The sequence below is a fragment of the Kitasatospora sp. NPDC034023 genome, assembly GCF_055575795.1.
This window is the reverse complement of record NZ_JBVIRY010000009.1, coordinates 173,015-218,839: the sequence shown is the minus strand read 5'-3', so window position 1 is coordinate 218,839 and position 45,825 is coordinate 173,015. Positions and strand designations below refer to the sequence as shown.

Below are 45,825 nucleotides of genomic sequence, written 5' to 3'. Positions count from 1 at the left end.
CGGCGACCGGGTCGTCGCCACGGATGGCGCGAACGGGATACACCAGTGTGTCCGGGACCGCGCCGCTCCCGGCCACCGAGGCCAGGTCCGCGAAGCACACCGCGCCCGGAAGGCCCAGGCCGTCGTCGCCGAGCACTCCGATCGCCTCAGCCGGCACGTCGGTCGGCAGCGCCGCCGGTATCCAGTCCCGGCGGAAGAGCGACTCATGGCCGCCCGGGGCCGCGAGCTTCTCCGCGGCGAAGGGACGGAGGACCAGCGACTCGACCAGGGCGACCGGCCGGCCGGTGGCATCGGCGATCGCCAGCGACACCGCGTCGGGGCCGACCACGGCCACGCGAACGCGAAGCTCGGCCGCGCCGGACGCGTACAGCGACACGTCCGACCACGCGAACGGGAGGCGGCCCTGTCCGGTGTCGGGCAGCAGTCCACCAAGTCCGATGGCATGCAGGGCGGCGTCCAGGAGAGCGGGGTGCACGCCGAAGGACCCGGCGTCCGCCTGCGCCTCCGCCGGCAGGGCGATCTCGGCGAAGACCTCGCCGTCCCGCCGCCAGGCCGACCGCAGGCCCTGGAACACCGGGCCGTACTCGAGACCGGCGGCCGCCAGCCCCTCGTACAGGCCGTCGACCGGGACGTGCTCCGCGCCGGCCGGCGGCCACTGCGCGAGGTCGAAGGAGGCCGGGGGCGCAGCGGGCGCCAGGATACCGGTGGCGTGGCGGGTCCACGGCAGGTCGGGCCAGGTGTCGTCGACACCGTCGTCCTGCGGCCGCGCGTGCAGGCTCAGCGGCCTGCGGCCCTGCTCATCGGGGGCCCCCACCGTCAGACACAGCTGGAGGGCACCTGTCACCGGGAGCACCAGGGGCGCTTCCGCGGTGAGCTCCTCCAGTCGGCTGCATCCCACCTGGTCGCCGGCCGCGATGGCGAGGTCGACCAGAGCCGTGCCCGGGAGCACCACCCGGCCCGCGACGGCGTGGTCGCCGAGCCAGGGGTGCGTCCGTACGGACAGCCGGCCGATGAAGAGCCGCCCGTCCAGTTCGGGCACCGACACGGCCGCGCCGAACAGCGGGTGTGCGACCGCACCGAGGCCGGCCGCGGTGACGTCCCCGGCGTGATCGGCTCCGCTGTCCAGCCAGTAGCGCTCACGCTGGAAGGCGTAGGTCGGCAGGTCGACCCGGCGGGCACCGGTGCCGGCGAACACCGCCTGCCAGTCGACCTTCGCACCGAGCACGTGGAGTTGGCCGAGCGCGGTGGTGAAGCTCTCCGGCTCGGGGCGGTCGCGGCGCAGGGCGGGGGTGAGGACGGCGTCGCTGTCCTCCGCGAGGCACTGCCCTGCCATCGCGCTGAGCGTGCCGTCCGGGCCCAGCTCCAGGAACGTCCGGACGCCTTCGCCCTCCAGCACGTGCACCGCGTCAGCGAAGCGGACAGCCTCGCGAACATGCCGCACCCAGTACTCAGGGTCGGTCAACTCGGCCGACACGAGCGAGCCGCTCAGCGTCGACACGATCGGAATCCGCGGCTCCGCGAAAACCACCTCAGCGGCCACGGCGCGGAACTCCGCCAGCATGCCGTCCATCAGCGGCGAATGGAACGCATGACTGACGGTGAGCCGCCTGGTCCGGCAGCCGTCGGCCGCCAGCTTCTCCGCGACATCCAGAACGGCCTGTTCGGTGCCAGAGATCACCACGGACGCCGGCCCGTTGACGGCAGCGATGCCCACCTCGGCCGTCAGCAGCGGCAGCACGTCGGCCTCCGCCGCCTGGACGGCCACCATCGCGCCACCACGCGGCAGCGCCTGCATCAACCGGCCACGCGCCGCCACCAGCCGGCACGCGTCCGCCAGCGAGAACACACCCGCCACATGCGCCGCAGCCAGCTCACCGATCGAATGCCCCGCCAGGAAGTCCGGCCGCACACCCCACGACTCGACCAACCGGAACAGCGCCACCTCCAGCGCGAACAGCGCCGGCTGCGTGAACCCCGTCTCGCTGATCAGCTCCGCATCCGCGACCGCCTCACGCAGCGAACGCCCCAACAGCGGATCCAACTCCGCACACACCGCATCGAACGCAGCCGCGAACACCGGGTAAGAGGCATACAGCTCCCCACCCATCCCGACCCGCTGACTGCCCTGCCCCGCGAACAGGAACGCCGTGCGACCACCCGTCCCCGCAACCCCACGAACCCCTGCCGAGCCGCCGGCGGCCAGCGCCTCCAGACCGGCCAGCAACTGCGCCCGGTCATCACCGACCAGCGCCGCCCGCTGCTTGAGCGCCGCGCGTCCGACGGCGAGGGAGAGGCCGACGTCGGCCAAATCGAGCGTCGGGTCGGCGGCCAGGTGGGCCCGCAGGCGCTCGGCCTGGGCGCGGAGGGCCGCGTCGTCGTGGCCGGAGAGCACGAGCGGCACCGGGCGGGGCCGGCCGTCCGGGCGCGCCGCCGCCGCGGTGGCAACGGGGGCCTGTTCGAGGATGGCGTGGGCGTTGGTGCCGCTGACGCCGAAGGACGAGACGGCGGCCCGCCGGGGTCGGCCGGTCTCCGGCCAGGGGCGCTCCTCGGTGAGGAGGCGGACCGTGCCGGCCGACCAGTCGACGTGCGGGGTGGGTTCGTCCACGTGCAGGGTGCGCGAGAGCACGCCGTGGCGCATCGCCATGACCATCTTGATGATGCCGCCGACGCCGGCCGCGGCCTGGGTGTGGCCGAGGTTGGACTTGAGCGAGCCCAGCCAGAGCGGGCGGTCCGCGGGCCGGTCCTGGCCGTAGGTGGCGATCAGGGCCTGCGCCTCGATGGGGTCGCCGAGGCGGGTGCCGGTGCCGTGCGCCTCTACGGCATCGATCTGATGGGCGGTCAGCCGGGCGGCGGAGAGGGCCTGCCGGATGACCCGCTGCTGCGAGGGACCGTTGGGGGCGGTGAGTCCGCTGCTGGCGCCGTCCTGGTTGACGGCGGTGCCGCGCACGACGGCCAGCACGGGGTGGCCGTTGGCGACGGCGTCCGAGAGCCGTTCGACGAGCAGCATGCCGACGCCCTCGCCCCAGCCGGTGCCGTCGGCGGCGGCCGCGAAGGACTTGCAGCGACCGTCGGCGGCCAGGCCCCGCTGGCGGCTGAAGTCGATGAAGGCGTTGGGGGTGGACATCACGGCGACGCCGCCGGCCAGCGCCAGCGAGCACTCCCCTGCGCGCAGCGCCTGCACCGCCCAGTGCAGGGCGACCAGCGAGGACGAGCACGCGGTGTCGACGGTGACCGCCGGGCCCTCCAGGCCGAGCGCGTACGCAACGCGGCCGGAGGCGACGCTGCCGGAGTTCCCGTTGCCGAGGTAGCCGGCGACCTCCTCGGGCACGGTGACCAGGCGGGAGGCGTAGTCGTGGTACATCACGCCGGCGAAGACGCCGGTGGCGCTGCCGCGGACGGACTCCGGGTCGATGCCGGCCCGCTCGAACGCCTCCCAGGAGGTCTCCAGCAGCAGGCGCTGCTGCGGGTCCATGGCGAGCGCCTCGCGCGGCGAGATACCGAAGAACGCCGGGTCGAAATCGGCGGCGTCATGCAGGAAGCCGCCCTCGCGGGTGTACGAGGTGCCGGGGCTGTCGGGGTCCTCGTCGTACAGGGCGGAGACGTCCCAGCCGCGGTCGTCGGGGAACTCCGAGACGCCGTCGGCGCCGTCGGAGACCAGCCGCCACAGCTCCTCGGGCGAGGTCACTCCGCCCGGGTAGCGGCAGGCCATGCCGACGATGGCGATCGGCTCCGGCTCCTGGTCCTCCAGCTCGCGGAGCCGCCGGCGCGTCTCGCGCAGGTCGGCGGTCGCCCGCTTGAGGTAGTCGAGGAGCTTCTCTTCGTTCTCCACGTGCTGTCACACCCTTGAACCCGGTCGTGGGGGCCGTGCCGGCCGCTTCCGGAACGTCCGAGCACGTCCGGAGGGCCCTGGGCACGGCCGCCGATGATTCGCGATGAAAACGTGCGCCCGAAACTCCGCACCGACCCGGGAGGGAATCTGCCCCGGCGTTTCCGGTTCCGGTTTCCGCGCACCGGTCCGCCGGATTTCGAGTCGCCCGGCCGGTGGAATTCTCCGGCAGGGCCACGGTCATTTCCTGTTCGCCGCCACGCTAGCAGCGGCGTTCCGCGGGAGGCATCCCCTAACCTCCCCCTAGCCGGGTGCGGGGATATCCGCGGCAATTCCGCCGGACCGGCCGCGAATCAGCCCATCGGGAATTTCACCTGACCGGAGACGATCGGGTTGAGGTAGTTCGGTCCGGCGATCTTCAGGCGGTTCATGGCGAGGCCGGTGAGGCCCTCGAAGATGGCCCGGCGGGCGTTCATGGTGGTGGAGTAGCCGGGGTCCAGGTGCGGGGCGACCTCGACCACGTCCATGCCGATGACCTTGGTCTCGTGACAGATCCGGCGGAAGGCCGGGAAGATCTCGCGGTTCGTCAGGCCGCCGGGCTCGGGGGTGCCGGTACCGGGTGCGTAGACGGGGTCGAGGACGTCGATGTCGAGGGAGAGGTAGACGAACTCCGCGTTCTCCTGGACCTCGGCGATGGCCTTGTCGAGCACGGCGTGGAAGCCGATCCGCTCGATCTCGGCCATGAAGTGGGTCTTCATGCCCTGCCGCCGCATCCAGTTGAAGAGCTGGTTGTCGGGGCCGGTGACGGTGCGCACGCCGACCTGGACGACGTTGCCGGCCGGCACCCCCTCGTCCTCGATGATGCGGCGGATCGGGGTGCTGTGGGTGGCGCGGTGGCCGAGCTGGCTGTCGTGGCAGTCCGGGTGGGCGTCGAAGTGGATGACGCCGATCTTCTCCGGGCCGTACACGTCCGCGAGGGCTCCGACGCTCGGCCAGAGCAGCGAGTGGTCGCCCCCCAGCAGGACCGGGACGGCGCCGACCTCGGCGATCTCGCGCACCAGGGAGCGGATCGGGCCGATGGAGTTCGGGGTGCTGAACGCGTCCACGGCCGCGTCGCCGTAGTCCACGACCTTGAGCACGTCGAACGGGTTGATCCGGGTGCTCGCGTTGATCATCGCTTCGGGCGTGTTGAAGATGTAGCGCTCGTCGGCGCGGATCATGCGCGGCCCGTACGCGGCGCCGCGGTGGCCGACCGAGGAGTCCAGCGGAATGCCCAGCACGGCGACGTCGACGTCGCCGGCCCGCAGGTCCTCCTGGTTCAGGCAGTACGGGACGCCCATGAAGGTGGCGAGCCCCGAGTAGGCGGGGTGAGCGTAGTAGCGGCGCAGGTCGATCGGCCCGGGCTCGCGGGCGGGAGCCGCGGACCGGTCGACCTCCAGGCGGAACTCCGGGATCTCGGACTTGTCGTTCACGCGTCTCCTCGGTGGCATGGCAGGGCGGGCGTCGCGACGGTGCGGGGCGCGGAGTGTCGCGCCGCTCGACGGGGCGCAGGCCTGCACGCGGGTCGCTGCGGACCGAGCCTAGGTCGGCCGAAATTCCGTCAGTACCCGTGCGCGCCACTACCCGACCCCTAGGTCGCCGGGGCCGACCCCTACCTTCGGTGCGCCGGCCGGAGGTGGCGGCGGGGCGGTGTCCGCCGGGAGCCCGCGCGGGCTCCCGGCGGACACGGGCGTCAGTTCAGGCCGAGCTCCTCGTCGAGCAGGCTGAACAGCTCGTCGGCGGTGGCCCCGTCGAGTGCGGTGTCCTCGGCGCGGGTCGGCTCACCGGTGGCCGCGGTCCGGGTCTCGGTCCACATCGCCAGCAGGGTGCGCAGCCGGGTGGCCACGCTGCGGTGCTCCTCGTCGCCCGGGGTGAGCGAAGCGAGGATCGACTCCAGGCGGTCGAGTTCCGCACCGATCGGCAGCGCCGGGCCCACCGCGGCCTCCTGCTCGCGGGTCTCCTCGCGGAGGTAGGCGGCGAGGGCGGCCGGCGTGGGGTGATCGAAGATCAGCGTGACCGGCAGGCGCAGGCCGGCGGCCGCCCCGAGCCGGTTGCGCAGGTCCACGGCGGTCAGCGAGTCGAAGCCCAGCTCCACGAACCCGCGGGCCGGTTCGATGGCGCTCGCACTGCCGTAGCCGAGTACCCCGGCGACCTGGGCGCGTACCGCGTCCAGCAGGATGCGGTCGCGGTCGCCGTCCGGCAGTCCGCGGACCTGGTCGGCCAGGGTGCTGGGCACCGGCTGTCCGGCCCGGCCGTCGGCGGCCGTCCGTGGACCGCCGGCCGGGCGGTGGGCCGGCGGTCGGACCAGGCCGCGCAGCAGGTGCGGCACCGCCCCGGGGTCGCCCTGGGCGCGGACGGCGGCGGGGTCGAACCGCATCGGGACGAGGTGGGCGTCCGGCAGCGCGAGCGCCCGGTCGAGCAGGTCCAGCGCCTCGGCTGTGGGCAGCGGGGCGAAGCCGGCCCGGGTCATCCGGGCCACGTCTGCCTCGTCCAGGCTGCCGGACATGCCGCCGGACGGGCCGGCGGAGTCCCCGTCCGGGGCCCACAGGCCCCAGGCGAGCGAGACGGCCGGCAGCCCCCGGTTCCTGCGGTGCCGGGCGAGGGCGTCCAGGAACGCATTGCCTGCGGCGTAGTTGGCCTGCCCGGGGCCGCCCAGCACACCGGCGGAGGAGGAGAAGAGGACGAAGGCCGCGAGATCGAGCCCGGCGGTCAGCTCGTGCAGGTGCCACGCCGCGTCGATCTTGGGGCGCAGCACCGACTCCAGCCGCTCCGGCGTCAGGGCGGTCACCACGCCGTCGTCCAGGACGCCGGCGGTGTGCACGACGCCGGTCAGCGGGTGGGCGGCGGGGACTGCCGCGAGCAGGTCGGCGAGCGCCGCCCGGTCGCCGGTGTCGCAGGCCGTGACGGTCGCCTCGGCACCGAGCGCGGCCAGGTCGGCGACCAGGTCCGCAGCCCCGGGGGCGTCGGCGCCGCGCCGGCTGGTGAGCAGCAGGTGCCTGACCCCGTGCCGGGTGACCAGGTGGCGGGCGACCAGCGCACCCAGCGCTCCCGTGCCACCGGTGACCAGAACGGTGCCGTCCGGGGCGAAGGCCGCTGTGCCGCGGTGGTCCTGTCCGTGGTCGGCCGCGACCGACTCCGTGGTGACCGGCTCCGTGGTGACCGGCTCCGTGGTGACCGGCTCCGTGGTGACCGGCTCGGCGCTGACCGGCTCGGCGGCGACGGGGACGCGGGCCAGTCGGGGCACCTGCACCGTGCCGCGCCGGACGGCGAGCTGCGGCTCGCCGGAGGCCAGGGCGGCCGGGAGAGCGCGGACCGAGTCGGCGTCCTCGTCCAGGTCGACCAGGACGATCCGGCCGGGGTTCTCGCTCTGGGCGGAGCGCAGCAGTCCCCATGCCGGTGCGTGTGCCGGGTCGGCGAGGCCCTCCTCGTCGCCGACGGCGACCGCACCCCGGGTGAGGAGCACCAACCGCGCGTCGGCCGGGCCCTGGTCGGTCGCCCACTGCTGGGCGAGGCGGAGCGCGCGGAGGGCGGCCGCGCGGGCCGCCTCCGGGGTGTCGGAGGCGGGGGCGTCGGTGGCCTGCGTGTCAGTGGTCCGTGTGCCGTCGGGGCGGGCCGGGAAGGCGGGGACGAGCACGGTCGCCGGTGCGGGCGCTCCGGCGGCCACGGCCGCGGTCAGGACGGCGAGTCCGGGGTATCCGGGCAGGTCCTGCCCGTCCGGCCCGACCAGGCCGTCGGCGGTGCCGAGCACCGCCCACGGCTGCCCGTCCGGCGCCGTGTCGGCGACGGCTGCGGGTGCGCCGGGCAGCGCGGTCCACTCGATGCGGAAGAGCGAGTCGTGGAAGGCGTCCCGGGCGGCGTGCAGTTGCTCGGCGGAGGCCGCGCGCAGCACCAGGGTGTCGACGGTGGCGACCGGGTGGCCGTGCTCGTCGGCCAGGTCCAGGGCGACCGCGTCCTGGCCGGCCGGGGCGAGCCGCACCCGCAGCGCGGCCGCGCCCGGGGCGTGCAGCCGTACGCCCGTCCAGGAGAACGGCAGCCGGGGGCGGCCCGGGTCGAGGTCGGCGGCCGGCACCAGGCCGCCGAGGCCGATGCCGTGCAGGGCGGCGTCCATCAGCGCGGGGTGCAGCCCGAATGCGGCGGTCTCCAGTGCGCGGCCGGTCGGTTCGGGGGCGATCTCGGCGAAGAGTTCGCCGTCCAGCCGCCAGGCGCGGCGCAGGCCGCGGAAGGCCGGCCCGTAGTCCAGACCGGCCGCGGCGGTCGCCGCGTACAGGCCGTCGGTGTCGACCGGTTCGGCACCGGCCGGGGGCCAGGCGGTGAGGTCGAGGCCGTCGGCCGGGGCACCGTCGGCCAGCAGGCCGGTGGCGTGGCGGATCCACGGCTCGTCGGCGGGGACGTCCTCCACCCGGGAGTACAGCGCCAGGGCGCGGCGGCCGTCCGGCTCGGCGGCGGCAACGGTCAGGCGCACCTGGACTCCGCCGCGTTCGGGGAGCACCAGCGGTGCGGCGAGGGTCAGTTCGTCGAGGAGCTCGCAGCCGACCTGGCGGCCGGCGCGGAGCGCGAGTTCGACGAGGGCGGTGCCGGGCAGCACGGTCGAGCCGTGCACGGTGTGGTCGGCCAGCCAGGGCTGGGTCGAGCGCGCGACCCGGCCGGTGAACACCAGCGCTCCGGTGTCGGGGAGTTGGACGGCCGCGCCGAGCAGCGGGTGACCAGCCAGGTCGAGTCCGGCGGAGGCCATGTCCCCGGCGGACAGGCCGGCGTCGAGCCAGTAGCGCTCCCGCTGGAAGGCGTAGGTGGGCAGGTCGATCCGGCGGGCACTCCCGGGGCCGACGAGGAGCGCCGACCAGTCGACGTCGGCGCCCCGGACGTGGAGTCCGGCGAGGGCGGTGGCCAGGGCTCGAGGCTCGGGCCGGCCACGGCGCAGGGCAGGCAGGAAGGCGGGGCCGGTGCCGGTGACGCAGTCCTGGCCGAGGGCGCTGAGGACGCCGTCGGGGCCGAGCTCCAGGTAGCGGGTGGCGCCTTCGGTCTCCAGGGTCCGGACGGAGTCGTGGAAGCGGACGGCCTCGCGGACGTGCCGCACCCAGTACTCGGGGTCGGTCAGCTCGGTCGAAACGAGCGAGCCGGTCAGGGTGGAGGCGATCGGGATCCGCGGTGCCTCGTACGCCACCTGCTCCGCAACGGCCCGGAAGTCGTCGAGCATGCCGTCCATCAGCGGAGAGTGGAAGGCGTGGCTGACGGTCAGTCGCTTGGTGCGGCGGCCGTCGGCGGCGAGCTTCTCGGCGATCTCGACCACGGCGGTCTCGGCACCCGAGATCACCACGGACGTCGGGCCGTTGACCGCGGCGATGCCGACACCGTCGGTCAGCAGCGGCAGGACCTCGTCCTCCGCCGCTTCGACGGCGACCATCGCGCCGCCGCGCGGCAGCGCCTGCATCAGCCGGCCGCGCGCCGCGACCAGCCGCGCCGCGTCGGCGAGCGAGAACACACCGGCGACGTGCGCGGCCGCCAGCTCGCCGATCGAGTGACCGGCGAGCAGGTCGGGCCGGATGCCGAAGGCCTCCGCCAACCGGTAGAGCGCCACCTCCAGGGCGAACAGGGCGGGTTGGGTGTACGCCGTCTCGTCGATCAGCTCGGCGTCCGCGATCGCCTCGCGCAGCGGACGCTCCAGGTGGCGGTCCAGCTCCCTGCAGACGGCGTCGAAGGCCTCGGCGAACACCGGGAAGGCCGCGAACAGTTCCTCGCCCATGCCGGCCCGCTGGCTGCCCTGGCCGGTGAACAGGAAGGCGGTGCGGCCGGGCGCGGCCGCGCCGCGGACCAGACCGGGTGCCTCGGCGCCCTCGGCCAGGGCGGCCAGGGCCGCCAGGAGGTCGTCGTGCCCGGCGGCGACCAGGACGGCCCGCTGCTCCAGGGTGGCGCGGGTGGTCGCCAGTGCGTGGCCGACCTCCTCCGGGGACGGCTCGGGGTGGCCGGTCAGGTGCGCCAGCAGGCGGGCAGCCTGGCCACGCAGGGCGGTCTCCCCCTTGGCGGAGAGCGGCCAGGCGAGGACGGGTGGCTGCGCCGGGACGGGCGGCTGCCCATCGGCGGCCGCGGCAGACGAGGTCTCCGGGGCCTGCTCCAGGACGGTGTGGGCGTTGGTGCCGCTGATGCCGAAGGAGGAGACGGCGGCGCGGCGCGGGCGGCCGGTCTCCGGCCACGGCACGGAGTCGGTGAGCAGCGCGACCGCGCCCGCCGCCCAGTCCACGTGCGGCGAGGGCGCGTCCACGTGCAGCGTCCGCGGCAGCACGCCGTGGCGCATCGCCATCACCATCTTGATCACACCGGCCACGCCGGAGGCGGCCTGGGTGTGGCCGAGGTTGGACTTCACCGAGCCGAGCCACAGCGGCCGGTGGTCCGTGTGGTCCTGTCCGTAGGTGGCGAGCAGGGCCTGGGCCTCGATCGGGTCGCCGAGGGTGGTGCCGGTGCCGTGCGCCTCCACCGCGTCCACCTCGTCGGGGGTGAGCCGGGCGTCGGCGAGGGCCTGCCGGATGACCCGCTGCTGGGAGGGGCCGTTGGGGGCGGTGAGGCCGTTCGAGGCGCCGTCCTGGTTGATCGCCGAGCCGCGGACGACCGCCAGCACCGGATGGCCGTTGCGGCGGGCGTCCGAGAGGCGCTCGACGAGCAGCATGCCCGCGCCCTCGCCCCAGCCGGTGCCGTCCGCCGCCGCGGCGAAGGACTTGCAGCGGCCGTCCTCGGCGAGGCCGCGCTGGCGGCTGAACTCCACGAACGTGCCGGGGGTGAACATCACCGTGACACCGCCGGCCAGTGCCATCGTGCACTCGCCGCTGCGCAGCGCCTGGACGGCCAGGTGCAGGGCGACCAGCGAGGAGGAGCACGCCGTGTCGACGGTGACCGCCGGGCCCTCCAGACCGAAGGTGTAGGCGACGCGGCCGGAGACGACGCTGCTGGAACTGCCGGTGCCGAGGTAGCCCTCGACCTCGTCGGGGGCGGCGCGCAGCCGGGTGCCGTAGTCGTGGTACATCACGCCGGCGAAGACGCCGGTCCGGCTGCCGCGCACGGTGGCCGGGTCGATGCCCGCACGCTCGAAGACCTCCCAGGCGGTCTCCAGCAGCAGCCGCTGCTGCGGGTCCATGGCGAGCGCCTCGCGCGGCGAGATGCCGAAGAACGCCGGGTCGAAGTCGGCGGCGTCGTGCAGGAAGCCGCCCTCGCGGGTGTACGAGGTACCGGGGTGGTCGGGGTCGGGGTGGTACAGCGCGTCGAGGTCCCAACCGCGGTCGGTGGGGAAGCCGGAGATGCCGTCCCGGCCGCCCGCGACGAGCTGCCAGAGCGCCTCGGGCGAGTCGATGTCGCCGGGGTAGCGGCAGGCCATCCCGACGATCACGATCGGGTCGTCGTCGAGCCCGGTGGCGGCCACGGCGGGTGCATGGCCGACCGGATCGGGGCGGTCGCCGAGGAGTTCGGCGCGCAGGTGGACGGCGAGCGCGGCGGGGCTGGGGTAGTCGAAGACGAGCGTGGCGGGGAGCCGCAGGCCGCTCGCCGCGCCGACCTGGTTGCGCAGTTCGACGGCGGTCAGCGAGTCGAAGCCGAGCTCCTTGAACGCCCGTTCGGCGTCGACGGCGGCGGCGTTCGGGTAGCCGAGGACGGCGGCGACCCGGCCGCGGACGAGGTCGAGCAGCTCGCGTTCCTGGTCGGCGGGGCTCAGTACGGCGAGCCGGTCGGCGAGCTGCCCGGCGGCGCCGGCCGCGGCCGGCCCGTCGGCGGTGCGGACGGCTCGGCGCAGCGGGGCGCGGACCAGGCTGCGCAGCAGCGGCGGGACCTGCCCGTCGGCGGCCCTGCTCCGCAGGACGGCGGTGCTGATCCGCATCGGGACGAGGACGGCGCCGCCGTCCTGCGCCCGCTGGGCGGCGAGGGCCGCGTCGAACAGGGCCAGGCCCTCGTCGTCGGAGAGCGGACCGAGGCCGGAGCGTTCCATCCGTGCGAGGTCGTTCTCGGTGAGGTGGCCGCTGACGCCGCTGGCCTGCGCCCACAGGCCCCAGGCCAGCGAGGTGGCGGGCAGGCCGTGGGCGCGGCGGTGCTCGGCGAGGGCGTCCAGGGCGGCATTGGCGGCGGCGTAGTTGCCCTGGCCGGGGCCGCCGAAGAGGCCGGCTGCGGAGGAGAAGAGCACGAAGGCGGCGAGGTCGAGCCGGGCGGTCAGCTCGTGCAGGTGCCGGGCGCCGTCGGCCTTCGGGCGCAGGACGGCGTCCAGCCGGTCGGGGGTGAGTGAGCTGATCACGCCGTCGTCGGTGACGCCGGCGGTGTGGATGACGGCGGTCAGCGGGTGGGCGGCGGGGACGGCGGTGAGCAGGTCGGCGAGCGCCGCCCGGTCACCGGTGTCGCAGGCAGCGACGGTCGCCTCGGCGCCGAGCGCGGCCAGGTCGGCGGTCAGCTCGGCCGCGCCGGGGGCGTCGGCGCCGCGCCGACTGGTGAGCAGCAGGTGCCTGACCCCGTGCCGGGTGACCAGGTGGCGGGCCACCAGTGCACCGAGCGCTCCGGTGCCACCGGTGACCAGGACGGTGCCGTCGGGGTCGAGGGCGGGCGGCCCGGACTCGGCCGCGGGAACGGCGACCCGGGTCAGCCGCAGGGCGTGCGGGGTGCCGCTGCGCACGGCGAGCTGCGGTTCCCCGGCGTCGAGGGCGGCGGGGAGGACGCGGGCGGAGGCCGGGTCGCCGTCGAGGTCGACCAGGCTGATCCGTCCGGGGTTCTCGGTCTGCGCGGAGCGGACGAGTCCCCAGGCGGCGGCGTGCGCCGGGTCGAAGACGTCCGGGTCGTCGGCGGTGGCGACGGCGCCGCGGGTGAGCACCACCAGGTGGCCGTCGGCGGTCCGCTCGTCGGCGAGCCAGCCCTGGACGAGGGCGAGCACCCGGTGGAGCGCGCCGGCGGTCGCCGCCGGGGCCGGGTCGGCGGGCGGCAGGCAGGGGGCGAGCACCACGTCGGGGACGGGGCCCGCCGCGGCGAGCGCGGCCAGATCGGGGTGGTGCTCCACGGGGAGGCCGAGGCCGGCCGGGGCGTCGCCGCCGAGCACGGCCCAGCGCTCGCCCCCGGCGGCCGCAGGCTCGCGGAGGGGCAGCGCGACCCACTCCGGGCGGAACAGCGACTCGTGGTGGAGGGTCTGCGCGGCGTTCACCTGCTCGGCGGTCACCGGCCGCAGGACCAGCGCGTCGACCGTGGCGACGGGCCGGCCGTCCTCGTCGTCCAGGCGCAGGGTGACGCCGTCCGTGCCGTGCGGGGTGACCCGGGCGCGGAGGGCGGCGGCCCCGGCGGCGTGCAGCCGCACGCCCGTCCAGGAGAACGGCAGGCCGGCCTGCCAGTCGGCGCCGTCGGCTACGGTCAGGCCGAGGGTGTGCAGCGCGGAGTCCAGCAGCGCGGGGTGCAGTCCGAAGCGGGCGGCGTCGGCCTCGGCCTGCTGCGGCAGGCGCAGTTCGGCGTACACCTCGCCCTCGTGCCGCCAGGCGCGGTGCAGGCCCTGGAAGGCCGGGCCGTAGTCGAAGCCCACCGCGACCATGGCCTCGTAGCGGCCCGCCAGGTCGGCCGCGACGGCGCCCTCGGGCGGCCAGGGGCCGGGCGCGGGGGCGGGCGCGGGGGTGCCGGCCGTGGCGAGCACCCCGGTAGCGTGTCGGGTCCACGGCTCCTCGGCGGGGAGGTCCTCGCGGCGGGAGTGCAGGCTGAAATCGCGGCGGCCGTCGGGGGCGGGTGCGCCGAGGGTGAGCCGCAGCTGGACACCGCCCTGCGGGGGCAGCACCAGCGGTGCGGCGAGGGTGAGTTCCTCCAGCAGGTCGCAGCCGACCTGGTCGCCGGCCCGCAGGGCGAGTTCGACGAAGGCGGTCCCGGGCAGCAGCACCGAACCCATCACGGTGTGGTCGGCCAGCCAGGGGTGGGTGCTCAGGGCGAGCCGCCCGGTGAACACCAGCCCGCCGGAGTCCGGGAGTTCGGCGGCGGCGCCGAGGAGCGGATGGCCGGTGGCGCCGAGACCCGCCAGGGTGACGTCGCCCGCGTCCGCCGGCGGGACGTTCGGCCAGTAGCGCTCGCGCTGGAAGGCGTAGGTGGGCAGGTCGACCCGGCGGGCTCGCTGCCCGGCGAGGACCGCGGGCCAGTTCGGGTTCGCTCCGCGCACGTACGCCTCGGCGAGCGCGGCGGTGAGCGTCTGCTGTTCCGGTCGGCCGTGGCGCAGCGTGGGCAGGAAGGCGGCCGGTCCGGTGGCGCTCTCCTGCGCGAGGGCGCTGAGGACGGCATCGGGGCCGAGCTCCAGGTAGGTGCCGACGCCCTGGGTGTCGAGCGCCCGGACGGCGTCGGCGAAGCGGACGGCTTCCCGGACGTGGCGCACCCAGTACTCGGGGTCGGTGAGTTCGGCGGACGCGGGGGCTCCGGTGAGCGTGGAGACGATCGGGATGCGGGGCGTCCCGTACCGCAGCTGGGCGGCGACCGTGCGGAATTCCGCCAGCATGCCGTCCATCAGCGGCGAGTGGAAGGCGTGACTGACCGTCAGCCGCTTGGACTTGCGGCCCGTCAGCTGCTCCATGACGGCTCGGACGGCGTCCTCGGTGCCGGAAAGCACCACGGACGCGGGCCCGTTGACCGCGGCGATGCCGACGCCCCCGGTCAGCAGCGGCAGCACCTCCGCCTCGGACGCCTCGACGGCCACCATCGCGCCGCCGCGCGGCAGCGCCTGCATCAGCCGGCCACGGGCCGCCACCAGTTGCGCCGCGTCCGACAGCGAGAACACGCCGGCCACGTGTGCGGCGGCGATCTCGCCGACCGAGTGGCCGGCGAGCACGTCCGGGTGCAGTCCCCAGGCCTCCAGCAGGCGGAACAGGGCCACCTCGACGGCGAACAGCGCCGGCTGGGCGCACGCCGTCTCGTTGATCGACTCGGGGTCTGCGATCGCCTCGCGCAGCGGGCGGTCCAGCAGCGGATCGAGCTCCGCGCAGACCTCGTCGAAGGCGTGCGCGAACACCGGGTGGGACGCGTGGAGTTCCGCACCCATTCCGGCCCGCTGACTGCCCTGGCCGGTGAACAGGAAGGCGGTCCGGCCGAGCGCCGCGGTGCCGCGGACCAGGCCGGGCGCCTCGGCGCCCTCGGCGAGGGCGGTGAGCGCGGCCTGCCGGGCGGACGGGTCCGCTCCGGTGATCAGGGCCCGGTGTTCGAAGGCGGCGCGGGTGGTGGCCAGGGAGTGGCCGAGGTCGGCCGGGTCCAGGGCGGGCCGCTCGGCGAGCAGCGCCGACAGCCGGGCCGCCTGGCCGCGCAGCGCCTCGGCGCTGCGGGCCGAGAGCGGCCAGAGCACGGCCGTCGGCGCAGCGTCCCCAGCCGCGGGTTCGGGCTCGGGTTCGGGCTCGGGCGCGGGTTCGGGCTCGGGCGCCGGGGCCTGTTCCAGGACGGTGTGCGCATTGGTGCCGCTGACGCCGAAGGAGGAGACGCCGGCCCGGCGGGGCCGTCCGCTCTCGGGCCAGGGACGGGCCTCGGTGAGCAGTTCGACGGCGCCGGACGCCCAGTCGACGTTCGGCGACGGCTCGTCCACGTGCAGGGTCCGAGGCAGGACGCCGTGCCGCATCGCCATGACCATCTTGATGATGCCGGCCACGCCGGCGGCGGCCTGGGTGTGGCCGAGGTTGGACTTCACCGAGCCGAGCCAGAGCGGCTGTTCGGCCGGCCGGTCCTGGCCGTACGTGGCGAGCAGTGCCTGTGCCTCGATCGGGTCGCCGAGCGCGGTGCCGGTGCCGTGCGCCTCGACCGCGTCGACCTCATGGCCCGACAGGCCCGCCGCGGCGAGTGCCTGGCGGATCACCCGCTGCTGGGAGGGCCCGTTCGGGGCGGTCAGACCGTTGGACGCGCCGTCCTGGTTGACGGCGGAGCCGCGGACCAGGGCCAGCACCTGGTGCCCGTTGCGCTGCGCGTCGGAGAGCCGCTCGACCAGCAGCAGGCCGACGCCCTCGCCCCAGCCGGTGCCGTCCGCGCCCGCGGCGAAGGCCTTGCAGCGCCCGTCCGCGGCCAGGCCGCGCTGGCGGCTGAAGTCGATGAAGTTGCCGGGCGTGGACATCACGGTGACGCCGCCGGCGAGCGCCAGTTCGCACTCGCCCGAGCGCAGCGACTGGACGGCCCAGTGCAGGGCGACCAGCGAGGAGGAGCAGGCGGTGTCGACGGTGACCGCCGGACCCTCCAGGCCGAGGGTGTACGCGATCCGGCCGGAGAGCACACTGGCCGCGTTGCCGGTGCCGAGGAATCCCTCGGAGCCGTCCGGGGCGCTGACCACGAGCGGCAGGTAGTCCTGGCCGTTGGTGCCCGCGAAGACTCCGGTGCGGCTGCCGCGCAGGGTGGTCGGGTCGATGCCGGCCCGTTCGATCGCCTCCCAGGCGGTCTCCAGCAGCAGCCGCTGCTGCGGGTCCATCGCCAGCGCTTCGCGCGGCGAGATGCCGAAGAAGCCGGGGTCGAACGCGCCGGCGTCGGCGAGGAAGCCGCCTTCGCGAACGTAGCTGGTGTCCGGGTGGTCCGGGTCGGGGTGATAGACGGCGTCGAGGTCCCAGCCGCGATCGCCGGGGAAGGGCACCAGCGCGTCGGAGCCGTCGGCGAGCAGCCGCCACAGCGCCTCGGGCGAGTCCACGCCGCCGCCGAACCGGCAGCTCATGCCGACGATCGCGATCGGCTCGTCGTCCGCGGCGGCGCTCCCGGTGCGCTCGGGTTGCCCGGCCGCGGGGGCCGCAGCGCCGAGCAGTTCGGCGCGGAGCAGGTCGGCGAGGGCCGTCGCGTTGGGGTGGTCGAAGACGAGGGTGGCGGGCAGCCTCAGGCCGGTGAGCGCGACCAGCACGTTGCGCAGCTCGACGGCGGTCAGCGAGTCGAATCCCAACTCTCGGAAGGCCCTGGCGGGTTCGACGTCCTGCGGTCCGGCGTGGCCGAGCACGGCGGCGACCTGGGTGCGGACGAAGTCCAGCGCCATGCGCGGCCGTTCGCTCTCCGCCGCCGCGGCCAGCCGCTGCTGGAAGGTGGCGCCGCCGGACTGCTCGCCGTACTCGCTGTCGGCGGCGGCCATGGCCTGCAGCGCCTCGGGCAGCTCGTCGAAGAGCGTGCTGCTGCGGATGCCGGTGAACTGGGGTGCGAAGCGGTCCCAGAGCACGTCGACCACGAGGGAGAAGGTCTCGTCGAGGTCGAGGGCGTGCTGCATGGCGGCGATAGCGGTGGCCGGGTCGAGCGCCGGGACGCCGCCGCGGCGCAGCCGGTCCTTGACGGTGTCGTCGACCGCCATGCCGCCCTCCGCCCAGGCGCCCCAGGCCATCGCGGTGGCGGGCAGGCCGGCGGCGCGGCGCTGCTCGGCGAGGGCGTCCAGGAAGGCGTTGGCGGCCGCGTAGTTGCCCTGGCCGGGCCCACCGAAGGTGCCGGCGAAGGAGGAGAACATGACGAACGCCGAGAGGTCGAGCTCCCGGGTGAGTTCGTGCAGGTTGACGGCGGCGTCGACCTTGGGGCCGAGCACCCCGGCGAGTCGCTGCGGGGTGAGGGCGTCCAGCACGCCGTCGTCCAGCACGCCGGCCGCGTGGACGACGGTGGTCAGCGGGTACTGGTCGGGGATGTCGGCCAGCAGGCCGGCGAGCGCGGCGCGGTCGGTGACGTCGCAGGCGGCGACGGTCACCCGAGCGCCCAGGGCGGTGAGTTCGGCCTCCAGCTCGGTCACGCCGGCGGCGTCGCGGCCGCGGCGGCTCGTCAGCACCAGGTGCTCGGCGCCGCGGCCGGCCAGCCAGCGGGCGACGTGGGCGCCGAGCGCGCCGGTGCCGCCGGTGACCAGGGCGGTTCCGCGCGGCGACCAGCCTTCGGCCGGGGCGTCGGTGCGCGGGGCGCGGACCAGGCGGCGGGCCAGGATCCCGGCGGGGCGGATCGCCAGGTGGTCCTCGGCGCCGAGGCCGGCGAGCACGGCGGCGAGCCGGTCCTGGGCCCGCTCGTCCGGGGTGGGCGGCAGGTCGATCAGGCCGCCCCAGCGGTCCGGGTACTCCTGGACGACGACCCGGCCGAGGCCCCAGACCTGGGCCTGGACGGCGTTCTCCAGCCGGTCCGCGCCACCGGTGGTGACCGCGCCCCGGGTGGCGCACCAGAGCGGGGCCTCGATGCCGGCGTCGCCGAGCGCCTGGACCAGGGCGAGCGTCCCGGTCAGTGCGAGCGGCGCGGACGGGTGCTCCGGGTGCGTTCCCGAGGCCAGCGGGAGGAGCGAGAGCGCGCCGGTGAACTCTTGTCCCTCAGAGGCGAGTTCGGCGCGCAGAAGGTCGGCGACGGCGGCCCGGTCGGTGGCCGCGGGGTCGACGGCGAGGTGCCGCACGCGCACGCCGCGCCGGGTGAGGGCCGCGGCGGCCGCGGAGCTCCACGCGTCGGTGTCCGCAGCAGCCTCGGCCGGGGTGACGAGCAGCCAGGTGCCGGTGAGCCGCCCGGTCGGCGTATCCGGGACAGGCCGCCAGGCGATCCGGTAGCGCCAGTCGTCGACGGTCGAGCGCAGCCGGCTGCTGCGGCGCCAGGCGGTCAGTGCGGGCAGGACGGCATGGAGCGGCTGGTCCCCGGCGACGGCCAGGGTCGTGGTGAGCGCTTCCAGGTCGCCGCGCTCGACGGCCGCCCAGAACTGTTCGTCGGCCGGTGAGCCGGCCGTCGCCCCGGCGGCGGCGCCCTCGTCCCACGCCCCTGCGGTGGGCCAGAACCGGCGCTGCTGGAAGGCGTAGGTCGGCAGGTCGACCCGGCGTGCGCCAGTGTCGGCGAAGTACGCCTGCCAGTCGGGCCGGGCCCCGCGCACCTGGAGCCGGGCGAGCGCGGTGGTCAGTGCGCGTGCCTCGGGCCGGTCGGCGCGCAGAGCCGCGGCGAAGGCGGAGTCGCGGTGCCGGGCGTTCTCATCGCCGAGGGCGGTCAGTGTGCCGCCGGGGCCGATCTCCAGGAACGTCCGGACGCCTTCGGCCTCCAGGGCGCTGATCGCGTCGGCGAAGCGGACGGCCTCCCGGACGTGGCGCACCCAGTACGCGGGGTCGGTCAACTCCTCGGCGGCGAGCGCCCCGGTGAGGGTGGAGACGAGCGGAATCTGCGGGGCCTCGTAGGCGACCTGGTCGGCGACCGTTCGGAAGTCCGCCAGCATGCCGTCCATCAGCGGCGAATGGAACGCATGACTGACCGTCAGGCGCGTGGACTTGCGACCCGTCAGCTGCTCCGTGACGGCCCGGACGGCATCCTCGGCGCCCGACAGCACCACGGACGTGGGCCCGTTGACCGCGGCGAGGCCGACGCCGTCGGTGAGCAGCGGCAGCACCTCGGCCTCGGAGGCCCGCACCGCCACCATCGCGCCGCCGCGCGGCAGCGCCTGCATCAACCGGCCACGGGCCGCCACCAGCCGGCACGCGTCCGCCAGCGAGAACACACCCGCCACATGCGCCGCGGCCAGCTCACCGATCGAGTGACCGGCAAGGAAGTCCGGCCGCACACCCCAGGATTCGACGAGACGGAACAGCGCCACCTCCAGCGCGAACAGCGCCGGCTGGGTGTACCCCGTCTCGTTGATCAGCTCCGCATCCGCGATCGCCCCGCGCAGCGGACGGTCCAACAGCGGGTCCAGTTCAGCGCACACCGCGTCGAAAGCCGCCGCGAACACCGGGTAGGAGGCATACAGCTCCCCGCCCATCCCGACCCGCTGACTCCCCTGCCCCGCGAACAGGAACGCCGTCCGGCCCTCGACCGGCGAGCCGAACACCAGGTCGCCCGAACTCCCTTCCGCCGCAAGGACGTCCAGCGCGGCCAGGAGCTCCTCGCGGCCGTCCGCGACCAGCACCGCGCGCTGCTCCAGCGCGGCGCGGCCGGTCGCCAGGGTGTACGCCACGTCCAGCGGACGCAGGTCGGGCGCGGCCGTCAGCCGCTCCCGCAGCCGCGCGGCCTGGGCCTGCAGCGCCGCCTCACCCTTGCCGGAGAGCAGCCAGGGCAGCACGCCGGGCGCCGTGTCGGGCCCGTCCGGCGCCTGCTCGGTCTCCGGCGGCGCCTGCTCGATGATGGTGTGGGCGTTGGTGCCGCTGAACCCGAACGAGGAGATGCCGACGCGGCGCGGCGCGCCGGTCTCCGGCCAGTCGCGGGCCTCGGTGAGCAGTTCCACCGTCCCGGCCGACCAGTCGACGTTGCCGGTCGGCCGGTCCACGTGCAGGGTCTGCGGCAGCAGCCCGTGCCGGATCGCCATGACCGACTTGATGACGCCGCCGATGCCGGCCGCGGCCTGGCTGTGACCGATGTTGGACTTCAGCGAGCCGAGGTAGAGCGGGCGGCCCTCGGGCCGGTCCCGGCCGTACGCGTCGATGATGGCCTGCGCCTCGATCGGGTCGCCGAGGGTCGTGCCGGTGCCGTGCGCCTCGACCGCGTCCACCTGGTCGGGCGTCAGCCGCGCGCTGGCCAGCGCCTGGAGGATGACGCGCTGCTGGGAGGGGCCGTTGGGTGCGGTGAGGCCGTTGGACGCGCCGTCCTGGTTGACGGCGGAGCCGCGGACGATCGCCAGCACCGGATGGCCGTTGCGGCGGGCGTCCGACAGGCGCTCCACCAGCACCATGCCGGCGCCCTCGGCCCAGCCGGTGCCGTCGGCCGCTTCCGCGAAGGACTTGCACCGGCCGTCGGCGGCCAGGCCCCGCTGGCGGCTGAAGTCCACGAAGGTGCCGGGGGAGTTCATCACGGTCACCCCGCCGGCCAGGGCGAGCCCGCACTCGCCGTTGCGCAGCGCCTGCACGGCCAGGTGCAGCGCGACCAGGGACGAGGAGCACGCGGTGTCGACGGTGACCGCCGGACCCTCCAGGCCCAGGCTGTACGCGATCCGGCCGGAGACCACGGAGGCCGCGATCCCGGTGCCGAGGTAGCCCTCGACGTCGTCGGTGGAGCCGAGCAGGACGGTCAGGTAGTCCTGCCCGCTGGTCCCGGCGAAGACACCCGTCCGGGTGCCGTGCAGCGACAGCGGGTCGATGCCGGCCCGTTCGAAGGCCTCCCAGGAGGTCTCCAGCAGCAGCCGCTGCTGCGGGTCCATCGCCAGCGCTTCGCGCGGCGAGATGCCGAACACGGCGGGGTCGAACCGGGCGAGGTCGTGGATGAACCCGCCCTCGCGGGTGTAGCAGGTGCCCGGGTGGTCCGGGTCCGGGTGGTAGAGGTTCTCCAGGTCCCAGCCGCGGTCGGCCGGGAAGCCGGACATCGCGTCGCCGCCCGACGCCACCAGCTGCCACAGGTCCTCGGGCGAGCGGACGCCGCCGGGGTAGCGGCAGCTCATCCCGACGATGGCGATCGGTTCCTGGTCCCTGGCCTCGGCCTCCCGCAGGCGCAGCCGCGTCTGGGCCAGATCGGCCGTCACCCGCTTGAGGTAGCCGCGGAGTGTCTCTTCATTCGCCATCGTTACTGTGACCTCTTTACGGCCTTGCGGCTGCGAGCGGATGTTCACCCCGTGCAGGGCTGTTCCGACCGGGCGGCGGGACGTGGCGGGGCAGCGCCGCGGCGAAGGCGGTCCGGGCAGCCGGAAGGCCCCGGGTGGTCGCCGCTCCGCGCAGGAGCGGGCGCCCCGCCGGAGGCCTCACGGTGTCCGGAGCCCGCGTTCGCCGGCAGGCCCGATCCGCCTGCCGCCCGCGACGCTCCCCAGCTCATCGGGAACCATTTCCGGCGCCACGCTAGGAGCCGCCCCGGGGCCGAACAACCCCTACCGCTCCCCTACGAACCGCGGCGCTGCGCCCCCGTTTCGGGAGGTGGGCGGGAGTTCGGCAGCACCGAGAGGGAGCCGGAGGCCCTATTCCTCGCCGGGGTGCCAGAGCCCGCTGGAAGGGCGGAATCGACGCGAGAGCCGTCGACGGACGCGGGCGGCCGGACTTCAGTCCGTGACCGCCTGTCCTTCACCTGACCCGAGCCGGCCCGATCGGCCGCCTGCCGGCCGGGTCACGCGGCCGGCAGCGGACGATCCGCCGACTGCGTGGCGATGTGGTCGAATGAGCCGGTCTCGGCCTGGGTGACGATGTCGGCGAACTGTGCGGCGCTCAGCTGGATCTGCCGTCTTCGCTATCGACGGCACCCTGGTCGACAGCAGCACCGTCACCACCGACGCCGTCCGCGGCGGCTTCGCCGACCCGGAGGCAGCGGCACCCTACTGGGGGCGCGGCGAGGCCGGTGGGATGCTCACTGCTCCCCCACCTCAGTCGATCTTCCTCGGTACCGGATCCGTTAGCATGCGTCGTTGGTTTTCGAACACACGGGCTGGCCGGTCGTCGGTCGCCCGCACGGGGGGCATGCATGGCAGACACTGACGCGGGCTTGCAATTCAAAGTCAATCCTGCCGAACTGGACGGCTGCGGACAGAGCGCGCAGCACATCGGGGGCCTGATACCGGGCGAGACGTCGAAGCTCGCGGAGCCGTGCAACCAGGCCGCCGGTGGTCTGAAGGGCTGGCAGACGGCCACCGCCATCCAGAACTGCGGGACGAACTGGAAGACGCTGCTGGACAAGCTCGCCGGTGACATGGGCGACGTCGGCACCAAGCTCGCCACGACGGCCACCTACTACCGTCAGGCCGAGCAGAACGCCCACAACAGCATGCGCAACCCGGCCGCCCCGGTCCCGGACGAGCCGGACCCGTTCGGCACGACGGTCGTCCCGGGCCCCGTGAAGCCCTCCAGTGCGAAGGCAGCCGAGTAGCCCGATGGACATCAAGACGCTGTACGACGCCGACATCATCAACATCACCATCGCGAAGAACGCCTTCGACACGCTCTACTCGGCGTTCGGCCGGCACATCGAGTCCTGGCAGCACGAGGTCGCCGACCGGCTCACCAACTCGCACTGGACCGGCACCGCGTCCGACCACGCCCAGGCCCGGATCCGCTTCCTGGGCACCGAACTCCAGTCCGCGCACAGTGAGCTGGATCTCGTCGGCAAGGCCCTCGCCGCGGCGGCCGAGCAGTTCGCGCTGGCCCAGTCCCACCTGGTCTACGCCCTCGACGACGCCAAGGCCGCCAAGCTCAACGTCACTCCCGAGGGCACCATCACCTGGGACAAGGAGCCCACGTCCGCGAACTACGCGGGCGCCGGCGCCGAGACGACGGCCATCGCGATCAGCAACCGCATCACCGCCGCGCTCAACGAGGCCGCCCACGCGGACCAGGAGATCAGCGCGCGGCTGAACCACTTCGCGACCAACGCCGGCAACGGCACCGGCCTGGACGCCGCCACCGTGGCCCAGGACCTGGCCGCCCAGAGCGGGAGGGAGCAGATACCGCCCGCAGGCACCGAGCCGGCCGGCGTCAAGAAGTGGTGGGACGGCCTCACCGACACCGAGCAGCAGAAGTTCCTCCACGAGCACCCCGACCAGATCGGCAACCTCGACGGCGTCCCCGCGGCCGTCCGCGACCAGGCCAACCGGGTCAACCTGAGGAACCTGATCAAGGACCGCGAGACCCAACTCGCCAACCTCGGCCCCGAGCCGACGAGGTACCTGAGCGTCGCCGACATGAACGGCGCGCCGGTGGAGAACCCCGACTACACGGTGTGGAAGCGCAAGCACGACGCCCTGCAGGAGAAGCTCACCGGCTTCCAGTCCATTCAGAAGCGGCTCGACGGCAAGTTCGAAGGTGGTGGCGGGCCGGGCTCCGAGCCGCCACTGCTGCTGCTGGGGATCGGCGATCAGGGGCAGGGCCGCGCGATCCTGTCCTGGGGCGACCCGGACAAGGCCCGGAACGTCTCCTCGATGGTGCCCGGGCTGAACAGCAACCTGGCCGGCGCCGGAAACGGCGACGCCATGACGGCGAAGCGCATCTACGAGTCCGCGGAGAGCAGCGCGCGGGCCAACAGCGAGACGCCGAGCATCGCGTCCGTGTTCTGGCTGGGGTACGACGCGCCGCAGTTGGACGGCCCCTCGGTGCTCATGCAGGACCGGGCGGAGGAGGGCGGGGCCGCGTACAACAAGTTCCTCACCGGACTCCGGGCCACCCACGAGGGCGCCCCGGCGCACATGACCGCGCAGGGGCACAGCTACGGCTCCCTGGTGGTCGGGAAAGCGACCCAGCACCCCGGCGGCCTGCCCGTCGACGACATCGTCCTGGTCGGCAGCCCGGGTGTCGGGGTGGACAAGGCAACGCAGCTCGGGATCGGTGCGGATCACGTGTACGTCGGCACGGCCAAGTACGACCCCGTCGCGGACGCGCCGTCCCCCGGGATGCTCATCCCCGGTTGGGCCGCGGTCGAGGCGTTCACGAATCCCGACGGATCGTGGCACGGCACGGACCCGGCCAGCGAGAGCTTCGGCGGGCAGCGCTTCTCGGTGGCGGACGGGACCGTGACCGACTCCCACGACAACTACTTCGGGAAGGACCACAAGGGCGGCGACTCGCTCCCCAACATCGGGAAGATCGTGAGCGGTCACGGGAACACGATCACCAGGGAGGACCCGAGGTGAAGGCCGCGGTACGACGCACGGCCGTGCCGGGGGTGCTGCTGGCGCTCCTGGTCGGCTGGTACGCCTGGCCTGAGTCCGCGGAACCCACCGTGCCGGTCGACCAGGCACAGCACCGGATCGAGGCCGAGCTCGCCGATATCGCCGGGGCCTTCCACCCGGGGCTCCAGTGGGCCGCGCCGAAGTACAGCAGCGATCCCGAACTGACCGGACTCTGCGGGACGTCCGGGTGCAAGAGGACGGGCCGGGCGGAGATGTCCGCCCGCCAGGCGGCCCGAGTCCGGATCACCCCTACGCGGAGTCAGGAGCCGCTCGACGTCGTCCAGGCACTCTGGACCGGGAAGGGCTACTCGGTCGAGCGCAACAAGGGCTCAGTGGAGGTGAAGGGCTCAGGGTTCAGCCTCCGGTTCGTCGCGGGAGTGGAGGGCTGTGCCGAGGTGTGGGCTTCCGTGTTCGATGTCACCGACATCGGCGATCGCGAGTGGATCGACAGGTTCGGCCCGGGAGGGCAGGCCTACGCCGCCACCTGCGCGACGGTCGACGACCCCTACTGGTCGCACTGACGCTACTGGTCGCACTGACGCCGGGAGCCCGCCCGGCCCGGCCTCCTCGGGCCGGGCGGGCTGAGGCGGTACGTGGTGCGCCCGTGCTGGGGCGGGACGATCCCGCCCCCAGGTTGTCGGAGCCTCGGCGCGCGAGGGAGACCTGCGTGCCGGGGCACTCTGGCTACGCTTGGTCTCCCAACCGTACGCGAGCAACGACTTCGTCCACCGCGCCTCCGAGACCCGGTTCCCGGCGCTCGAAGCGGCCCAGGAAGACAACATGGCCTCCCCCTTCTCCGACCCGACGTTCTACCGGGACCGCTACCCGACCTACGCCGCGCTGCGCGAGCGCTCCCCCGTCCTGCCCGTCCCCATGGACGGCAGCATGGGGACGGCGGTCGCCATCACCGGCTACGAACAGGCGCGAGAAGCCCTCACCGCAGGCCTGTCCAAGGACGCTTCGGCGTACTTCGCCGACCGCCCGTCCGGACGCTCGCTCCACCCGGCGGTCGCCCGCACGATGCTTCACACCGATCCGCCCGCACACACCCGGCTGCGCCGTCTGGTCGTCCGGGCGTTCACGCCCGGGACCGTGGACGGCCTCCGGCCCTACATCCGAGCGCTCGCCGAGCAGTTGGTAGGACCGTGGGAGCCCGGCGCCGAGGTCGATCTGATCGCGGATCTCGCCGGCCCGCTCCCGGTCACCGTGATCTGCCAGCTCCTCGGGGTCCCGCCCGTCGATCGGGACCGGATCCGCAGCTGGTCCACCGACCTGTTCGCCACCGGTGACCACGCGAGGATCGACGAGGCCTCCCATGCCCTCGCCGACTACATGACCCGGCTGATCACCGCCAAGCGCGGCTCTCCGGACACCGCTCTCCTCTCCCAGCTGATCGCCGTCCGCGACGCCGACGGCGACCACCTCAGCGAGGAGGAGCTGGTCTCCCTGGGCCTCCTGCTCCTGGTCGCCGGCCACGAGACGACGACGGCTGCGATCGGCAACGCCGTCCTCGCTCTGCTCCGGCACCCGGACGACCTGGAACACCTCCGAGCCGGCCCGCACCGGATCCCCACCGCTGTGGACGAGTTGCTGCGCTACGACTCGCCCGTGAGCGTGGCCACGTGGCGCCACGCCCCCGAGGCGGTACGACTGGGCGACACCGAAGTGGCGGCCGGCACCCCCGTGTTCGTGTGCCCCGGCGCCGCCAACCGCGATCCCCGCAGGTTCACCGACCCGGACCGGCTCGTCCTCCAACGCCCCGACGCCGCCCAGCACCTCGCCTTCGGCCACGGCATCCACCGCTGCCTCGGCGCACCGCTCGCCCACGCCGAGGTCGAGACCACGCTGCGGGTCCTGCTGGAGCGCTTCCCTGGCATGCGGCTGGCCGTACCCGCCGAGGAACTGCAGTGGCGCCACTCCCGCCTCGTCCGAGGGCTCGCGTCACTTCCCGTCGTGCTGTAGGCACATCCGCGCGACTCTCGGAGGCTGACCGGTGGCGGCCGCATCCGCCCGTCCGGCAGGCCACCCTGGTCCGGGAATCCGACGTGAGCGGCCGTCGACGGGCGCCGCCCCTCGGTAGCGGCCGTCGTGGGGCGCGATCGGCTGCGAGCCGATCGTCTGATCGCCTCCGTCAGGTGGTCGGCGGGGTTTGGTCGGCGGGCTGGACCGGACGGGGGCTCCGTGGGTGGGTCCGGCCGTGTCGGCCCGGGTTGGGGTGAGGGGGTTACGTACGGTCGGCGGACCGTGCGCAGTTCCCCCGAAGGAGGCCGACAGCGGTGCAACGCAAGTGGTGGACGCTGATCGCGGTCACGGTCGCGACGTTCATGTTGTTGCTCGACATCACCGTGGTCAACGTCGCTCTGCCGTCCATCCGCAAGGACCTGGGCGCGAGCTTCACCGACTTGCAGTGGGTGTTCGACGCCTACGCGCTCTCGCTGGCCGCTCTGGTGCTGACGGCCGGTTCGCTGGCTGACCGGCTCGGGCGGCGTCGGGCTTTCGCGGCGGGGCTGGCGGTCTTCTCCGGGGCCTCGCTGCTGTGCGCGCTGGCGCCGAATCCGGTCTTCCTCAATGTCTCGCGTGCGGTGCAGGGCGTCGGCGGCGCGGTGATGTTCGCGGTGTCGCTGGCCCTGGTCGCGCAGGAGTTCCCGCCCGGGCGTGAGCGCGGCACGGCGATGGGCATCTACGGGGCCACCATCGGGATTGCCGTCGCGGTGGGGCCGCTGGTCGGCGGGGCGCTCACGGACTCGCTCGGCTGGGAGTCGATCTTCTACCTCAATGTGCCGATCGGGGCGGCCGCCCTGGTCGTCACCTACCTCAAGCTGGCCGAGAGCCGCGACCCGAACGCCACCCGGATCGACTGGCCCGGGGTCGCGGCGTTCAGCAGCGGGCTGTTCCTGCTCGTCCTGGCGCTGGTGCGGGGCAACGCCGAGGGGTGGGGCAGCGCGCTGATCGTGGCGCTGTTCGTCGGCGCGGCCGTCCTGCTCGCCGTCTTCGTGTGGATCGAACGCCGTGTGCCCGAGCCGATGCTGCCGCTCGGGCTGTTCCGTCGGCACGCGTTCACCGGTGTGCAGTTGGCCGCGTTCGCCGTCTCCAGCTCGCTGTTCGCACTGTTCCTCTATCTGACGCTGTACCTGCAGGACTATCTCGGGCTTTCGCCGTTCGCGGCGGGGGTTCGTTACCTGCCGATCACGGTGCTCAGTTTTCTCGTGGCACCGGTGGCCGGGGTCCTGCTGTCCCGGGTGCCGGCCCGGCTGATGCTCTGCGTCGGGCTCGTCGCGGTCGGTGCGGGCATGCTGCTGATGGGCGACATCCAGCCCGAAGACACCTGGACCGGGCTGCTGGCCGGCTTCCTGGTCGGCGGCGCGGGTGTCGGTCTGATCAACCCGGTGATCGCCGATGTCGCGGTGAGCGTGGTACCCAAGGAGCGGAGCGGCATGGCGGCGGGCATCAACGACACCTTCCGGCAGGTCGGGATCGCGGTCGGCATCGCCGTCTGGGGGGCGATCTTCGTCGGCCGGGGCTCCCACAAGGTCCGCGAACTGGCGGCGGGCACGCCGATCGCGGAGGGGTCCCGTCCTCGCGAGCTGATCGAGGCCGCTTCTTCCGGCAGTCTGCCGCAGGTGCTCGCCGGGCTTCCCGAGCCGGCCCGGGCGGCCGCGTCGGCCGCCGCCCGGGCCGGTTTCCTGGACGGCCTGAACCTCGTGCTGCTGCTCGGCGGACTGGTCAGCCTGGCGGGCGCGGGCCTCGCGCTCTGGCTGGTCCGGGAGAGCGAGATCGACCGCCAGGAGACCGGTCTTCCGGAGACGGCCGACGGTCAGGGGACCAGCCCTCGGGGGACCGGCCGTCCGGAGGCGTAGGGCCGCCGGGGCGCCTCAGCCCTGGTACTGGACGACGATCTTGGTGAACTCGTACGGGGACTGGGTGACGCCGCTGCAGGCGTCGGCGTCCGTGCCGGAGCCGCAGGCGCGGTCCCGGTTGACGGCCCAGAAGGCGAAGCGGGCGAGGTGGTGCTGCTTCGCGTACCCGAGGATGGTGCGGAAGTCGCCGGTGGTGACGGTCTCCCCCGCTTCGTCGGTCCTGCCGTTCATCGAGGAGACGCCGATGTGCCGGTACGCGGCGTCGTCGCTGTAGCCGTACGCGCTCTTGACCGCGGCTTTCAGTCCGTCGAGCGCGCCGACCGTCGCCTGCCCCATGCTGCCGCTGTGGCCACCGAAGTCGAAAGGCATCACCACCCAGCCGTCGTTCGCCAGGCCGGCGGCGGCGCCCCGCTTGATGAGGTCCTTGCCGTTGGCGTCCGGGCCGCTCGGGGTGGTGCCCATGGTGACGTAGGTGACGATGCCCGGGTTCTTGGCCTTGACGATCTTGAGCGCGTCGACCACGCGCTGACGGACCGTCGCGTTGCCGAACTCGGTGTTCTCGATGTCGATGTCGAGCGCCTTCAGCTGGTAGGCGTCGATCACCTTCTGGTAGGCACCGGCCAGCGCGCTCGCGCTGGTGCACTTCTCGCCGAGCTTGTTCCCGCTCCACCCGCCGACCGAGACCACGATGTCACCGCCGGCTGCCCGGATCGACTTGATGGCGGCCTCGTCGGAGCCCCCGGCGAGCGCCCGGCTGCCGTCCCACTTCGGGGTGCACCCGCCGTCGGAGAGGATGAACGCCAGGGTGAACCACTTGACCCCGGCCGCCTTCATCACGTCGGCCGGCTTCTGTGGGTTGCCCCAGCCGAGGTACTCGTACGGTGCGGCGGCCATCCCGGGCACGGCCGTCGCGGCGGGGGCCGCCGCCGCAGGGGATGCCGACGTGGGGGCCGCCGCCACGGAGGTCGCGGGGGCCAGCAGGAGCGCGGCCGGGGCGAGGGCGGTGGCGAGCAGCGGGGCGGTGAGACGGACTCCGATGGTCTTGCGCATGCCAACTCACTTTCGTCGAGCCAGGAATACGGTGACGGTGGGTCAGGGAGGCGGGAGCGGTCCACCCGTGCGGACGGCGGCGGTCCGCCGACGGGTGTCTCACAGGATCGGGGCACGAGGCCCCGGGGTCAATGGCTTTCGTTAGGAAAGTTTCCCAACGATTGCCGCCGGCCCGCCGCGCCCGATCCGGACCGCCGGGTACCCGCCCCGGAACCGCCGGGTGCCCGCGCCCGGACCGCCGTGCCCGATCCGGCCCGCCGCGCCCGATCCGGACCGCCGGGTACCCGCCCCGGAACCGCCGGGTGCCCGCGCCCGGACCGCCGTGCCCGATCCGGACCGCCGCGACCGACCCCGGTCAGCCGCTCCAGGAGGAGCCCGAGGTGGTCGTCCGTACGCTCGGGGCCGTGCTGCCGCCCGTGGTGCCGATCGCCGGGCCGCTCGCCGGGCCGGCGGAGGTGCGCGGCGCGGCCGGGCCCGTGGAGGCCGCCGGGGCGTGGTGCCCGGTGGTGGTGCGGCGCGCGGCGGGGGCGGTCACGGCGGCGGGCTCGTCACCACGCGGCGTGACCCGCTCGATCCGCAGCACCAGGTTGCGGTCCTGCCGGTCGCCGGTCCGGTCGCGGTTGCGGCTGTGCACGACCTGCGTTTCCACGCCCCGGATCTCCTGCCAACGGCCCTGGACGGCACGGATGTTGGGGCACCACTCGCCCTGGTCGCGGTGCTCCAGGTCGAGCTGCCAGCTCTTCGCCTCGACGGTGTGGACGGCGCCGACCTCGCCGGGGATCTCCACCGGCGCGGCGCCCCGGACGGTCACCACCGCCCGCTGCGGATACCGTCCCTCCACCGCCGTCACCGTGATCCGGCTCGCGCCCTGGTACCTGGCCATCGCTGTTCTCCCGTGTCCGTCCTCGTGCCGGCTGCCGACCGGCCTCAGCCGGTACCACGGACGGCGCATCGTCCGGGGTTCGATCGGCCCGGATCCGGCCTGAACCGCGCGGCGCACGGCATCCGTTCCACGGGGGCTCCCGACCTGCGCGGAGCGCCGCCACGCCCGCGGAGCGGAGCTCAGCGGTGGCGCGGCCGCGACAGGCCGCAGGGGGCCGTGCCGGGGGTGCCCGGGGTGCCGGGGGCCGTCGTGTCCCAGACGTGCAGGGCGGCGAGGGCGGCGGTGCGTTCGGGCACGGTCGGCCGGGTGCCCTCCGGGGTGAGCAGGTAGTCGGCGACCGGGGTGAGCAGCAGGGTGGCGGCGCCCGCCGGGAGGAGGACGGCCTCGTCCCACTGGTGCCGGGTGACGGTGCGGCGCAGCAGGGTGCCGTGGCGCGGTCGGAGCGGGCGGGTGGTGGTCCGGCGGCGCTGGAGTTCGGGGGCGACCTCGGCCTCCAGGACGGTGCGCACGCCCGCGAGGGAGCCCAGCGGCAGGTGTTCGGCGGCGAGGTCGAGCAGGGCGACGGTCTCCGGGGCGAGCCGGTAGGCGGCGACGACGGCGGCGGTCTCGACGGGTTCGAAGGGCTGCCCGGTCAGGTGTGCCACGTCGAGCACGTCGCCCGCGTGGAAGGTGCGGCCGAGGCCTTCCTCGGCGAGGGCGATCAGGCCCTCGACGTGGTCGTCGGCGGCCAGGTAGGGGCGGACCGGGACGGTCGCGAGGTCGCCGGCGAGGGCGGCGGTGGCGAGCCGTACCTGGTACCAGGGGTCGAGCAGCGGGTCCTCGGCCGGCCAGCGCACGGTGACGGCGGTGTGCCGGGGGCGCTCGCCGAGCAGGGTGACCTCCACGGACTCCACCGGGTGGTCGGTGACCAGCCGGTTGACGGCCTGCCAGAGGGCGGCCTCGGTGGGGCTGACGAGGGTGAGCTCGCCCAGCGGCCGGGGCAGGTCGGACGGGTAGTAGCCGGCCAGCGGGAGGTCCCGGATCGGGCGGACTCCGGTGGCGCCGGCGAGGTCGCGGGCGAGCCGGGCGTAGCAGTCGGAGCGGTCCCGGGCGCGCCGCAGTTCGGCCCGGGCGTGGTCGCCCATCCGGACGTCCTCCCGGGCGAGCGCGGCGAGCACCAGGTACGGGAGGTCGCGGACGGCGCGGGCGCGTTGGAGCAGTTCGACCGGTCCGACGTCCGGGTCGACGTCGAGCAGCCGGTAGAGCAGGTCGGTGTTCACGGGCGTCCGCCTCCGAGAGCTGGGGTGGTCGCCGGGCAGCGGTCCGGCGGCCGGGGGTGTGGCGGGCCCGGCGGGTCGTGCCGGGCCGACGGCAGGGGAGCCACACCACTGATTGTGGTGACGGTCGATCAACACGGGATCACCACCGGGTCGACGATCTCTCGACAGCCCCCGGGGTGCCGTGGGTTGATAGGGGCTCATCATCGGGGGGAAGCACGTGCGCGGGCGGGGGCGAGCACATGAGGCGGGCAGGTGCAGGAATGGGTGATTTCCGGTTCTCGGTGCTGGGACTGATGCGGGCCCAGCGTGGCACTACCGTACTGAAGGTCGGAAGTCCGCAGCAGCAGGCGATGTTGGCGGTGCTGCTGCTCCGGCCGGGACACGGCGCGAGTGCCACGGACCTGATCGACGCCCTGTGGGGTGAGGAGCCTCCGGGCACCGCGATGACGACGGTGCGGACGTACGCCTGGCGGTGGCGCAAGGTCCTCCACGGCGAGGAGTCGGACGCGCCGAACGTGCTGACCTCGTTCGGGGACGGCTACCGGCTGGTGCTGCCCAAGCACGCCGTGGACGCGGCGCAGGCCGAGGAGCTGGCGGCACAGGCCGAGCGCACGGCGGCCGCCGGACAGCCGCAGCAGGCGCGCGACCTGCTGAACCAGGCGCTGGACCTGTGGCAGGGCGAGCCGCTGGCCGGCATCCCCGGGCCGTTCGCGCAGCGCCAGCGCCAGCGGCTGGAGGAGCTGCGGCTGACCCTGCTGGAGGAGCGGATCGCGCTGGACCTGACGCTGGGCCGGTACTCCCGGTGCATTCCGGAGCTGACCTCGCTGACCACCGAACACCCGTTGCACGAGCGGGCGTACGGGCTGCTGATGCGCGCGCTGTACCAGGCCGGGCGGCAGGCGGACGCCCTGGCGGTCTACCGGAGTGTGCGTCAGTTGTTCCTGGCCGAGCTGGGGGTGGAGCCCGGGGTCGAGCTGGACCTGCTGCACCGGCGGATCCTGGAGGGCGACCCGGCGCTCGCCGCCCCGAAGCCCGCCGCTCCGGCGGCCGCCGTGGCGCCCGCCGCGCCCCCGGCCGGCCCGGCGGAGCCGGCCGCTGCCGAGCCCGCCCCGCCGGAGCCGCCCGTCGATCCGGTGGCGGCACCGCCAAGACCGGCCCAACTGCCGCCCGATGCGGCAGACTTCACCGGCCGCACCGTCCTCGTCGAACGGCTGGGCGAGGCCCTCGGCACCCCGGGGCAGCAGGCGCTGGTGATCGCCACCGTGGTCGGCATGGGCGGAGTCGGCAAGACCGCGCTGGCCCTGCACGTCGCCCACCGCGCCCGCGAGACCTACCCCGACGGTCAGCTCTACGTCGACCTGCGGGGCGCCGACCCCACCCCGGCCGACCCGGAGGCGGTGCTCAGTGCCTTCCTGCTGGCCCTCGGAGTGTCGGCCGACGCGGTGCCGGAAGGACTGGACGCCCGCTCGGCGCTGTTCCGCTCCGCGGTGGACGGCCGACGGCTGCTGCTGGTGCTCGACAACGTCCACGACACCGTGCAGATCCGGCCCCTGCTGCCGGGCGCGGTCGGCTGCGCCGTACTCACCACCAGCCGCACCCGCCTCTCCGGCATACCCGCGACCGTCCAGACGGACCTCGACGTCTTCGAGCCCGAGGAGGCGCTCGAACTCCTGGGCCGCACCATCGGCGCCGAACGGCTGGCCGCCGAGCCGGAGGCCGCCCGGGACCTGCTGCACGTCTGCGGCCACCTGCCGCTCGCGGTGCGGATCGTGGCGGCCCGGCTGGCCGCCCGGCCGAGCTGGACGGTGCAGACGCTGGGCCGCAGGCTGGCGGTGGAACGGCGCCGGATCGACGAGCTGCGCATCGGCGACCTGGCGGTCGAGGCCGCCTTCGAACTGAGCTACCGCCAGTTGACGCCCGCCCAGGCCCGCGCCTTCCGGCTGGTCGCCTCGGTGGACGGCCCGGACATCGGCCTGGCCGCCGCGGCCGCCCTGCTGGACCTCGACGAGTACGACGCCGAGGACCTGCTGGAGGCCCTGGTGGACGTGGCGATGATGGAGTCGCCCTTCCCCGGCCGCTACCGCTACCACGACCTGCTGCGCGCCTTCGCCCGGCGCCGGCCCGACGCCCCGGGCGCGGCCGTCGAGGCCCGCGACCGGCTGCTGGACCACCTGCTGGCCACCGCGTGCGCGGCCTTCCAGCACGCCGTCCCCGGGGATCCGGCGGCCGGTGCGCTCGGGCCCGCCCGCAGTGCCGGGGTGGAGCTGGGCGGCCCGGACGGTGCCCGGGCCTGGGCCGAGGCGGAGGGCTCCGGGGCGATCGCGCTGGCCGCCCAGGTGGCCGCCTGGACGGTGGCCGAGGCCCCCTCCCCCGGCCCCGTCCCCGCTCCCGCCGACGCCGTCCCCTCCGACGCCGACTCCGGTCCCGGCGCCCGGGACGCCCTGCCGGACCCGCTGCGCGCCGCGATCGACCTGCTGATCGCGCTCACCCCCTTCGCCCTCGCCCCGCCCGGCCGCCAACTCGCCACCACCGCCGAGGCCCTCGCCGACGCCGCCACCCACCGCGCCGACCACCGGGCAGCCGGTCGCGCGCACTTCCTGCGCGGCAACGTCGCGCTGGCCGCCACCCGGCTGGAGGAGGCCGAGGCGGCCGCCCGCCTGGCCGTGGCCGCCTCCCGCTCGGCCGGCGACACAGTGATCCTGCGCCAGGCGCTGAACGACCTCGGCCTGGTCTGCCAGTTCCTCAGCCGCTACGACGAGGCCGTCGAGCACTACGACGAGGCCCTGCTGCTGGCCCGCGAACTCGGCCACCGCTCCGGGGAGCTGGTGACGACGGTCAACGCCGCGCTGGCCCGGGTGCGCAGCGGTCGGGCCGCCGAGGCGGTGGCGATCTGCCACGAGGCACTGGCCGAACTGCGCACCCGCAACGACGATCCCGGGCGGGCGTACACGCTGTACGTGCTGGGGCTGGCGCTGCACGGGCTGGAGCGGCACGAGGAGGCGGTCACCTGGTTCGGCGAGTGCCTGGCGGTGGCCTCGGCGGCCGGTCTGCAGGCCCGGGCCGCGCACGCCCGCTACCGGTTGGCGGACAGTCTGCGGTCGCTGGGCCGGACGGAGGAGGCACTGGAGCACGCCGGGCAGGCGCTGGCGCTGTGCGAGGAGCTGGGGGCCGAGCGGGACCACGCGCAGGCGCTGGTGGTGCTGGGCCGGACGCTGGCGGACCTGGGACGCGGGGCCGAGGCGCGGGGCCGGTGGCGGGAGGCGCACGCGATCTTCGTCCGCCTGGGGCTGCCGGACGCCCACGAGGTGGCGGGGCTGCTCGCTCCGGGCGGGGACGGCGTCCCGTCGGCTCGGGACGGGCGGCGGGAGGACGGGCAGCGGGAGGACGAGCGGGAGGACGAGCGGGAGGCGGCGACCGTCCCGCTGACCGGTCGCTGCTGAGTCAGTGCTGTTGCCCTGCCGATTCACGGCTGGCCCAGGGCTGGCCCAGGGCTGATTCACGGCTGATTGGCTGAGAAGAATCGATCCTGCAATGGGACCGGCGGCTCGCTCAGGAGCCGGTGCTGTTCCAGTCGGGGGTGCTGCCGTGCCCGGTGGTGGCGGTCGGGCTGGGGGTGGCGGGGGTGGGCGTCGGCGTCGCGTCGCCGACCACCACCGTCGCCGTCCCGGTGCCGGCCGTCTCCGCCACCGCGGCCGTGCCGGCCAGGCCGGCCCCCAGGGCGACGACCACCCCCAGGCCGACGGTGAACAGCCGGAGGCGGGCGGGGGCGGTGGCCGGACGCTGCGTCATCTCTGGTGCTCCTTTGGTGTCTTCCCCGGTCGGGAAGGTCTCCGTCGTGGTGTGGCACCAGTCTTGCGAGGGCCGGTCAACGGTCGATCTACGGCGGAGCACCGTTGGTCACCGGGGCCCGGTTCAGGCCGCCTCGCGGATCTCCAGGGTGCAGCACTTCACGCTGCCCCCGCCCTTGAGCAGCTCGCTCAGGTCCATCCCGATCGGCCGGAACCCGCGCTCGCGCAGCCGCGCCGCCAGACCCACCGCCGCCTCGGGCAGCACCACGTGCAGGCCGTCGCTCACCGCGTTGAGCCCGAACACCTCGGCGTCCGTCTCGCTCACCAGCAGGGCGTCCGGGAAGAGCCGGCGCAGCACGGTCCGGCTGCCGGGCGAGAACGCCTCCGGGTAGTACATGATCTCGTCGCCGTCGAGCACCGAGAGCGCGGTGTCCAGGTGGTAGAAGCGCGGGTCGACCAGCTCCAGGCCGACCACCGGCCGGCCGAAGAACTCCTGCGCCTCCGCGTGCCCCTCCGCCACGCTGCGGAAGCCCCGCCCGGCCAGCACGAAGCTCGCGGTCAGCAGGAGGTCGCCCTCGCCTTCGTTGACGTGCTCCGGGTCGTGCGTCGCGAAGCCCCGGTCGCGGAACCACTCCAGGTAGGCGGGGCCCTCGGCGGCCCGCTCGGCGTTGCGGAAGCGCGCCCCGAGCACCCGGCCGTCCACCACGGTGGCGCCGTTGGCCGCGTAGACCATGTCGGGCAGGCCGGGCAGCGGGTCGATCAGGTCGACGTGGTGGCCGAGCTCGGCGTACAGGGCGTACAGCCGCTCCCACTGGGCGACGGCGAGGTCGGTGTCCACCGGCTTGGCCGGGTCCATCCAGGGGTTGATCGCATAGGTGACGTCGAAGTGCTCCGGACGGCACATCAGGTAGCGGCGCGGACGGGCGGTGCGGGTCATCGGGTCCTCCGGTGTGGGGGTGCGGGACGGTAGGGGGAGACGGTCAGGCGGGGAAGGTCAGGCGGCGGGCTCCGCCGGCCGGGTCGGGAAGTCGCGCAGGCCGCGCAGCGGGCCGGCCAGCAGCACCAGCCCGGCCGAGAGCAGCACGCCCGCCATCAGCCAGATGGTGCTGCGGGCGCCGATCACCTCGCCGAGCCAGCCCCCGAGCAGGGCGCCGACCGGGATCGCGCTGTAGTTGACGGTCGCCGAGCTGGCCCGGATCCGCCCGATCAGCTCGGGCGGGCAGTAGGCCTGCGAGAAGCTGCCGGCCAGGACGTTGCCCGCCACCACGCCGCAGACCGCGACCGCCCAGGCGAGCGCGCTCACCACGAGCGGGAGCCGCTCGCCCGCCAGCGGCAGCAGCAGGATGAAGGGCGCGACCACCAGCTCGCAGACCATCAGCCCGCGCGCGGTGCCGAGCCGGCGGGCGATCCGCCCGGCCAGCATCGCCCCGGCCAGCCCGCCGACGCTCACCAGCGCGAACACCGCGCCCACCGCACCGGGTTCGATCCCCACGCTGCGCACCAGGAAGACCGTCTGCACCGCCTGGATGCCGTTCAGCCCGAGGTTGCCGACCGCGGCGAAGCAGGCCAGCGTGCGCAGGTACGGGTCACGCAGCAGGAACCGGACGCCCTCGCCGATCTCCTGCGGCATGCCGCGCCGTTCGGACACCGGCGGGGGGTGCTCCTCGGTCCGGATCCGCCGCAGGCAGACCGCCGACACCAGGTAGGTGAGCGAGTCGGCGAGCATCCCGCTGGCGGCGCCGAAGGCCTGGGAGAGCAGACCGGCCACGCCCGGGCCGGCGATCTCCGCCGCCGAGGCGCCGGAGCGCAGCTTGACGTTCGCCTCCAGCAGGTCGGCCTTCGCCACCAGGGTGGGCAGCACCGCCCCGTACGCGGTGGAGAAGAACACCTTCACCGCCCCGGTCAGCAGGGCCACCACCGCCAGTTGGGCGAGGGAGAGCAGCCCGAGCCAGCCGGCCACCGGGACGCTGCCGAAGAGCGCGAGCAGCAGCAGGTCGCAGATCAGCATCACCCGCAGCCGGGGCCAGCGGTCCACCCAGGCGCCGGCCGGCAGTCCGAGGAACAGCCAGGGCAGCCAGGAGGCGGCGTTGATCACGCCCACCGCGAGCGGGCCGGCGTCCAGGGTGACCACGGCCACCAGGGACAGCGCCACGCTCCCGACGGCCGTGCCGAGGTTGCTGGTGGTCTCACCGATCCAGAGCCGGCGGAAGTCCCCCTGGGCCCACAGGCCCCACCGGCCGCGCGGCCGGTCCGGCCGCACCGGTGACTTGATCGGGACGGTGGTGGTCATCGCGGGTCACGCTCCAAGCTTCTCGGCCAGTACGGCGGCGATCCGTGCGAGGGGTTCCGGCTGGGTCAGCTCGCCGTGCGCGCAGGCGAGCCGGTGGGGCTCGATCCGACCGTCCAGGTACGGCCGCCAGGTCTGCTCGTACGGCCAGTCCGCGGGCTTGCCGGTGGTCGCCCCGAAGAAGACGGCGTCCCCCCGGTAGCGGTCCGGCACGTGTTCGGCCATCAGCTTGCGGTGCCGGTCGAAGACCTCGGGCAGCACCGCGACGGCTTCGCCGAGCACGGCCTTCAGGCTCTCCAGGCCGCGGCCGTCCGCCGGGTCGTGGCCGAGCGAGCGCAGCAACTCGTCCAGGGTGTCCACGGGTTCGACGACCGGGGCGTCGGCGGTGCGCGCCGCCGGGGCGCCGTCCAGCAGGGCCAGCAGGCCGACCTCGGCGCCCTCGGCCTGCAGCCGCACCGCCATCTCCTGGGCGACCACGGCGCCGAAGGACCAGCCCAGCAGGTGGTACGGGCCGGCCGGCCGCACGGCGCGGATCTGCCGCACGTAGTCCTCGGCGATCTCGGCGACGCTGGCCGGCGCACCCCCGCGCAGGCCGCGGGCCTGGAGGCCGTACACCGGCTGGTCGGTGCCGAGGTGGCGCAGCAGGCCGGAGTAGACCCAGCTGATGCCGGCGGCCGGGTGGACGCAGAACAGCGGGGCGCGGTCGCCGCCGGTGCGCAGCGGCAGCAGGACGTCCAGGGCGTCGGCCGCCGGGCCGTCGTCGAGCCGGCGGGCGAGTCCGGCCACGGTGGGCGCCTCGAACAGCGCCCGCATGCCGGGGTCCACACCGAGGGCGGCGCGGACGCGGGCGAGCAGCTTCATGGCGAGCAGGGAGTGGCCGCCGAGGTCGAAGAAGTCGTCGTCGATGCCGACGCCCTCCAGGCCGAGGGTCTCGGCGAACAGCGCGCAGAGGAGTTCCTCCTGCGGGGTCCGGGCGGCGCGGCCGCCGGTGAGCAGCCCGAAGTCCGGTGCGGGCAGCGCCGTGCGGTCCAGCTTGCCGCTGGTGGTGAGCGGCAGGGCGGCCAGCGGGACGACGGCGGCGGGCAGCATGTAGCCGGGCAGGTGGTCGGCGGCGAAGGCGCGCAGGTCCGCGGGATCCAGCGGGCCGTCGGGGTCCAGCGGGCCCGTGGAGTCGAGCGGGCCGGCGGGGACCACGTAGGCGACCAGGCGCAGCCCGTCCTCGTCGGGCAGGACGGCGGCGGCGCTCACCCCCGGGTGGCGCGCCAACACCTGTTCGATCTCGCCGAGTTCGATGCGGAAGCCGCGGATCTTGACCTGGTGGTCGGTGCGGCCCAGGTACTCCACGCCACCGTCGCGGGTGCGGCGGGCCAGGTCGCCGGTGCGGTACATCCGGGCGCCCGGCTCTCCGTACGGGTCGGCGACGAAGCGCTCGGCCGTCAGGGCCGGCCGCGCCAGGTAGCCACGGGCCAGACCCGCACCGGCCAGGTACAACTCCCCGGGCACGCCCGGCGGGACGGGGTTGAGGTGCTCGTCCAGGACGTAGCCTCGGGTGCCCGGGATCGGGCCGCCCAGGCCGGGCCGCTCCACGGCGTCGACGGGCTGGGCGAGGGCGAAGACGGTGGCCTCGGTCGGGCCGTAGAGGTTGTGGGCGGCGGTGTCCGGTGCCGCCCGCAGGGCGGTCCAGAGGTGCTGTCCGACGGCTTCACCGCCGAGCACCAGCACCGACGGCGCGGCCTCCTCCAACAGGCCCTCCGCCAGGAGTTGTTCGGCGTAGGAGGGGGTGAGGTCCATCGCGCCGATGCCGGTGGCGCGGACGTGCCGGACCAGGGCCGCCGGGTCGCGGCGCAACTCGTCGTCGATCAGGTGCAGCTCGTGCCCGGCGAACAGCCAGAGCAGGGGCTCCAGTGATCCGTCGAAGGTGAGCGAGGCGGTGAGCGCGACGCGCTGCCGGGCGACGCCGGCCATCACGCCCGTACGGTGGGCGGCGAGCAGCGCGGCGATGCTGCCGTGCGGGACGACGACGCCCTTGGGGCGGCCGGTGGAGCCGGAGGTGTAGATCAGGTAGGCGGCGTGGCCGGCCTCGGCGCGCGGCGCCGGGTCGGCGGTGCGGTCCTCGGAGGGCTCGGCGACGTCCAGGGTGCGCAGTCCGGCCAGCGCCTCGGGCTTGGGCCACCGGCCGTCGGTGAGGACCAGGGCGGGGGCCGCGTCGGCGAGGGTGTCGGCGATGCGGTCGGCCGGGTGGTCGGCGTCCAGCGGCAGGTAGGCGCCGCCGGACTTGAGCACGGCCAGGATCGCCACCACGCTCTCCACCGACCTCGGCAGAGCCAGCGCGACGACGCGCTCCGGGCCGACACCCGCCCCGATCAGGCGGTGGGCGAGCCGGTTGGCCCGGGCGTTCAGCTCGGCGTAGGTCAGCGCGGTGTCGCCGCGGACCAGCGCCACGGCCTCCGGGGTCTCGGCCGCCTGGGCCGCGAAGGCGGCCGGCAGCAGCGGGAGCTCGGCCGGCAGCGCGGCCCCGGCGATCGGGAGCGCGGTGTGCTCCTCGGCCGAGAGCAGCTCGATCCGGCCGACGGGCAGCTCGGGCCGGGCGGCCACCGCCGCCAGCAGCCGCCCGAACCGGACGGCGATCGCCTCGACCGTCTCCCGGTCGAACAGGTCGGTGGCGAAGTCGATCGCGCACTCCAGGCCGGCGGGGGCGCCGTCCGTGTCGAAGGACTCCGCGAGGCCCACGCACAGGTCGAACTTGGCGACCGACCCGCCGGAGGACACCACGGAGGCGTCCAGCCCCGCCCCGGCGAGCGGCGCCGAGTCCCCGGCGCCCTCGAGCAGCAGGATCACCTGGAAGAGCGGGTGGCGGGCCAGCGACCGGGCCGGGTTCAGCTCCTCCACCAGCCGCTCGAAGGGCACGTCCTGGTGGGCGTGGGCGTCGAGTTGGGTCTCACGGACCCGGGCCAGCAGCTCGGTGAAGCTCGGGTTGCCGGAGGTGTCGGTGCGCAGCACCAGGGTGTTGACGAAGAAGCCGACCAGCTCGTCCAGGGCCTCGTCGGAGCGCCCGGCCACCACGGAACCGATCGGGACGTCCGTGCCCGCACCGAGGCGGGTCAGCAGGGCGGCGAGCGCGGCCTGGGCGGTCATGAACATCGTCACTCGGTGCTCGCGCGCCAACTCACCTAGAGCGCTGTGGAGTTCGGCGCCGAAGGGCACGACGACGCGTTCGCCCCGGTGGCTGGCGGCCGCCCGGCGCGGCCGGTCGACGGGCAGTGACAGCTCCTCGGGCAGGCCGGCCAGGGCCTCGCGCCAGTAGTCGAGTTGGCGGGCGAGCAGGCTCTCGGGGTCCGTCTCCTCGCCGAGCAGCTCGCGCTGCCAGAGCGCGTAGTCGGCGTACTGGACGGGCAGCGGCGACCATGTCGGCACCGCGCCCGCGGTGCGGGCCGCGTAGGCCGTGGCGAGGTCGCGCAGCAGCGGGCCCATCGACCAGCCGTCGCCCGCGATGTGGTGCAGGACGAGGACGAGCAGGTGCTCGCCGGCCGGGGCCGGGATGACGTGGGCGCGGACGGGGAGGTCGGTGGCCAGGTCGAAGGGGCGCGCCGTGCACAGCTCCGGCGGGGTGCCGGGCGGCAGCAGCTCGACCTCGACGCGGGCCTGCCCGGCGGGCACGATCCGCTGGTACGGGGTGCCGTCCTCCTCGGCGACCAGCGTGCGCAGGCTCTCGTGCCGGGCGACCACGTCGCCGAGGGCGAGTTCCAGCGCGGCGGTGTCCAACTCCCCTGCCACGCGCAGGACGAGGGGCAGGTTGTAGAGGGCGCTGGGGCCCTCCATCCGGTCGATCAGCCAGAGCCGCTGCTGGGCGAAGGAGAGCGGCACCCGCTCCGGCCGTTCACGGCCCGCGCTCAGCGCCAGGCGCTCCGAACCGGTGCCCAGGCGGACGGCCAGCCCGGCCACGCTCGGCGCCTCGAAGACATCCCGGATGCCCAACTCCGCACCCAGCGCCGCGCGGACCCGGCTGAGCAGCTTGGTGGCCAGCAGCGAGTGGCCGCCCAGGTCGAAGAAGTCGTCCTCGATGCCGACGCTCTCCAGGCCGAGCACCTCCGCGAACAGCCCGCACAGGATCTCCTCCTGCGGCGTGCGCGCCGCCCGACCGGCCGACAGCGCACCGAAGTCCGGCGCCGGGAGGGCACGGTGGTCCACCTTGCCGCTGCCGGTCAGGGGCAGGGCGTCGAGCAGGACGACGGCGGCCGGCACCATGTAGCCGGGCAGCGACTCGGCGGCGAACCGCCGCAGCTCGACGGCCAGTTCGGGCGCATCCTGGCGCACCTGGTCCACCTGGTCCACCGTGCAGTAGCCGACCAGCCGGCGGTCACCGGTGTCGCTCTCCCGTACCGTGACCACGGTTTGGCGGACGGCGGGGTGGCGCGCCAACACCTGTTCGATCTCGCCGAGTTCGATGCGGAAGCCGCGGATCTTGACCTGGTGGTCGGTGCGGCCCAGGTACTCCACGCCACCGTCGCGGGTGCGGCGGGCCAGGTCGCCGGTGCGGTACATCCGGGCGCCCGGCTCTCCGAACGGGTCGGCGACGAAGCGCTCGGCCGTCAGGCCCGGCCGCGCCAGGTAGCCACGGGCCAGACCCGCACCGGCCAGGTACAACTCCCCCGGCACCCCGGCCGGGACGGGGTTGAGGTACTCGTCCAGGACGTAGCCTCGGGTGCCCGGGATCGGGCCGCCCAGGCCGGGCCGCTCCACGGCGTCGAGCGGCTGGGTGAGCGCGTACACGGTGGCCTCGGTCGGGCCGTAGAAGTTGTGGCCCGCGGTGCCCTCGGCGTCCCGCAGCCGCTGCCACAGCGCCTGGCCGATGGCCTCGCCGCCGAGCAGCAGGAGTCGCGGCGCGGGTGCGTCCAGCAGCCCCTCCTCGATCAGCTGCTCGGTGTAGGACGGGGTGATGTGCAGGGCGTCGATGCCCGCCGCGGCGGTGTGGCGGACGAGTGCGGCCGGGTCGCGGCGCAGCTCGTCGCCGATCAGGTGCAGCTCGTGTCCGGCGTACATCCAGAGCACGGGCTCCAGGGAGGCGTCGAAGCAGAGCGAGGCGGTGAGTGCGATCCGCTGCCGGCCGTGGGCCTGCTCGGTGCCCCGGATCAGCGCGGCCCGGTGGGCGGCGAGCAGGGCCGCGACGGCGCCGTGCGGCACGACGACGCCCTTGGGGCGCCCGGTGGAGCCGGAGGTGTAGATGACGTAGGCGGCGTCGCCCGGGTCGATGCCGCACTCGGGGTCGGCGGCGCTCTCGTCGGACAGGTCTGCGGCACGGTCGTCGGACGGGTCGGCGGCGCTGCCCTCGAAGGACGCGGCGACGTCCAGGGTGCGCAGCCCGGCCAGGACCTCCGGCAGCGGCCAGCGGTCGTCGGTGAGGGCGAGGGCGGGGCGGGCGTCCGCGAGCATGTGGGCGGTGCGCTCGGCCGGGTACTCGGCGTCCAGCGGCAGGTAGGCGCCGCCGGACTTGAGCACGGCCAGCATGGCGACCACCGTCTCCGCCGAGCGCGGCAGCGCGAGGGCGACCACCGACTCCCGGCCGGCGCCCGCGGCCAGCAGGCGGCGGGCGAGCCGGTTGGCCCGGGCGTTCAGCTCGGCGAAGGTCAGGGCGGTGTCGCCGCAGACCAGCGCCACGGCCTCCGGGGTGCGGGCGGCCTGGGCCGCGAAGGCGGCCGGCAGCAGCGGGACCTCGGCCGGCAGCGCGCCCCCGGCGGTCGGCAGCGCGGTGTGCTCCTCGGCCGAGAGCAGCTCCATCCGGCCGATGGGCAGCTCGGGCCGGGCGGCCACCGCCGCCAGCAGCCGCCCGAACCGGACGGCGATCGCCTCGACCGTCTCCCGGTCGAACAGGTCGGTGGCGTAGTCGAGGGCGCAGTCGATTCCGGCGGGCTCGCCGTCGGGGCCGAAGGACTCCTCGGCGATCAGGCTGAGGTCGAACTTGGCGGAGCCGGTGGCGGCCGCGAGGGGTTCGACGTGCAGGCCCGCCGTGGCCGGTTCGGCCTGCTCGTTGCTCTGGAGCACCAGCATGATCTGGAACAGCGGGTGGCGGGCCAGCGAGCGGGTCGGCTTGAGTTCCTCGACGAGGCGCTCGAAGGGCATGTCCTGGTGGGCGTAGGCGCCGAGGGCGGTCTCCCGGGCCCGGCCGAGCAGTTCGGTGAAGCTCGGGTTGCCGGAGGTGTCGGTGCGCAGCACCAGGGTGTTGACGAAGAAGCCGACCAGCTCGTCCAGGGCCTCGTCGGAGCGCCCGGCGACCACCGAGCCGATCGGGACGTCCGTGCCCGCACCGAGGCGGGTCAGCAGGGCGGCGAGCGCGGCCTGGACGGTCATGAACAGGGTGACCCGGTGGGCCCGGGACAGCGCGACCAGGTCGCGGTGGCAGTCCGCGCCGAGGGTGAGCGCGACCCGGTCGCCGCGGTGGGAGGCGACGGGCGGGCGGGGGCGGTCCAGCGGCAGCGTCGCCTCGTCCGGGAGGTCCGCCAGGGTCTCGCTCCAGTAGGCGAGTTGGCGGGCGGCCAGGCTGTCGGGGTCGGTCTCCTCGCCGAGCAGCTCGCGCTGCCAGAGCGCGTAGTCGGCGTACTGGACGGGCAGCGGCGCCCAGCCGGGGGCGGTGCCGCCGGCGCGGGCCGTGTACGCGGAGGTGAGGTCGCGGACCAGCGGGCCGAGGGACCAGCCGTCGCTGGCGATGTGGTGCAGTGCCAGGACCAGCACGTGCTCCTCGGCCGAGACACGCAGCAGGGCGGCGCGGACGGGAAGTTCGGTGCGGAGGTCGAAGGCGCGGCGGCACAGTGCGGCCACGGTGGCGGGCACCTCGGCGGCCGGGCAGTCCCGGGCTTCGAGCGGGACCTCGGCCTCTTCGGCCGGGAGGACCCGCTGGTACGGGGTGCCGTCGGATTCCGCGATCAGGGTGCGCAGGCTCTCGTGCCGGGCGACCAGGTCGCCGAGGGCGAGCCGCAGCGCGGCGGTGTCCAACTCCCCTGCCAGGCGCAGCGCCAGGGGCGCGTTGTAGAGGGCGCTGGGGCCCTCCATCCGGTCGATCAGCCAGAGCCGCTGCTGGGCGAAGGAGAGCGGCACCCGCTCCGGCCGTTCACGGCCCGCGCTCAGTGCCAGGCGCTCCGAGCCGGCGTCCAGGCGGACGGCCAGCCCGGCCACGCTCGGCGCCTCGAAGACGTCCCGGATGCCCAACTCCGCCCCCAGCGCCGCGCGGACCCGGCTGAGCAACTTGGTGGCCACCAGCGAGTGGCCGCCCAGGTCGAAGAAGTCGTCGTCGATGCCGACGGCCTCCAGGCCGAGCACCTCCGCGAACACACCGCAGAGGATCTCCTCCTGCGGCGTGCGCGCCGCCCGACCGGCCGAGAGCGCGCCGAAGTCCGGCGCCGGGAGGGCGCGGCGGTCGAGCTTGCCGTTGGCGTTCAGGGGCAGCGCGTCCAGCGGCACGATCGCGGCCGGCAGCATGTAGCCGGGCAGTGTCCGGGCGGCGGTGGTCCGCAGGTCGGCCGGGTCGAGCGGGCCGTCGGTGACCACGTAGGCGACCAGGCGCAGCCCGTCCTCGTCGGGCAGGACGGCGGCCTGGAGCACCTGCGGGTGCGCGGTCAGGGCGCGTTCGATCTCGCCGAGTTCGATCCGGAAGCCGCGGATCTTCACCTGGTGGTCGGTGCGGCCCAGGTATTCGAGTTCTCCGTCGCGGGTGCGGCGGACCAGGTCCCCGGTGCGGTACATCCGGGCGCCGGGCTCGAAGGGGCAGGCGACGAAGCGCTCCGCCGTCAGGCCCGGCCGCGCCAGGTAGCCGCGGGCCAGACCCGCGCCGGCCAGGTACAGCTCTCCCGGCACCCCGGCCGGGACGGGGTTGAGGTACTCGTCCAGGACGTGGCCGCGGGTGCCCGCGACGGTGCGGCCGAGCACGGGCCGCTCGGTGGCGTCCAGCGGGTGGGTCAGGGCGTCGACCGTGCACTCCGTCGGGCCGTACAGGTTGTGCGCGGCGGTGTTCGGCGCCTCGCGCAGTCGCGTCCAGAGCGCTTGGCCGACGGCCTCGCCGCCCAGCAGCACCAGGGCGGGCGCGGGCTCCGCCAGCAGCCCCTCCTCGATCAGCTGCTCGGCGTAGCTGGGTGTCACCTCCAGCACGCCGATCCCCTGCTCGCGCACGTGGCGGACCAGGGCCCGGGCGTCGCGGCGCACGTCGCCGCCGATCAGGTGCAGTTCGTGGCCGGCGACCAGCCACAGCAGGCCGTCCCAGGAGGCGTCGAAGCAGAGCGAGGCGGTGAGCGCGACCCGCTGCCGGGCGACGCCCGCCATCACGCCCGTACGGTGGGCCGCGAGCAGGGCGGCGATGCTGCCGTGCGGCACCACGACGCCCTTGG

The 45,825-nt window shown here is 74.8% G+C and carries 16 protein-coding genes (1 of these 16 running past the window's edge); 6 read left to right on the top strand and 10 right to left on the bottom strand.

Annotation, left to right across the window (positions count from 1 at the left end; all coding sequences use genetic code 11):
- From ACZ52R_RS16005 to ACZ52R_RS15995, 3 genes are all read right to left on the bottom strand, one after another.
- The coding region (locus ACZ52R_RS16005) for a type I polyketide synthase (protein ID WP_465753613.1) at window positions 1–3,829 on the bottom strand (3,829 nt) is incomplete at its 3' end.
- 350 nt (window positions 3,830–4,179) lie between these two features.
- Window positions 4,180–5,298, bottom strand: a complete 1,119-nt coding sequence (locus tag ACZ52R_RS16000) for an agmatinase family protein (protein WP_465621403.1) — start codon at window positions 5,296–5,298, stop codon at window positions 4,180–4,182.
- A gap of 260 nt (window positions 5,299–5,558) precedes the next feature.
- Window positions 5,559–21,248: a type I polyketide synthase gene (locus ACZ52R_RS15995; RefSeq protein WP_465753612.1), complete on the bottom strand. Its 15,690-nt coding sequence runs from the start codon at window positions 21,246–21,248 to the stop codon at window positions 5,559–5,561.
- Between the two features lie 905 nt (window positions 21,249–22,153).
- On the opposite strand from ACZ52R_RS15995, the gene ACZ52R_RS15990 reads away from it, so the two are divergent.
- The 5 genes from ACZ52R_RS15990 to ACZ52R_RS15970 all read left to right on the top strand — a co-directional run bounded on the left by ACZ52R_RS15990 (window position 22,154) and on the right by ACZ52R_RS15970 (window position 28,186).
- The gene (locus tag ACZ52R_RS15990; RefSeq protein ID WP_465621402.1) at window positions 22,154–22,534 is read left to right on the top strand and encodes a WXG100 family type VII secretion target; all 381 of its coding nucleotides are present in this window, start codon (window positions 22,154–22,156) and stop codon (window positions 22,532–22,534) included.
- A gap of 4 nt (window positions 22,535–22,538) precedes the next feature.
- Window positions 22,539–24,290, top strand: a complete 1,752-nt coding sequence (locus tag ACZ52R_RS15985) for an alpha/beta hydrolase (protein ID WP_465621401.1) — start codon at window positions 22,539–22,541, stop codon at window positions 24,288–24,290.
- Entirely contained in the window at window positions 24,287–24,850 is a 564-nt protein-coding gene (locus tag ACZ52R_RS15980; protein WP_465753611.1) for a hypothetical protein, read from the top strand. Before ACZ52R_RS15985 ends, ACZ52R_RS15980 begins: the two co-directional genes overlap by 4 nt.
- Before the next feature lie 259 nt (window positions 24,851–25,109).
- Window positions 25,110–26,291, top strand: coding sequence for a cytochrome P450 family protein (locus ACZ52R_RS15975; protein WP_465753617.1), 1,182 nt, complete (start codon window positions 25,110–25,112; stop codon window positions 26,289–26,291).
- Between the two features lie 314 nt (window positions 26,292–26,605).
- Window positions 26,606–28,186 (top strand): MFS transporter, encoded by a 1,581-nt coding sequence (locus tag ACZ52R_RS15970; RefSeq protein WP_465753610.1) that lies wholly within the window; start codon window positions 26,606–26,608, stop codon window positions 28,184–28,186.
- 15 nt (window positions 28,187–28,201) lie between these two features.
- On the opposite strand, the gene ACZ52R_RS15965 is transcribed toward ACZ52R_RS15970, so the two are convergent.
- The 3 genes from ACZ52R_RS15965 to ACZ52R_RS15955 form a co-directional block, all read right to left on the bottom strand.
- Window positions 28,202–29,236: a chitinase gene (locus ACZ52R_RS15965; RefSeq protein WP_465753609.1), complete on the bottom strand. Its 1,035-nt coding sequence runs from the start codon at window positions 29,234–29,236 to the stop codon at window positions 28,202–28,204.
- A 355-nt stretch (window positions 29,237–29,591) separates the two neighbouring features.
- Window positions 29,592–30,119 carry a hypothetical protein gene (locus ACZ52R_RS15960; RefSeq protein WP_465621397.1) on the bottom strand — a complete coding sequence of 176 codons (528 nt, stop codon included), beginning with the start codon at window positions 30,117–30,119 and terminating at the stop codon, window positions 29,592–29,594.
- Window positions 30,120–30,298: 179 nt separating this feature from the next.
- Window positions 30,299–31,378, bottom strand: coding sequence for a hypothetical protein (locus ACZ52R_RS15955; protein WP_465621396.1), 1,080 nt, complete (start codon window positions 31,376–31,378; stop codon window positions 30,299–30,301).
- A 260-nt stretch (window positions 31,379–31,638) separates the two neighbouring features.
- Between ACZ52R_RS15955 and ACZ52R_RS15950 the strand changes: the two genes are divergently transcribed.
- Entirely contained in the window at window positions 31,639–34,818 is a 3,180-nt protein-coding gene (locus tag ACZ52R_RS15950; protein ID WP_465753608.1) for an AfsR/SARP family transcriptional regulator, read from the top strand.
- A 109-nt stretch (window positions 34,819–34,927) separates the two neighbouring features.
- Here ACZ52R_RS15950 and ACZ52R_RS15945 read toward each other — a convergent pair whose 3' ends face one another.
- The 4 genes from ACZ52R_RS15945 to ACZ52R_RS15930 form a co-directional block, all read right to left on the bottom strand.
- Window positions 34,928–35,167 carry a hypothetical protein gene (locus ACZ52R_RS15945; protein WP_360499013.1) on the bottom strand — a complete coding sequence of 80 codons (240 nt, stop codon included), beginning with the start codon at window positions 35,165–35,167 and terminating at the stop codon, window positions 34,928–34,930.
- A 123-nt stretch (window positions 35,168–35,290) separates the two neighbouring features.
- A complete protein-coding gene (gene ddaH / locus ACZ52R_RS15940; protein ID WP_360499011.1) occupies window positions 35,291–36,103 on the bottom strand; it encodes a dimethylargininase in 813 nt (270 codons plus the stop codon).
- A 57-nt stretch (window positions 36,104–36,160) separates the two neighbouring features.
- On the bottom strand, window positions 36,161–37,456 hold the full coding sequence (locus ACZ52R_RS15935; protein ID WP_465663372.1) for an MFS transporter: 1,296 nt from the start codon (window positions 37,454–37,456) through the stop codon (window positions 36,161–36,163).
- 6 nt (window positions 37,457–37,462) lie between these two features.
- Window positions 37,463–45,825 carry the 3' portion of a non-ribosomal peptide synthetase gene (locus ACZ52R_RS15930; protein WP_465753607.1) on the bottom strand. The gene runs 5,017 nt beyond the window's last position, so only the last 8,363 of its 13,380 coding nucleotides appear in the window; its start codon lies off the right edge, out of view; the stop codon is at window positions 37,463–37,465.

Coding starts and splice junctions, on each gene's coding strand:
- ACZ52R_RS15960 (WP_465621397.1), bottom strand. CDS start 30,119: ATGGCCAGGTACCAGGGCGCGAGCCGGATCACGGTGACGGCGGTGGAG.
- ACZ52R_RS15945 (WP_360499013.1), bottom strand. CDS start 35,167: ATGACGCAGCGTCCGGCCACCGCCCCCGCCCGCCTCCGGCTGTTCACC.
- ACZ52R_RS15965 (WP_465753609.1), bottom strand. CDS start 29,236: ATGCGCAAGACCATCGGAGTCCGTCTCACCGCCCCGCTGCTCGCCACC.
- ACZ52R_RS15975 (WP_465753617.1), top strand. CDS start 25,110: ATGGCCTCCCCCTTCTCCGACCCGACGTTCTACCGGGACCGCTACCCG.
- ddaH (WP_360499011.1), bottom strand. CDS start 36,103: ATGACCCGCACCGCCCGTCCGCGCCGCTACCTGATGTGCCGTCCGGAG.
- ACZ52R_RS15950 (WP_465753608.1), top strand. CDS start 31,639: ATGGGTGATTTCCGGTTCTCGGTGCTGGGACTGATGCGGGCCCAGCGT.
- ACZ52R_RS15995 (WP_465753612.1), bottom strand. CDS start 21,248: ATGGCGAATGAAGAGACACTCCGCGGCTACCTCAAGCGGGTGACGGCC.
- ACZ52R_RS15985 (WP_465621401.1), top strand. CDS start 22,539: ATGGACATCAAGACGCTGTACGACGCCGACATCATCAACATCACCATC.
- ACZ52R_RS15935 (WP_465663372.1), bottom strand. CDS start 37,456: ATGACCACCACCGTCCCGATCAAGTCACCGGTGCGGCCGGACCGGCCG.